Source organism: Streptomyces sp. PA03-6a, assembly GCF_033792765.1.
In the GTDB taxonomy this organism is placed as follows: Bacteria; Actinomycetota; Actinomycetes; order Streptomycetales; family Streptomycetaceae; genus Actinacidiphila.
In genome coordinates, this window is sequence record NZ_JARAVK010000054.1 from 1 (window position 1) to 44170 (window position 44170).

The following is a 44170-nucleotide window of genomic DNA, read 5'->3' on the forward strand; positions in this document are numbered from 1 at the left end:
GACCCGCCCTGTTCCCCGAGGACGGCCGCACCCGCTGCAACCGCCTGCAGCACTGGGTGGCCGCCGGGTACGCCCGCGCCCTGCAGGAACGCACGCGGACCGAGCAGGAGGCCCTCTCCAAGGCGGCGCTCGCCGCCCGGGCCGCCACCGAGCAGGCCCTGCACGAGAGCGAGGTCCGCTTCCGGGCGGTCTTCCAGGACGCCTCCATAGGCATCGGCATCGCCGACATGGACGGCCGCATCCTGGACGTCAACGCCGCCCTCACCACCATGTTCGGCGGCCTGGAACGGCACATCCGCAGCAGGAACGTCTACGACTGGGCGCACCCCGACGACGCCCCCGAGGTCTGGGAGATGCAGCGCCAGCTCAACCGGGGCGAGCGCGACCACTACCGCATCGAGAAGGCCTACTACCGGCCCGACGGCACCGCGCTGTGGACCAACCTGACGGTCTCCCTGCTGCGCGACGCCGGCGGGACCCCGCAGTACATGCTCGCGCTGATGGAGGACATCACCGAGGAGCGCCTGCTCAGCGAGCGGCTGCGGCACGAGGCGACCCACGACGCGCTCACCGGCCTGGCCAACCGCAACCTCTTCTTCGAGCGCCTGGAGCAGACGCTGAACGGCCCCGAGGGCGTGGGCGTCGGCGTCTGCTACCTCGACCTGGACGGCTTCAAGGACGTCAACGACAGCCTCGGCCACGCCATCGGCGACCGGCTCCTGGTCGCCGTCGCCGAACGCCTCCAGGCCTGCGTCACCTCGCCCGACCAGCTCGTGGCCCGCATCGGCGGGGACGAGTTCGCCGCACTGGTCGTCAACCCCGCCAGCCGCGCCGACATCACCGGCCTCGCCGACCTGATCCTGGCCGCGCTGGCCGACCCGATCCGGGTGGACGGCCGCGAGCTGTCCGTACGGTGCAGCATCGGCATCGTCGAGGGCCAGGCCGGCTCCCTGGGCCCCGCCGAGGTGCTGCGCAGCGCCGACATCACGATGTACCGGGCCAAGGCCGCGGGCGGGAACCGCTTCGAGCTGGCCGACCCCGACTCCGACGCGCGCGCCATCACCCGGCACGGGCTGACCAACCGGCTGCCGACGGCCCTGGAGCGCGGCGAGTTCTTCATCGAGTACCAGCCCCTGGTACGGCTCGGCGACGGCAGCGTCCGCGGCGCCGAGGCACTGGTGCGCTGGTGCCATCCGGTGCACGGGATCCTCGGTCCGGACCAGTTCATCCCGCTCGCCGAGAGCACCGGGCTGATCGTGCCGCTCGGCCACTGGGTGCTGCAGCAGGCCGCCTGGCAGGCCCGGGACTGGCAGTTCCCGCGCAGCGACGGCCACCCGCTGCGGATCAACGTCAACCTCTCCCCGGCCCAGCTCGGCCACCCCGGCCTCGTCCCGGAGACCCTCGCGGTGATCAAGGACGCCGGGCTGGAGCCGACCGCGCTGTGCCTGGAGGTCACCGAGAGCGCCTTCATCGGCGCCGACGAGGAACTGCTGCGCCCGTTGCGGGAGTTCGCCGAGCTCGGCATGGCCATCGCCCTCGACGACTTCGGCACCGGTTACTCCAACCTCGCCTCGCTGCGCCGGCTGCCCATCACCACGCTCAAGCTCGACCGCTCCTTCACGCGCGGGATGCAGCAGCAGCAGGCCGACCCGGTGGACGTGAAGATCGTGGAGATCGTCGTCGACCTGGCGCACACCCTCGGGCTGTCGGTGACGGTGGAGGGCGTTGAGACCGGCACCCAGGCCGAGCACCTGCGCGCGCTGGGCTGCGACACCGCGCAGGGCTGGTACTACGCGAGGCCCGGCCCGCCCGACCGCCTCCACTCGCTCTCGCTGGTCGACACCACGCCCTGAGCACGCGGGCGGGGCACGGCGCCCACCGGCTCAGGGACGCACGTCGAGGACGTCGAGGAACCGCCGCAGAGCGTCGTTGAACTCCTCGGGCCGCTCCAGGTTCGGCAGGTGCCCGGCGTCCTCGACGACCACGAGCCGCGAGCCGCGGACGGCCGCGTGCATGGCCTCGGCCTCGGCGACGGGGGTGTAGACGTCGTCCCGGCCGACCACGATCAGCGTGGGCACCCGGACCGCGGTCAGCACGGTCCCGTAGCCGGGCCGCCGGGCCCGGCCGCGCAGGGCCGCCGCGGCGCCCTCGGGGGAGGTGCCGCGCATCATCCGCAGCACGTGCGCGGCCACTTCTGGGAGCGCGGTCACGTTGCGGGGCGTGATCATCCGGTCGAGCACCTCGCCGGCGTAGCCGGCCATGCCCTCGGCCAGCAGCCGCTCCGCCATCGCGTCCCGGGCCCGCCTCCCCTCCGCCGTCTCGGCGCCGGGGAAGGTGTCGGCGAGCACGAGCCCGGCCACCCGGCCGGGGAACAGCCGCTGGAACTCCATGACGATCTGACCGCCCATCGACAGCCCGCCGACGACGGCCTCCGGCACGCCCAGGCGGTCCATCAGGGCGGCGATGTCGCGGGCGAAGGTCTCCAGCGGGGTGACCCCCGGGACGACCTCGCTCGCGCCGTAGCCGCGCAGGTCCGGCACGACCACCCGGCGGCCGGCCGCCGCCGCGGGGACCTGCGGGGCCCACATCGAGCGGTCGAAGGGATGGCCGTGCACCAGCACCAGGGGGGTGCCGGGCCCGTCCCCCTCGTCGTCGTACGCCAGTGTGACGCCGTTGACCTGTGCCGTCGCCAAGGGGATCTCCTCGTCTCGCATACTCCCCTTCCCGCAGGGGAGTTGACCGCGATGCTAGGTTCCCCTCCGCGCTCGGTGCAATAGCATCTTTGCTCTCGGTGCAATAGGGGAATCGCTCCACGGGAGGAACAGTGAGGGACGACTACCGCGCGGTCGCCGACGCCGTGGCGGCCGACATCGCCGCCGCACGGCTGCGCCCCGGCGACCGGCTCGTACCGCAGCGGACCTTCGCGCGGCAGCGCGGCATCGCCAACTCCACGGCGATCCGCGTCTACGCCGAACTCGCCCGCCGCGGCCTGGTCGTGGGCGAGGTGGGGCGCGGCACCTTCGTGCGTGCCGCATCGCCCGCCACGGGGCCCGCCCTCGCCGAGCCGGCACCCCAGCGGATCGACCTGGAGCTGAACCACCCCGTCGCCGAGGGCCAGTCGCAGCTGCTCGCCCCCGGGCTCGCAGCGCTGCAGCGCCCCGACGTCCTCGGCGCCGCGCTGCGCCCGCTGACGGCCGCGGGCAGCCCGGCCGCGCGCGACGCCTTCGCCGAACTGCTCGCCCGCACCGGCCCACGCCCCGACCCCGGGCGGCTGCTCTTCGCGGGCAACGGACGCCAGGCCATCGCCGCCGCCCTGGCCGCGCTCGTCCCGCCCGGCGGCCGGCTCGCCGTGGAGGCGCTCACCTACCCCGTGGTCAAGGCGCTCGCCACACGGCTCGGGATCGCCCTCGTCCCCGTCGCCTGCGACGAGCACGGCATGCGTCCCGACGCCCTCGCGGAACTGCACCGGGCCGCCCCGCTGCACGCGCTCTACACCCAGCCCACCCTGCACAATCCGCTCGGCGTCACCATGCCGGAGGGCCGCCGGGCCGAACTCGCCGACACCCTCGGCCGGCTGGGCCTGCACGCCGTCGAGGACGCGGTCTGGGCATTCCTCGCCGCGGACGCCCCGCCGCCGCTCGCGGCGTTCGCCCCCGACCGTGTGGTCCTGGTCGACAGCCTCTCCAAGCGGCTCGCCCCCGGGCTCACCGCCGGCGTCGCGGTCACTCCGCGGGAGCTATCCGCCCCGGTTTCCGCGGCCTTGCGCTCGGCGGGCACGGCGGCCTCCGGTTTCGCGCTGGCCGCCGCCTGCCGGTGGATCGCCGACGGCGCCGTGGACGCGGTGGTGGCGGCCAAGCGGCGCGACGCGGCCGCGCGGGCCCGCATCGCCGCCGAGCGCCTCGCCGGGTTCTCGGTCACGGCGGATCCGCGTGCCTGCTTCTGCTGGTGGCGGCTGCCCGGGCCCTGGCGCGCCGACACCTTCGTCGCGGCCGCCGCCCGGCAGGGCATCGCCGTCACCCCCGCGGCCGCCTTCGCCGCGGGCCGCGGCAGTGCGCCGCACGCCGTACGGATCGGCCTCGCCTCGCCGTCCCCGCAGGTCCTGGGCGACGCGCTGGGCGTCCTCGCACGGATCGCCAGGGGCGGTCCCGAGGACAATTGCGCCGACTGATCACAAGGGGCGGCGAATCCTAGCGAGTCGCCCGCACATGCCTCCGGAAAATGCCCCAACTCACCTTTTTCGCGTACGGGATGAGTAACGTTCCGTGCTGTTCCGTATACCAGAAGTGGCGGCGAAGGGGTGCGCGTGCCCGGCATAGACGAGTGCCTTTCCGAGGCGCTGGCGATTCCCGGTGTGCTCGGGGCGAGCGTGGTCGACTGGAGCAGCGGCCTGCTCCTCGGGGCGGTCGGGCAGGAGCCGGGACACGGTCACGAGGCGGCCGCCGCGGACACCACCGAGGCGGCGCGGGCGGTCGTGGAGGGCGGCACCTTCACCGCGAAGGAGTCCGGAAGGGTGCCGGTCGAGGACATCATCATCACCGCCCCGGGGAGTTACCACCTCATCCGCTTCCTCGACACCTCCTTCGACAGCGACGTCATCCTCTACCTGTGGCTGGACCGGTCGATGGCCAACCTTGCCGTCGCACGGCTCGGGCTGCAGTCCATCGCCGAGCGGCTGGTGCTCGTATGACGGGCACGGAGGCGGGGCGGCCGGCACTGGCCGTGCGCGGTCTACCCCGGCGCATTCCGGCGCGCGGCAGCGCGCCGGCCCAGGTCCGCGCCGGGGTGGTGGGCGCGTACGCCTTCACCGCCGCACTGGCCCGGCTCGCGGAGGCGGGGGCCAGCGGGGCCCTGTACGGATCGGCGGGGGCGGTCTACCTGCGCGACGGGGCGATCGTCCACGCCGAGAGCCCCTGCGCCCCCGACCTCGGGGTACGGCTCATGGCCTGCGGGCTGCTCTCCCCGGACCAGTGGCGCGAGGCGGTCACCACCGCGAGCGCCGAGCGCGGCGTCGGCGGACACCTCGTCGACAGCGGGCGGGTGGCCCGCGGGGAGCTCGAGCTGTGCCACCTGCTGGCGCTCTTCGACGCCGCCTACTTCACCCTGCTGCCCGACTCGGAACCGGACCGGTTCCAGCCGGGTGCCACCTCCCGGCTGGGTCCCATCTCCCGGCCGGTCCCCGCCCAGCGCGTGGCCAGGGAGGCGCAGCGCCGCCGCGCGCAACTGGAGCGGGCCTGGCCGTGGGACGACACCGACGCCGGCCCCGTCGTCCCCCGCTCCGAGGGCGAGGCGCGGGGCGGCCGGGCCAGGGCCCCCACGCCCGCCCAGCAGGCGGTGCTGGCGGCGGCGGACGGATCCCGTACGCCGGTCCAGATCGCCTGGCACCTGGGACGTTCCGCCTTCGCGACCCTGCTGGACGTCCGTCGGCTGGCCGCGACCGGCCGGATCAGCATGCCGGTCCGCGCCCAGGCACCCGCGGCTCCGGCGCGCCCAGCGCCCGCGCCGGTGCCGCCCGCGCCGGTGCCGCCCGCGCCGGTGCCGCCCGCGCCGCTGCCACCGGTGGCGCCCACGCCCTTCGCCCACGGCGGGCCGCAGCCGGCGGTCCTGTCGTCCTCCGATCCCTCAGTCGCCCTGTTGCTACGACTTCGTGCCGCCCTGGAGGCCCGCCTGTGAGCGCCCTGCCGACCCGCCCGGCGCCCGCCGAACGACCGTGGAGGAAGGCTCTGCGGCAGCTCGCCGGAAGGAGACAGCTGGTGGCACTCGAAGCCGATGTACTGGCCGAACTCCGGAGCCTGCGGGCGAGGGTGCCGCACCTTACGGGCGGGCTCGTCGCCAGCGTCGACGGCCTGGTCGTCGCGCACGACCTGAGCGGGCCGGAACCGGAGGGGGTCGCCGCGCTGACCGCCGCGGCACTGGGCGTGGCGGCCCGCATCACGGAGGCCACCGAATGCGGCGGCTTCCGGGAACTGCTCGTCAGGGGCGACCGCGGGTACATCGCCGCGTACGCCGCCGGCGGGGCCATGGCCCTCGCCCTGGTGGCGGGACCCGGCTCCAACGTGGGCCGCCTGCACCTGGAGGCACGCCGGTCCAGTCGACGGATCGAGGATCTCGTCGACCTCGCGCTCCAACGTCAGGAGCGGAAATGACCGCAGGACCCAGCTCATCAGCCGACAAGCCGTCGGGCACCGCACGCGGCCGCGCCGTTACCGGACCCAGGCATTCGTCACGTCAGAGAACTCAACGACAAGGAAGTGAGACCGCAATGGCCAACACCGAGACCGCGCTGAAGGATGTAATGACGTCGATCGAGGGCGTCCTGGGCGTCGCTCTCGTGGACTACGGCAGCGGCATGGCCCTGGGTACCCTCGGGGGCTCCAAGGACCTCGACCTGACCGTCGCGGCCGCGGGCAACACCGACGTGGTCCGCGCCAAGATGCGCACCATGGAGATGCTCAACCTCAAGGAGCACATCGAGGACATCCTGATCACGCTCAACACCCAGATCCACATGATCCGGCTGCTGACCGGCCGCTCGGGCAAGGGGCTGTTCCTCTACGTGGCGCTGGACAAGGACCGGGCGAACCTGGCGATGGCCCGCCACCAGCTCAGGCGCATCGAAGCCGACCTGGAGGTCTGACCCGCCCCCCCCACGAGCCCGCGGCCGAGGGCGGCCCGGCACATGAGGCGCAGGCCGACGTGTGCCGGGCCCCGCCCTGCCGCGGCCGGGGGTCACGCGGCCCCGGCGACCGGCAGGCGTGCGGCGAACATGCGCTCCACGGCGCTCCGTTCGGCCTCGTCCGGCTGGATGCTGCGGCACGAGGTGCCGGCGGTGCGACGGGGGATGCGGGGCATGGGGAGGCTCCCTGCGGGGGCGGGTGCGTGCAGGTCCCGCCGGTCGGCAGGTCGCGCACACGCCTCCAGTAGGCTTCGGCCGTCGGTGCACGTCACGTCGCTGATGTTCGGGACTTGACGGTGCGGTCCGACCGGCGGCCGCGCTTGCGGAGCGCCGCGGAGGGCGACGGGGCGGGGCCTTCCCGGCCCGCTAGCGGCTCGTGGCGGACGCGGGTGCCGAGGGCGACGCGGCGGAGTGGCCGCCGTGGTGCGCCCCCTCCTCGACCCTGCCGCCCAGCTTCTCGCGCACCGGCGCCAGCGCCTCGGGATCCGCCTCCACCACCCAGCGCTCCCCGATCAGGTAGGAGCCGCCGTACGGCTCCGCCTCCTCCAGCCACGACTTCTGGCCGGCCTCGCTGGTGAAGGTGAGCATCACATAGGCACCGCGTGCCGTCGTGCACGCCCCCTGGCGCAGTTCCTTCACGTCGGTCTGCAGCTGCGGGGTGCACCCGACGGCCTCGCCGATCCGCTCCAGGGCGACCGGACCGCCCGCCGCATCCGTGTCCTGGCCGCCGCAGCCCGCCACCGCCAGCGCGACGACCGCCACCGCGGCCACCTTCGGGCCCCACGCACGGAACACGGACACCGGCATCACCTTTCCTCGACTCCTGGCGCGGGCGACACACGCCCCGCACGCGCACCGCGCGCGGGACGACGCTAACCCGAACGGCCCCATGACCTGTACAGCCTTGCGAAAAGCCCGCCCACGGGCGCGCGGTATGAAAAAATCCGCCGCCGCACGCTCCGGAGGGCCTGGCACCCCGTGACTCCGACACCTCCGATCGGGCATACTCCAACGCGCCGAAGCCGCAGGTCGGACCATGCCGTGACCCGGCAGGAGACCATCGGTCTACGGTCGACAACCCGGTAGCGCCGCCACACCCTGTGCGGACGCCGCCGCAGCGCCCGACAGGGAGGAGAGTGCCGCCATGTCCCACGACGGCCTTCAGCCGGTGGACCGACAGCTTCCCACCGAGGAGGCCCGCGACCTGCTCGCGCTCGTACGCGAGCTGGCCCAGCGGGAGATCAAGCCCAAGGCGGCCGAGGAGGAGGACGCGGGCGTCTTCCCGCGCGAGGTCTTCCGCCTCATCGGCGAGGCGGGGCTGCTCGGACTGCCCTACCCGGAGGAGTACGGCGGCGGTGGCCAGCCGTACGAGGTCTACCTGCAGGTCCTGGAGGAACTGGCGGCGGCGCGGCTGACCGTCGGTCTCGGGGTGAGCGTGCACACCCTGGCCTGCCACGCGGTCGCCCAGTTCGGCAGCAAGGAGCAGCGCACCGAGCACCTGCCGGCCATGCTCGGCGGCTCCCTGCTCGGTGCCTACAGCCTTTCCGAGCCCTCCTCCGGCTCCGACGCCGCGTCCCTGCGGACCCGTGCCACCCGCGAGGGCGACGCGTGGCGGATCGAAGGCACCAAGGCGTGGATCACCCACGGCGGTGTCGCGGACTTCTACACGGTGCTGGCCCGCAGCGGCGCCGAGGGCCCGCGCGGCATCACCGCGTACCTGGTGCCCGGCGACGCGGAGGGCCTGACCGCGGCGGTCCCGGAGAAGAAGATGGGCATGAAGGGTTCGCCCACGGCCCAGGTCCACTTCGACGGCGTGACCGTCCCCGACAGCCGCCGCGTCGGCGACGAGGGCCAGGGCTTCACCATCGCGCTGGCCGCGCTCGACTCCGGCCGCCTCGGCATCGCCGCCTGCGCCATCGGCGTCGCCCAGGCCGCGCTCGACGAGGCGCTCGCGTACGGGATGACCCGGCAGCAGTTCGGCCGTCCCGTCGTGGACTTCCAGGGGCTGCGCTTCATGATCGCCGACATGGCCACCAAGATCGAGGCCGGCCGGGCGCTGTACCTCGCGGCCGCCCGGCTGCGGGACGCGGGCCGGCCGTTCTCCCGGCAGGCGGCCATGGCCAAGCTGTTCTGCACGGACGCCGCGATGCAGGTGACCACGGACGCGGTGCAGCTGCTCGGGGGCTACGGCTACACCGCCGACTTCCCCGTCGAGCGGTACATGCGCGAGGCCAAGGTGCTGCAGATCGTCGAGGGCACCAACCAGATCCAGCGCATGGTGATCGCCCGCAGCCTCGCAGGCCCGGAGAGCAAGGAGCGCTGAGACGGTCGTGCCGCGCCGCCCGGCGGGGGCGGCGCGGCACCGTGCGTACGGTGGGCGCGGGTCAGGCCGCGCGCTGGAACGGCACGCGGATCGGCTGCGAACCGGGTCCGCCCACGTGGGAGAAGGGCTGCGTGCGCCAGTCCAGCCCGGCGGGGAGCGTCAGCAGCGCGCCCCACTCCGTGTCGTCGTCCCGGGCGTCGCCGGGGGCCGGCGAGGCCTCGGCGGTGGCACGCCCCGAGCCGGGGCAGACCGTCAGCCCGAAGGGGTTCCACGGCGAGGCGCACAGTGCGTGCTGCGGCAGGACGTCCTCGTCGGTGAAGAGCGCGATCGGGCGGGCACAGTCGGGGCAGTGCACCCGGAAGATCTCAAAGCCTTCGTCGTCGAAGGCGTCTTCGGCGTCGTCCGCCGTCAGCAGCTCGAACGGCTCGCGACGTTCGTGCTCCTCCTCGAGCGCCACCAGCGTGCGTTCGCCGCGGCTGTGTCGTGCATGGGTGCGCATGGGTGCATCTCCCCCTCAGAAGAACGCCCACCAGCGGGGCAGACCGGGCTCTCGGCCTCGGCCATAGCGAGCATTTCCCGCCACCCGCCCGCGGTAATCACCGCCACTCCGAAAGGCGTTGACATCGGGTGTGGCCTTCGTCACACCGTCGTCCGCGAGGGTGCCCCGCGCCCCCGCCGGCGATGCCGTGCGCCTGCTCCGCGCCCTTCCGGGGGTCAGTCCCCGCGCGTCGCCCCGGCGTCGCGCGGCGGTGCCGTGCTCTTCCTGACGACCAGTCTGACGCCCAGCTCCATACGGGTGTTGCTCTTGTCGCCGACCTCGTCGGGCTGGGACAGCCGGAGCAGCATCCGGGCGGCCTCCTCGGCCATCTCGACCAGCGGCTGGTTGACGGTGGTGAGCGACGGGCTCGCCCACTGGGCGAGCGGGATGTCGTCGTAGCCCACCACGGACAGGTCGCGCGGCACCTGCAGACCCTTGACCCGGGCCGCCTCCAGGACGCCGAGCGCCTGCAGGTCGCTGCCGGCGAAGATGGCGGTCGGCGGGTCGGGCCGCTCCAGCAGGGCGATGGCCCCGTCGTGCCCGCCCTGGACGTGGAAGTCCCCGTAGCGGATCAGGTCGTTGTCGACGGTGAGCCCCGCCATGCCCATGGCCGAGCGGAAGCCGTCCAGGCGGGCCAGGGAGCAGAGCATGTCGTCGGGCCCGGTGATGATGCCGATGCGGCGGTGGCCGAGGTCGATGAGGTGCCGGGTGGCCGCGACGCCGCCGGCCCAGTTCGCCGAGCCCACGGACGGGACGTCGGGTTCGGGGTCGCCGGCCGGGTCGATGATCACGAAGTTGATGGCCCGTGAGCGCAGCTTGCGCTTGATGTCGTCGGGCAGCGAGGAGAAGACCAGGACGACGCCGAGCGGCCGGCGGCGCAGCACGCCCTCGATCCACTCGGGGCCGGGGGCGTGGCGGGTGCCGCTCTCGGTGAGCACCACGCTCATGTTGCGGCTCTTGGCGACGTTCTCCACGCCCCGGATGAGCTCCATCGCCCAGACGCTCTCGAGCTCGTGGAAGACGATCTCGATCAGCCGCGACTCGGGCTGGGTGGGGGAGGGGCGCTGGTAGCCGTTCGCCTCCAGGAGGCGCTCGACCTTGCTCCGGGTCGGCGCGGCCACATCGGGACGTCCGTTGAGCACCTTCGAAACTGTCGAAAGTGACACGCCCGCTTTCGAAGCCACGTCGGCCAGGGTGATACGGCCCTCGGTCTCATCATCACGCATGCGGCACAGGATAGAGCACCGCCATTCGGTAACGGTTTGGTCGCGTCAATTCCACGCTGTTGACCCCGGCGAAGAGGGAGCCTACGGTCCGTCGTCAGGCGAATTTCGGCAAAGCGGCCGAAACTTTCGAGAGGTCGATCATGAAGAAGCGTGCGTGGTTCCCCCGTGCCGTCGCCGGCGGCGCGACACTGGCACTGGGCCTGACCCTGACCGCCTGCGGCGGTGATGGCGCCTCCGCGGGGGGCGATTCCGGGACGATTCACGTCCTCGTGTACGGCGACTCCGCGAACAAGGTGGAGAAGGCGATCGTCGCCGAGTTCAACAAGACCTCGAAGGTCAAGGCCGTCCTCGACACGGTCCCCGGTGCGGACTACCAGCAGAAGCTGCAGACCGTCATCAACACCAAGCAGGCCCCCGACGTCTTCTTCAACTGGGGTGGCGGCAGCATCCAGCCGTTCGTGAAGGCCGGTCTGCTGCTCCCGCTCGACGACTTCATCAAGAAGGACCCGGGCCTGAAGGACAACTTCCTGTCCTCGGTCTTCAACACGGCGGTCGTCGACGGCAAGTCCTACGGCGTGCCGATGCGCGGCACCCAGCCGGTGCTGATGTTCAACAACAAGAAGGTCCTCGCCGACGCCGGCGTGCAGCCCCCGCAGACCTGGGACGAGCTCATCGACGCGGTCAAGAAGCTCAAGGCCAAGGGCGTCACCCCGATCGCGCTCGGCGGCGGCGACCAGTGGCCGACGCTGATGTGGTTCGAGTACCTCTACGACCGCGTCGCCGGCCCGGAGCTGTTCACCAAGGCGCTCGGTGGCGACAAGAGCGCCTGGGAGAGCGAGGACAGCAAGAAGGCGCTGGGCATGCTCAAGGAGCTCATCGACGCCGGCGCCTTCGGCACCAACTTCGACTCGGTGAAGTTCACCGACGGCGGCTCGCCCCAGCTCCTCGCCAGCGGCAAGGCCGGCTTCGAGCTCATGGGCTCGTGGGAGTACTCCACGCAGCAGGACGCCAGCCCGGACTTCGCCAAGAACGACCTCGGCTACACCAACTTCCCGACCGTCACCGGCGGCAAGGGTGACGCCGCGAACGTCGTCGGCAACACCAACAACTTCTACTCGGTGCTGAAGAAGACCGAGCACCCGGAAGCCGTCGCGGACTTCCTCAAGCTGATGTACTCCGACGACTTCGTGAAGCAGCAGCTGGCCATCGGCAACCTGCCGACCACCACGAACACCACCAAGTTCCTCGACTCGGCCGACAACCCGGACTACCTCAAGTACCAGTTCGACCTGGTCCAGAAGGCGCCCTCGTTCCAGCTGTCGTGGGACCAGGCCTACCCGCCGTCGGGCATCACGCCGATCCACCAGGCCGTGCAGCAGTTCTTCAACGGCCAGGTCGACGCGGACGGCTTCATCAAGGCCATGCAGGCCCTGCCCACCTCCTGAGAGCGACGTCCCGCATGGTCTCCCTCGCTGCCTCCGTGACGGGCAAGCGGCAGACGCAGCGCCCGGTCGGCCGTACCATCGGCCGGCCGGGCCTCGCCTGGGCGCTCCCCGCCACGATCTTCTTCGCTCTGTTCGCCGTCGTGCCGCTGGTGCTGGTGGCGGTCCTGTCCTTCACCACCTGGAGCGGACTGGGCTCGCCCGAGTTCGCGGGCTTCGACACCTGGGTCCGGGTCTTCCAGGACCCCGTCATGATCAAGAGCCTCTGGCTGAGCGTGCTGCTCACCGTGCTGGGCGTCGTCGTCCAGACCCCGCTGAGCATCCTGCTCGGCGTGTGGGCGGCCGGTCCCCAGCGCAACCGCGCCGTGCTGTCGGCGGTCTTCTTCGTGCCGCTGCTGCTGTCCGCGACCGCCGTGTCGGTGCTGTGGCGCGCGCTGCTCGACCCGAACTTCGGTGTGCCCTCGCAGGCGCGCTGGCTGTTCGGCGACGGCAACCTCTTCGGCACGCAGACCGCCGCGATCGGCGTGCTGGTGTTCGTCAGCACCTGGCAGTTCACCCCGTTCCACGCCCTGATCTACCAGGGCGCGACCCGGGCGATCCCGCAGGTGCTCTACCAGGCCGCGCAGATCGACGGCGCCGGCACCGTACGGCAGTTCTTCCACATCACGCTGCCGCAGCTGCGCAACTCGATCATCACCTCGATGATCCTGATGATCGTCGGCGGTCTCACCACCTTCGACACGGTGCTGATCCTCACCCAGGGCGGCCCCGGCACCGACACCACCATCAGCGCCTACTACATGTACGACAAGGCCTTCAAGGGGTTCGACTTCGGCGCGGGCGCCGCGGTCGCGCTGATGCTCGTCGTCGTCGCCACCGTGATCTCGCTGATCGTCGTCCGCGTCTCCGGCTACGACAAGATGGCCGGCACCAAGGAGGGGCTCTGATGAGGCGCCGCCCCAACTACCTGGCGGGCCTGGGCGCCCTGCTGTGGCTCGCGCTGGTGGGCCTGCCGCTGTACGTCATGCTCGGCGCCACCGTGCAGACGCGCGAGGCGTACAGCGCGGGCGGCCCGCTGGCCTTCCCCCGCTCCTTCACGCTGGACAACTACGTCCAGGACTTCAGCAACGGCTTCGGGCAGTACTTCCTCAACACGGTCGTCGTCACGGTCAGCGTGGTGGCCATCGTGCTGCTGCTCGTGCCGCCGCTGGCGTTCACCATCGTCCGCAACCGGGGTCGCGGCACCTCCGGGGTGTTCCGGCTCTTCCTGCTGGGCCTGGCCATCCCCGCGCAGGCCGTGATCGTCCCGATGTTCTACGTCATCAGCAAGGCCGGGCTCTACGACAACCTCATCGGCGTCATCCTGCCGACGGCGGCGTTCTGCCTGCCGGTGTGCACGCTGATCCTGACCGGCACGATGCGCGACATCACCTCCGACCTGTTCGAGGCGATGGCCATGGACGGCGCCTCCGTCCGGCGGACCTTCTTCCAGCTCGTCCTGCCGCTGTCCGGCAGCGGACTGTCGACGATCGTCGTCTTCTCCGCCCTGCAGGCGTGGAACGGCTTCCTCTTCCCCCTCGTGCTCACCCAGTCCGAGGAGACCAAGGTGATCACGCTGGGCCTCTACAACTTCCGGACCCAGTACGGCATCAACATCCCCGGCCTGCTGGCCGCGGTGGTGCTGTCCACGATCCCCGTCCTGCTCGTCTACCTGTTCGCCCGCCGTGCCCTCGTGCAGGGGCTCATGGGCGTCGGAGGAAAGTGAACGACAACGTGACCGCCGACTCCCGCGTCGAGGCGCTGATCCGCGACATGACCCTGGGCGAGAAGATCGCCCAGCTCTACGGCGTCTGGGTCGGCGCCTCCAGCGAGGGCGCCGAAGTGGCCCCCCACCAGCACGACATGGACGAGCCGCCCCGTCTGGACGACCTCCTGCCGGACGGCCTCGGACAGCTCACCCGCCCCTTCGGCACCGTCCCCGTCGACCCCGCCCTGGGCGCGCTGTCCCTGATGCGCACCCAGCAGCGGATCGCCGGGGCCAACCGGTTCGGCATCCCGGCCATGGCCCACGAGGAGTGCCTCGCGGGCTTCGCGGCCTGGGGAGCGACCACCTACCCCGTCCCGCTGTCCTGGGGCGCCTCCTTCGACCCCGAGCTGGTCCGGGTGATGGCCGCGGCCATCGGCCGCGACATGCGCTCCGTCGGCGTCCACCAGGGTCTGGCCCCGGTCCTCGACGTCGTGCGCGACGCGCGCTGGGGCCGGGTCGAGGAGACGATCGGCGAGGACCCGTACCTCGTCGGGACCATCGCCACCGCGTACATCCAGGGCCTGGAGTCCGCGGGCATCGTGGCCACCCTGAAGCACTTCGCCGGCTACTCCGCCTCCCGCGCCGGGCGCAACCTCGCGCCGGTCAGCATGGGCCCGCGCGAGCGCGCCGACGTCGTCCTGCCGCCCTTCGAGATGGCGGTCCGGGAGAGCGGCGTCCGGTCCGTGATGCACGCGTACACCGACACCGACGGCGTCCCTTCGGCCGCCGACGAGGAACTGCTCACGGGGCTGCTCCGGGACACCTGGGGCTTCGACGGGACCGTGGTCGCCGACTACTTCGGGATCGCCTTCCTCAAGACCCTGCACGGCGTCGCGGCCGACTGGGCGGACGCCGCGGGCACCGCGCTGCACGCCGGCGTGGACGTGGAGCTCCCCACCGTCAAGACCTTCGGGCAGCCGCTGCGGGACGCCGTCGCCGCGGGCCTGGTCGACGAGAAGCTCGTGGACCGCGCGCTGCGCCGCGTCCTGACCCAGAAGGCGCAGCTCGGCCTGCTCGACCCCGGGTGGAGCCCGGTGCCGTCCGCGCTCGCCGGGGCCGACCTCACCGACCCGCAGGGCCTGCGCGGCACGGTCGACCTGAACTCCGCCGCCCACCGGGACCTGTCGCGGCGCCTCGCCGAGCGGTCCGCCGTCCTGCTGAGCAACGACGGCACCCTGCCCCTGGGGCGGCCCGCCCGCATCGCGCTCGTCGGTCCCCAGGCGCAGACCCCGACCGCCGTGCTGGGCTGCTACTCCTTCCCCGTGCACGTCGGCGCCCAGCACCCGGACACCCCGCTCGGCATCGACCTGCCCACGCTGCGCCAGGCCCTGGTGGCGGAGTTCCCCGGCTCCGAGATCGTGACCGTGGCGGGCTGCGGCGTCGATGACAGCGATGTCTCCGGCATCGCGGCGGCCGTGCGCGCGGCCCTGGACGCCGACGTGGTGGTCGCCGCGCTGGGCGACCGCGCCGGGCTCTTCGGCCGCGGCACCAGCGGCGAGGGCTGCGACGCGGAGTCGCTCACCCTGCCCGGCGTGCAGCAGCGGCTGCTCGACGCGCTCCTCGACACGGGGACGCCCGTCGTGCTCACCCTGCTGGCCGGCCGCCCGTACGCCCTCGGACGGGCCGTGGAGGAGGCCGCGGCCGTCGTCCAGACCTTCTTCCCGGGACAGGAGGGCACCCCGGCTCTGGCCGGAGTGCTGAGCGGGCGGATCAACCCGTCCGGGCGGCTGCCGGTGAGCGTGCCCCGGCACCCGGGCGTCCAGCCCTCCACCTACCTCGCCGCGCCGCTCGCGCGGGCCAGCGAGGTCTCCAACATCGACCCGGCCGCGGCCTTCGGCTTCGGCCACGGGCTGACGTACACGGCCTTCGAGTGGTCGGCGCCGCAGGTGCACGGCGGCGCCGACGGCCGGGCCGTCACCGGCACCGACGGCGAGGTCGAACTGTCCTTCACCGTCCGCAACACCGGCGGTCGCGCGGGCAGCGAGGTCGTCCAGGTCTACCTGCACGACCCGATCGCCTCCGTCGTCCAGCCGGTGCAGCGGCTCGTCGGCTACCTCCGGGTGCCGCTGGAGGCGGGCGAGGCGCGGCGCATCGGCGTCACGGTCCCCGCCGACGTCGCCGCCTTCACCGGCCGGGACGGCCGCCGCGTCGTGGAACCGGGGGAGCTGGAGGTGCGGCTGGCGGCCTCCAGCACCGACGTCCGGTTCACCGTACGGGCGGAACTCACCGGCCCGGCGCGGCAGGTGGACCACACCCGGCGGCTGCACGCGCTGGTCACCGGCGTACCGGAGGAGTCCAGGTGAGCCTGCCCGAAGGGACGGGGGAGGCGGCCGTGTCGACGGCGAACGTCGCCAACCCCGTCCTGCCGGGCTGCCATCCCGACCCGAGCGTCTGCCGGGTCGGGGCCGACTTCTACCTGGTGAACTCGACGTTCGAGTACTTCCCGGGCATCCCGGTGTTCCACAGCCGCGACCTGGTCCACTGGCGGCCGATCGGGCACGTCCTGGACCGGCCCTCGCAGGTGGACCTCGGCACCGTCGCCTCCTCCGAGGGGATCTTCGCCGCGACGATCCGGCACCACCAGGGCCGCTTCTACGTCGTGACCACCCTGGTGGGCGGCACCGGCCGGAGCGGCACCTTCGTCGTCACCGCCACCGACCCCGCCGGGCCGTGGAGCGACCCGGTGTGGCTGGACGACGCGCCCGGCATCGACCCCTCCCTGTTCTTCGACGACGACGGCCGCGCCTGGTGCACCGGCACGCGGCTCGCGGAACCGGGGGAGTGGGAGGGGCAGACCGACGTCTGGCTGCGGGAGTTCGACGCCGCGGAGCTGACCCTCACCGGCCCCGAGCACCTGCTGTGGCGCGGGGCGCTGCACGGCGCCGTGTGGGCCGAGGGGCCCCACCTGTACGCGGTGGACGGCCGCTACTACCTGCTTGCGGCGGAGGGCGGCACCGAGCACGGGCACGCCGTCAGCGTCGCCCGCGCCGACCACGTCACCGGTCCGTACACCGGGAACCCGGCCAATCCGGTGTTCACCCACCGGCACCTGGGCCGTGACTTCCCCGTCGTGGGCGTCGGCCACGCCGACCTGGTGCGCACGGCGCAGGGGCAGTGGTGGGCGGTGCTGCTGGGCAGCCGCCCGTACGGCGGGTACCACCCCAACCTCGGGCGGGAGACCTTCCTCGTCCCGGTGCGCTGGGAGGACGGCTGGCCGCTCTTCGCGCCCGGCGTCGGCACCACGCTCGGCCCGTTCCGTCCGCCCGCGGTCGCCGGGTCCCCTCATGATCCCCACCCGGAGCCGGTGCGCGACGACTTCGACGGCCCACGGCTGGACCCGCGGTGGAACCAGGTGCGCACCGGGGAACCCTTCTGGTCGCTCACCGGACGTCCCGGCTCGCTGCGGCTGCCGCTCGGGCCCTCCACGCTCGCCGACGCCGGCACCCCCTGCTTCCTGGGCCGGCGCCAGCAGCACCAGGAGGTCAGCGTGTCCGCGCTCCTCGACGTGGCGCCCGGGACGCCGCAGGAGTGGGCGGGGCTCGCCGTCCGCCAGTCCGAGGCGGACCATCTGGTGCTCGCGGTGGCCGGTGACGGGCGCGGCGGCCGCCGCGTGCTCGCCGCGGTCCGGACACGGGGCGAGCAACACCTGCTCGCACAGGCACCGTTGCCCGCTGGCCCGGTGGTCCTGCGCATCCACGCCGAGGGCCAGCGCTACGGGCTGCGCTACGCCCCCGCCGGCGCCGGGCCCGAGGCGGAGGCCGAACTGACCTCCGTGGACGGCGGATTCCTCAGCTCGCCCCGCGCGGGCGGCTTCCTCGGCGTCTGGCTCGGCCCGTACGCCACCGCCCACGGCGCCTCCTCCACCGCCGTCGCCGACATCGACTGGTTCGACTACCGGCCTCTCGCCCCCTGACCACGGAGCCGACGTTGTTCACCGATCTCCCCGAGGCCGAACTGCGGGACCACCGCAGCACCCAGACCGCGCCCGCCGACTTCGACGACTTCTGGAGCACGACGCTCGCCGAGTCGCGCGCCGCCGGGACCGCGGCCGTCACCGTCACCCCCGCGCCCGGGCCGCGGCTGCACACGGTGCGCGTCTTCGACGTCACCTTCCCCGGCTACGGCGGTGAGCCGGTGCGGGCCTGGCTGCGGCTGCCGCACGGTGCCGAGGGACCGCTGCCCGCGGTCGTCCAGTACGTCGGCTACGGCGGCGGCCGGGGCCACGCCCTGGACAACCTGCTGTGGGCGTCGGCGGGTTTCGCCCACCTCCACATGGACACCCGTGGCCAGGGATCGGGCTGGAGCCGCGGCGACACCCCCGACTCCGGCACCACGGGCCCGCAGGCCCCCGGGATGATGACCCGTGGCATCGACGACCCCCGCACGTACTACTACCGCCGCCTGTTCACGGACGCCGTCCGCGCCGTGGACGCGGTCCGCACGCTGCCCTCGGTGGACCCCGGCCGGATCGCCGTCCTCGGCGCGAGCCAGGGCGGCGGCACCGCGCTCGCCGTGGCCGCCCTCGCCCCGGAGGTCCACGCCCTGGTGGCGCACGTGCCGTTCCTGTGCGACTTCCCCCGGGCCACGGTGATCACGGACGCGGACCCGTACCGTGAGATCGGCCGCTACCTCGCCGTGCACCGCGGCAACGCCGAGCGGGCCATGCGCACCCTGTCCTACTTCGACGGCGTCAACTTCGCCGCCCGCGCCCGGGTCCCGGCCCGCTTCTCCGCGGCCCTGATGGACGAGATCACGCCGCCCTCCACGGTCTTCGCCGCGTACAACGCGTACGCGGGACCCAAGGAGATCGCCGTCTGGCCCTGGAACGGGCACGAGGGCGGCGCCGTCGACGACGACGAGGAGGCACTGGCCTTCCTGCGTGCGCGCCTCTGAGGGCGACGTGAAGTGCGACCTCATCATGCGGAGTTGAGGTGGAAGACCGTACAACCTTCGCTCTTCCTTGATCGTCGTAGGGGTGCACCGGAGACCCCGGTGCACCACTGATGTGGCCACACCCTTGGGGAAGAGTCATGCGATCTGACTCCGTCGGGCGCTCGCTGCGCCGTGGAGCCTCTGCCGTCGCGGCGGCCGGCCTGTTCGTGGCCGGTCTCGCCGTGCCCGCGCACGCCGCCGCCGCCGAGACCGACCAGCTGTGGATCAACGCACCGTCCGAACTGCCGCTGCCCCTCGGCACGGGCGGCGGAGAACCGCAGACGCGCACGCTCGACATCGGCATCTACCACGACAACGACAACTTCACGGTCACCGACGGCGAGGTCACCGTGGACGTCTCCGGGGTCGCGGGCGTCGCGGAGGTGACCTGGCCGGAGAACTGCACGCCCAGCGGCACGATCGCCGTCTGCCACGTGCCCGAGGTGCCCGTGATCGGCGGCGACTACAGCAGGCAGATCCACCTCTCGGTACGCGCGGCGGACGGTGCGGCGGGCGGGGTGTCCGGCCGGATCACCTACGAGGCGACCGCCGTCGGCGGCCCCGACGGCACCCTCACCGCCCCGCGGGGCGATTCCGACACCATGCTCACCGTCTCCTCCGGCCCGGACCTGTCGCTCGCGGAGATCGCCCCGGTCCAGCACGCCGCCCCCGGCGCCACGGTGCGGCTCCCGTTCGGGCTGACCAACAACGGCAACGAGAGCGCGCAGGGCTTCACGCTGAAGTTCATGGCCTCCTACGGCATCCAGAAGCTGACCAAGTACAAGCGCTGCACCTACACGACGTCGAACGACGGCGAGTACGCGCCGATGACCTTCGCGACGTGCACCTTCGACCGGGTGCTGGCGCCGGGGGACTCATTCCGGCTGCCCAAGAAGCTCAAGGCGGTGCTCGCCCCGTACGCGATGAACGAGCGGCTCGACATCAGCGTCGAGCCCGGCGGGGGCGCCGAGGACCTCGAGAGCCGTGACAACTACACGGTGGTCGGCGTCAGCGCCGACAACACCGCGGACTTCGCGGTGACCGGCGACGCGGTCACCGGTGCGGCGGGCGAGACGGTGACGGCCCGGCTCACGTTCCGCAACAACGGCCCGGCCTGGCTCGGCAACCTCGGCTCCGGCGACCCCGTCGCGAAGGTCCGGCTGATCGTCCCCGCGGGCACCAAGGTCACCGGCGTCCCGTCCGGCTGTGACCCGCACACGCTCTCCGGCGGCTACTACCCGCAGGAGACGGGGGCGCCGCGCTACGACTGCGCCCTGCCGTACTGGGTGCTGGAGAACACCGAGCGCTCGTACGACTTCTCGCTGCGGATCGACACCGCGGTGCCCGGCACGACCGGTGCGGTGAGCATCCACCCGGAGTTCGGCGAGTTCCCGTACGACCCGGACGCCACCAACAACACGGCGGTCCTGGCGGTCAACTGACCTGACCCGCCCCGGCACGTGGTGCAGGAGGCTCCCGCACCATGTGCCGGGGCGGGGCGGGGCGGGGCGGGGCGGTCAGCGGCCTTGCGGCCCGGGCAGCGGCTCGCCCGTCTCCAGCAGCGTCTTCAGGCCCGACACGAGGGCGGGCCAGCCCTGGGAGACCATGCCCAGCACCCCGCTGTCCGGGTCGTGGGCCTCGTGGACGACGGTCAGCCTGACCGTCTCCCCGAGCGGTTCGATCTCGAACGTCACCTGGGAGCGGCGATCCCCGGCCAGCCGGGCGCGGACCTCCTCGCTCACCCCCGCGTTCCGAGCCCACTGAGGGGTGAAGGTGTGCCAGGTGTAGGAGAGCCGGCGCGGCGGATCGGACTCCAGCACGACCTGGGCGGGATCGGCGGTGCGGGCGCCGCCCTCCTCCCAGACCATGGCCGAGCCGGCCGCCCAGTCGGTCTCGAAGGCGACGCCCCAGTAGCGGCGCGTGAACGCCGGGTCGGTCAGCGCCTGCCAGAGGCGCTCGGGCGTGGTGCGGACGTAGGTCGTGTAGACGAATGCGGACTCGCTCATGGGTGGCTGCTCCAATGCCCTCTGGAGGTCGGCGAGCGCCCGCGCGCGCTCGCGGTCGTACCGGTCGATCCATCGTTCGGCGACGGCGTTGATCGGTGCGGCGTTGAGGTAGTGCAGCTTCTCCCGGCCCCGCCGGACCGTGGTGACCAGCCGGGCCTCCTCCAGTACGGCCAGGTGCTTGCTGACCGACTGGCGGGCCATGTCCAGCCCCGCGCACAGCTCGCGCAGGGTCTGCCCGTTGCGTGCGTTGAGGCTGTCCAGCAGCCGCCGGCGGCTGGCGTCGGCCAGCGCCTTGAAGACCTCGTCCATCCCGCTTCCCCGCCGCCGGAAACGCAGCCGTCCGGCTGCCTGTCGAACATAGGCAGCCGGACGGCTGCATGTCAACGCGATACAGCCGAGGGGGTGTGGGTGTGGGTGTGAGGGTGTGGGGGCGCGCCGCTACCCGGCCCGCAGGTCCCGTACGCGGCGGATCTTGCCGACGGACCGCTCGACGGTGTCGGGGTCGACGACCGTCACCTCGACGCTGACGCCCACGCCGTCCTTGACGCCCGCCGCGATGGAGCGTGCCGCCTCCTCGCGCGACACGGCCCCGGCGTCGGGGCGCGCCTCGACGACGACCTCCATGTGGTCCATGCGGCCGCGCTTGGTGAGCCGGATCTGGAAGTGCGGGGCCACACCGGGCGTGCGCAGCACGATCTCCTCGATCTGGCTGGGGAAGACGTTCACCCCGCGCAGGATGATCATGTCGTCGGAGCGGCCGGTGATCTTCTGGATGCGGCGGAAGGCGGGGCGCGCGGTGCCGGGCAGCAGCCGGGTCAGGTCACGGGTGCGGTAACGGATGATCGGCAGCGCCTCCTTGGTGAGGGAGGTGAAGACCAGCTCGCCCTCCTCGCCCTCCGGCACCGGCTCGCCCGTGATCGGGTCCACCACCTCGGGGTAGAAGTGGTCCTCCCACACGTGCAGGCCGTCCTTGGTCTCCACGCACTCCTGGGCGACGCCCGGGCCGATCACCTCGGACAGGCCGTAGATGTCGACGGCGTGGATGTCCATGCGCTCCTCGATCTCCCGGCGCATCTCCTCCGTCCACGGCTCCGCGCCGAAGATGCCGATCCGCAGCGAGGTGCCGCGCGGGTCGACGCCCTGGCGCTCGAACTCGTCCAGCAGGGTCAGCATGTACGACGGGGTGACCATGATGATCTCGGGCTGGAAGTCCTGGATGATCTGCACTTGACGGGCCGTCATGCCGCCGGAGGCGGGGATCACCGTGCACCCGGCGCGCTCCGCGCCGTAGTGCGCGCCCAGGCCGCCGGTGAACAGGCCGTAGCCGTAGGAGACGTGCACCTTGTGGCCGGGGCGCCCGCCGGCGGCACGTATGGAACGGGCCACCACGTCGGACCACATGGACAGGTCGTTCTCGGTGTAGCCCACCACGGTCGGCAGGCCGGTCGTGCCACTGGAGGCGTGGACGCGGCGCACCTGGTCCATGGGCACGGCGAACATGCCGAAGGGGTAGTTGTCGCGCAGGTCGGCCTTGGTGGTGAACGGGAAGCGCGCCAGGTCGTCCAGGCCCGCGCAGTCCTCGGGGCGCAGTCCGGCCTCGTCGAACTTCTTCCGGTAGGCCTCGACGTTGTCGTACGCGTGGCGCAGCGTCGCCCGGAGCCGGGTGAGCTGCAGCTCCCGCAGCTCTCCGGGGCCCAGCTTCTCGGCGGCGTCCAGCAAGCCGTCGGGGAGCGGCTCTCCCAGGCGCGCCCCCGCGGTCGCCCGGTCCGTCGGCTCGCTGCTCATCCGTTCTCCTTCGTGCGTCCGATGCTGCGGCTGCGCCCGCGGAACTCCGCCACCACCTGGTCGCCCCGCAGGATGCTCACGTCGTAGATGCCGCTGCGGCCGAAGCGGGTGCGTTCCTGTGCGATGGCGACCAGTTCGTCGCCCTCGTGGACGGGGGCGACGAAGGAGATGTCCGCCCCGGCGGCCACCGTCACCGGGCCGTGGCTGTTGCAGGCGCAGGCGAAGGCGGTGTCGGCGAACAGGAAGAGGTAGCCCCCGTGGGCGATCCCGTGCCCGTTGACCATCGCGGGCGTGACGGCCATGCGCAGCACGGCCGTGCCCTCGCCGGTCTCCAGCAGCTCGATGCCCAGGCTCTGCGACGCCTTGTCGGCGGCGAACATGCTCTCCGCCGGGCCCTTGGTCGCGTCCATGGCATCCCTCACGATCGTCACCACCCTTGTGAACCGACCGAACATTCGGTTAGCGTGCGGCACCCAAGGTAATCCAGCATCCGAACTGCCTGTCAAGAGGTGGAACGCATGTCCCAGCACCTCCCCGCGCTACCCGCAGACGAGGTCTTCCTGATCGACGGCGCGCGCACCCCGCAGGGCCGTTACGGCGGCGCCCTGGCCTCCGTGCGCCCCGACGACCTGGCGGCCCTGGTGGTCGGCGAGGCCGTGAGCCGCGCCGGGATCCCGGCCGGGGCCGTGGACGAGGTGATCCTCGGCGCCGCCAACCAGGCGGGCGAGGACAACCGCGACGTCGCCCGGATGGCCGTGCTGCTGGCCGGCCTGCCGCACACGGTGCCCGGCTACACCGTCAACCGGCTGTGCGCCTCCGGGCTCACCGCCGTCGCCTCGGCGGCGCAGGCGATCCGCTCCGGCGAGGCCGACCTGGTGGTCGCCGGCGGTGTGGAGTCCATGACCCGTGCCCCCTGGGTGATGGCCAAGCCCGGCACCCCGTGGGCCAAGCCCGGCGAGGTGTACGACACCTCCCTGGGCTGGCGCTTCACCAACCCGCGCTTCACCGCCGAGGACACGCTGTCCATGGGGGAGACCGCGGAGGAGGTCGCCGCCCTGGACGGGATCAGCCGCGCCGACTCCGACGCCTTCGCGCTGCGCAGCCACCGGCGGGCCGTCGCGGCCCAGGAGGCCGGCCGTTTCGACCGCGAGATCGTGCCGGTCGCCGTCAGGGACGGCGAGGTCACCCGTGACGAGGGCCCGCGTCCCTCCACCACCCTGGAGAAGCTCGGGACCCTGCGCACCATCTTCCGCAAGGACGGCATCGTGACCGCCGGCTCCTCCTCGCCGCTCTCCGACGGCGCCGCGGCTCTCGTGGTCGCCGGCCGCGCGGCCGTCGAGCGGTACGGCCTCACGCCCCGCGCCAGGATCGTCACCTCCGCCACCGCCGGGGTCGAGCCCCACCTCATGGGCCTCGGTCCCGTCCCGGCGACGGAGAAGGCGCTCGCCCGCGCCGGATGGCAGACCGGCGACCTGGACGCCGTCGAACTCAACGAGGCCTTCGCCGCCCAGGCCCTCGCGGTCGTCCGCCGTCTGAAGCTGGACGAGGAGCGGGTCAACGCCGACGGCGGCGCGATCGCGCTCGGCCACCCGCTGGGCTGCTCGGGCGCCCGCATCCTGCTCACCCTCCTCGGCCGCCTGGAGCGCGAGGGTGGCCGCCGCGGCCTCGCCACCCTCTGCGTGGGCGTCGGTCAGGGTGTGGCGATGCTGGTGGAGCGGGTGTGAGCGCAGGCTTCGGCGGACCGCGGGCGACCGTCGTCCACAGGGCTTGCCGGGTGCGGCAAAGTTCGTCAGACTGTAACCGAACGAATGGTCGGTAGGGGAAGCTGGTATCGATGACCACACCGAACGCCACCGTGCCGCCGGAGGGCGCGCAGGCGCCGCTCCAGGAGCACTTCGACGCCACGATCGCGCGGGACCAGCGCATCGAGCCGCGGGACTGGATGCCCGACGGCTACCGCAGGACGCTGATCCGGCAGATCGCGCAGCACGCGCACTCGGAGATCATCGGCATGCAGCCCGAGGGCGAGTGGATCACCCGTGCCCCGTCGTTGCGCCGCAAGGCCATCCTGTTCGCGAAGGTCCAGGACGAGGCCGGCCACGGGCTGTACCTCTACTCGGCCGCCGAGACCCTGGGCATCGACCGCGCGGAGCTCACGCAGCGTCTGATCGAGGGCCGTCAGAAGTACTCCTCGATCTTCAACTACCCGACCCTCAGCTTCGCCGACGTCGGCGTCATCGGCTGGTTCGTCGACGGCGCGGCGATCTGCAACCAGGTGCCGCTGTGCCGCTCCTCCTACGGGCCGTACGCCCGCGCCATGGTGCGCATCTGCAAGGAGGAGTCCTTCCACCAGCGGCAGGGCTACGAGCTGCTGATGACGATGATGCGCGGCACGCAGGCCCAGCGGGAGATGGTGCAGGACGCGGTGGACCGCTGGTGGTGGCCGTCGCTGATGATGTTCGGGCCGCCCGACGGCGACTCGCCCAACTCGGCCGCGTCGATGGCCTGGAAGATCAAGCGCCACAGCAACGACGAGCTGCGCCGGCGGTTCGTCGACATGACCGTCCCGCAGGCCGACAAGCTCGGCGTGACCCTGCCCGACCCGGAGCTGCGCTGGAACGAGGAGCGCGGCCGGCACGACTTCGGCACCCCCGACTGGTCGGAGCTGCAGCGCGTCATCAGCGGCGACGGGCCGTGCAACGCCGAGCGGATGGAACGCCGCCGCTCCGCACACGAGGAAGGCGCCTGGGTGCGCGAGGCCGCGACCGCCCACGCCGCCAAGCAGGCGGCCCGGGCAGAGGAAGGAGCCGTGGCATGAGCACCACCGGCGACAGCACGACCCGGGCCGAGTGGCCCCTGTACGAGGTGTTCGTCCGCGGCAAGCGCGGCCTGAACCACGTCCACGTCGGCTCCCTGCACGCGGCCGACGACCGCATGGCCCTCACCCACGCCCGCGACCTGTACACGCGGCGCAACGAGGGCGTGAGCATCTGGGTGGTGCGCTCGGAGCACATCGCCGCGTCCACGCGGGACGAGAAGGACCCCTTCTTCACGCCCAGCGCAGACAAGGTCTACCGGCACCCCACCTTCTACGACATCCCCGAAGACGTCCCCCACATCTAGGAGCAGGGCATGAGCGACGAGCACGTCTACCTGTCCCTGGCCGAGGGGCACGAGGACAGCGACGCCCGCTGGGCCTTCGGCACCGGCTTCGAGGACCCGCTGCACGGCGTCGACACCGCCGTGCCCGAGGGTGTGGACGCCGCGGAGCTGGCCGCCCACTGCCTGGCGCTGGGCGACGACGCCCTGGTGGGCGCCCAGCGCCTGGCCGAGTGGTGCACCCGCGCGCCGGAGCTGGAGGAGGAGGTGGCGCTCGCCAACATCGGGCTCGACCTGCTCGGCCAGGCCCGTCTGCTCTACTCCCGCGCCGGTCAGGTGGACGGCACCGGTCGCGACGAGGACGCCTACGCGTACCTGCGGGACGCCGCCGACTTCCGCAACGTCCGCCTGGCCGAACTTCCCTGCGGGGACTTCGCGTTCTCCATGGCCCGGCTGCTCGTCACGTCCTGCTGGCGGCTCGCCGTCTTCGAGCGGCTCGCCCGCTCCGCGCAGGACCCGGTGCTCGCCGCCGTCGCCGCCAAGGGCGTCAACGAGCTGACCTACCACCGGCAGTACGCCGCCGAGTGGGTGGTACGGCTCGGCGACGGCACCGAGGAGTCGCACCGCCGCATGCGGGCCGGCCTGGAACAGGTCGCCCCCTACCTGGAGGAACTGTTCACGGCCGGCGCCACGTGCGGGGCCGACCCGGCCGGTGTGCGGGACGAGGTGACCGCCGCGCTGCGCCAGGTCACCGGGGCCGCCGGGCTGCCTCCGGTCCAGGCCGATCCCCTGCCCGGCCACGGCCGTGAGGGCGACCGCACCGAACACCTCGCCCCGCTGCTCGCGGAGTTGCAGGGCATCGCCCGCGCACACCCCGGAGCGGTCTGGTGAGCGCCGTGACCGTGCTCACCGACGCGCACCGGGCGGCCCGCGTCGCCGCCGAGGTGCCGGACCCCGAGCTGCCCATGCTGACCCTGGCCGATCTCGGCGTCCTGCGTGACGTCGAGGTCACCGGGGACGGCACGGTCGTGGCCGCCCTCACCCCCACCTACTCGGGCTGCCCGGCCATGGCGGAGATGCGCGCCGACGTGGCCGCCCGGCTGCGCGCCGCGGGCTTCGACCGGGTCGAGATCCGCACCGTCCTGGACCCGCCGTGGACGACCGACTGGATCACCCCCGAGGGCCGCCGCAAGCTCGCCGAGCACGGCATCGCACCCCCCGGTCCCGCACCCCGGCGCGCCACCGGGCCGGTGCCGCTGGTGCTCACCGCCACCCGGCGCGACGTCGCCTGCCCCCGCTGCGGCTCGGCGGACACCGAGGAGACCTCGCGCTTCGCCGCCACCTCCTGCAAGGCCCTGTGGCGCTGCCGTGCCTGCCTGGAGCCGTTCGAGTACGTCAAGGAGATCTGATGGCCCCGACCATCCCCGCCCCGCAGGCGCCGGCCCCGCGCGTCCGCCGCCGCCCGGCCTTCCACGCCCTGCGGGTCGCCGCGGTCGAGCCGCTCTGCGAGGACGCCGCCGCCGTCAGCTTCGACATACCGCAGGAGCTGGCCGGGGAGTTCGCCTTCGCCCCCGGTCAGTCCCTCACGCTGCGCCGCGAGGTCGACGGCCGGGACGAGCGACGCTCGTACTCCATCTGCTCGCCCGCCGGCGCCACCCCCCGCATCGGGGTGCGCGTGGTGCCCGGCGGCCTGTTCTCGTCGTGGCTGGTGCACGAGGTACGTCCGGGCGACACCGTCGAGGTCATGGGCCCCACCGGCGCCTTCACCCCCGACCTCAGCGCGTCCGGGCACCATGTACTCATCGCCGCGGGCTCCGGCATCACCCCGATGCTCTCCATCGCCGAGTCCGTCCTCGCCGCCGATCTCGGGTCCCGGGTCACGCTCTTCTACGGCAACCGGCGCACCGACACCGTGATGTTCGCCGACGAGCTCGCCGAGCTGAAGGACCTGCACCCCGCCCGGTTCCAGCTCGCCCACGTGCTCTCGCGGGAGCCGCGCGAGGCCGAGGTGCTCTCCGGCCGCCTCGACGCCGGACGGCTCGCCACCCTCGTCGAGGGCCTCGTCGACGTCCCGAACGCCGACCACTGGTGGCTGTGCGGCCCGCACGGCATGGTCGTCGACGCCCAGCAGGTCCTCGCCGGCCTCGGCGTGCCCGGGGACCGGGTGCACCAGGAGCTGTTCTACGCGGACGACGAGCCCGTGACCCCGGTGCACCACGAGGACGCCGTGGCCGAGGGCCCGGTCAGCCAGGTCACCATCGTCCTCGACGGCCGTACGACCACGGCCGCGCTGCCGCGTGACCGCAGCGTCCTCGACGGCGCCCAGCGCACCCGGCCCGATCTGCCCTTCGCCTGCAAGGGCGGCGTCTGCGGTACCTGCCGCGCGCTCGTCACCGACGGCAAGGCCGAGATGCGCCGCAACTTCGCCCTCGAGGCGTCCGAGGTCGACGCGGGCTACGTGCTGACCTGCCAGAGCTACCCGGAGTCCGACAACCTGACGGTCGACTACGACAGCTGACGCCTCGTCGGCGCCCCCCACCCCCCGGAACCGGTTGGTAAGGTCGGCCCGGGGGTGGGAGGTGGACGACGTGCTGAGCGAGGTCGGCGAGGTCTCCGACGCCGGGCCGTTCGTGCACCCCGCGCTGTTCTACCGGAACGCACGGGAGTACACGGCCGCCACGGTGCCTTTCCTGCTGGACGGGATGGCCGCCGGGGAGCCGGTCGCCGTGGCCGTTCCCCCACCCCGTCTCGCCCAGTTGCGCGCCGCGTTGGGCCCGCGCGGCGCCGAGGTGCACTGGGTCGACATGGAGCGGGCCGGGCGCAATCCCGGTCGCATCATCCCCGGCGTGCTGCGGGCCTTCGCCGACACCCGGCCCACCGGACGGGTACGGATCATCGGGGAGCCCGTCTGGCCCGGGCGGAGCGCCCTGGAGTACCCGGCGTGCGCCCAGCACGAGGCACTGATCAACATGGCGTTCGCCGGACGCCCCGTGACGATCCTGTGCCCCTACGACGCCGCCCGGCTGGACGCCGCGGTGCTGGCGGAGGCCCGCGCCACGCATCCCGTGGTGGTCGACGGCGACCGCGAGGAACGCAGCGCGCACTACGCACCGCGCCGGGTGATCGCCGCGCACAACCGGCTGCCGCAACCCCCGCCCGGCGCCCTCGCCTTCGGCTTCGCGGAGCCGCAACTCGCCGACGCCCGGCACGCCGCGACGGCCGAGGCACGCCGACTGGGCCTGGGCGGCGAGCGGCTCGCCGAGTTCTCCCTCGCCGCCGGCGAACTGATCACGAACAGCGTGCTGCACGGCGGCGGGTCGGGCGTCGTCCGCGTCTGGGCGGGGGACGGCCACGTGGTGTGCGAGGTGCACGACCGCGGACGGCTGACCGACCCGCTCGCCGGCCGCCACCCCGCGTCACGGGACCGGCCCCACGGCAGGGGCCTGTTGGTGGTCCACCGCATCGCCGACCTGGTGCGCCAGCGCACCGCAGGCGACGGCACCACCATCCGCTTCTACCTGCGAGGCTGACCGCCCGCGCGGGACCGGCGGGCGCGCATGCCCGCCGGTCCCGCGGTCCGTGGTCACCAGAGCGGTCAGCGGCCGAAGACGTCCTTGCCCACGTCCTTGCCCTTCTCCACGGCCTGCTTGGCGTCGCTGCCGACTTGATCCTTCTTCCCCTTCATGCGCAGGCTCTCATTGCCGGTCACCTTGCCCGTGGCCTCCTCCGCTTTGCCCTTCATCTTCTGGCCGGTGTGCTTGACCTTCTTCTCGGCACCCATGGGGTTCTCCTTCCAGGGCTCGATCAGCGCTCCCCTCCGCCTGCCCGGAAGGTCCTGAATAAAACCATTTGCTCGGATTCTGCAGATGGCGGCCCAGCAAGGCGCCCCCGAACACCACGAAACCCACCCCGATCAGCCAGCACTGCACGATCAGCACCGTGCCGACGGCCCCGTACGAGACGGCGTTGGTCACGATCAGCGGGGCGAACACGAAGGAGGAGAAGACCCGCAGCCCGATGAGGCCGACCATCGTCGCGACGGCCCCGGGCGCCAGCGCTGCCCACGGCACCTGCCCGGCCAGCAGGAAGTACTGCCCCCACCAGAAGAAGGCGAAGCCCAGCACGACGGCCGTGCCGCCGCGGAACACCGTGTCCGGCCACCCGCCGCCCAGCACCACCCCGCTCTGCGCCTCCGCGAACAGGTACGCGGTCAGCGCCGCCAGCCACACCGCCCGCCGCCACACGTGGTGCCACGGAGTGGGCGGCACCTGCCAGATCCGGGTGTAGCCGACCTCGACGCACGCTGCGAAGGAGAGCCCGAAGAGCGCCAGCGCCAGCAGGCTCAGACCGCTCGTGGAGCTGATCACCTTGCGTGGCGCGGCGAACAGCTCCCGCACGGCCTCCGCGGGCCGAGCCGACAGGCCCATGCCGTCCACGACCCACTGGGCGAAGCCGTTGCCGTGGAAGGGCAGAGCCGCGGCGACCACGATCAGCAGCGGGACCAGCGTCACCAGACCGAGTGCCGCGAACCCCATGGAGCGCTGCAGCAGCTCCAGTTCGCCCCCCTGGTGCCACATGCGGCCCGCCCGTGAGTCCCGCCACGACCGGTATGGATGCCGGAGCCACCGGGCCGCCCCACCTGCCATCGTGGGGGCCTCAGCGCACGGGGGCGCGGCCCGCCGCGAGGCGTGCCGTCTCCACCCGGGTCCCCAGGGGTTCTGAGCCCATGGCTCGTCCTCCTTGCTCAGGCCTGCTCGGCGGGCGGGACGCCGCTGCGGCTCGCTGCCCCGGCCTCATGAGGTGCACCTTCCCCGTACGACCCGGACGAACCGGACGGCACGGCGGGCCCCGGCGCGGCGCGCAGCGAGGTGCGCCCGGCGCGCCACGCGCCCAGCAGGTGCTCCTCCAGGCGCCGCTCCACCAGCGCCATGGCGCGGATCCCCAGGACGACGTCGGCGGTGAGGAGCGGTTCGCGGGCCAGCAGGTCGCCGATGACGTCGCGACGCAGCACCTGCTCGTGCACTGCGTCGGCCTCGACGTGCTCCTCGTAGAAGTGCCGGCAGGCGGCACCGCCGCCGAGCCGGTCGATCGCCTCCACCGTCCGGCGGGCGGACGGCGGGGTGGAGATCTCGGCGGCCGCGAAGTGCCCCACGAGCGCCCCGCGCAGTTCCCGGCGCAGGCCCAGCCAGGAGATCAGGTTCACCGTGGCGAGGGTGACGGCCGGTACGGCGTCCACGTAGTGGCCGTAGGAGGCGTCCAACCCGGCGTCCCGGAGCAGGTCGGCGTAGAGCCTCGCGTGCACGCGCTCTGCGCGCCCGCTCCCGAACTCGTCGTACTCGACGGCCACCAGAGCGGCCTTCGCCCGGCCGGTGAGCCTCGGGATGACCCATGCGTGCGGATCGGCCTCCTTCAGCTGGTAGACCGACCGGTGCACGAAGTACTCCCGCAACTGCTCCCAGGTGCTCTCGTCGCGGAGGAAGTGCGACACACCGCGCCCGTCGCGCGGCTCGCGCAGCAGGCCCTCCAGTTCCCGGTCGAGGGCCGCGCGGGCCGCGGCGCCGCCCGGGGTGGCCGGCAGCTCGGCGCGGAGGGCCGCCCCGAAGGAGCCCTCCATGGCGCCGCGCAGCGCGAGCAGCCCCGGATCCCACTCCCAGCCGGGGTGCACCCCGGCGAAACCCCGGTAGTGGAGTTCGTAGCAGACGTGCAGCGCGAGCTGTACGTCCTCGCCGTACGGATCGGCGGCCTCGACCGCCCCGGTGGGCACCGGAAGGGCGGTACCCGGCGGCCCCTGGGTGAGGGCGCCGAGCACGGCCCGGGAGAGGGGGCCGCGCGGTGCGGGTGGCGTGGGCTCAGCGGTCCGGGGACCGGTCGAGAGGTCGGAGACCGCGTCCATCGGGTCCTCCGTGGGTCGGTGCGTGGACGTCGTCGGCGTACGGGCGTCCGCTGGTGCCCCTGCCCGCTGACGCCGGGGGCATGCGGCCGTCCGTCGCCGTCTGCTCGACCAGCATGTCCACGGCGGCGCGGGGGCCGCCCGCCGCCGCGGCCCGCCGCTGCCGGTCGGCGCCGCTCCCGGTCCGGGCGAGGGCGGCCGTGGCCTCGCGGACGAAGGCCAGGTCGCCGGTGTCCTCCAGCGCGGGCGCGACGCGCCGGAGCAGCTCGTCACGCAGCGCCGTGGCGGGCACGCGGGTCTCCCGGACGGGATGGATCCCCGGGCCCGACATGCCGTAGCGGGCCGCCGACCAGAGCGCGGCCGCGGCGAGCTGAGCCGTCATGCGCGGGGCCGGGACGCCCCTGGAGAGGTCGTCGAGCGCCGTGCGCACGAGCGCCCGCGTGAGCGCGGCCTGCAACGCCGTCTCCCATGTCGCGCCCAGTGCGTCCGCGGCCCGGACCTCCACCGTGGGCAGCCGCGGCGAGGGCCTGGCCAGCCAGAACGTCATGGCGTGGTCCACCAGCACCCCGCAGGCCACCAGCCGGTCGACCTCGGCGTCGTGCTCCGCCGCCGACGCGAACCACGGCGGGATCCCGGAACCGGGGAACCGCGCCTGGTCCAGCACACGCCAGCTGGCGTAACCGGAGTCGCGGCCCCGGTCGTAGGGCGAGTTGGCCGACAGCGCCAGCAGCGTCGGCAGCCACGGCCGCAGGTGGTTGAGGACCGCGACGGCGGTCTCCCGGTCCGGTACGCCCACGTGGACGTGGCATCCGCAGGCCCGGTAGCCGGTCGCCTGGCTCTCGTAGATGCCGGCGATCGCGGCGTAACGCTCGCCCGCACTGATCCCGGAGGGGCCGTCCAGTACGGGCGTTCCCGAAGAGACCAGCCGCGTGCCCTCGGCGGCGGCGGCATCGGCCAGCAGGCGGCGCGTGGCCGCCAGCTGGCCGGTCAGCTCGGGCAGGCGCGTGGCCACCCCGGTGGCCGACTCGATCTGCGCGGCCGACAGCTCGTGCTGCAGCGCGACGTCCGGGGCGGGCGGCGGCACGCACGAGGCCCGGGCGATGACGGCGGCGGCGCCGTCGACCAGCCGTCCGGTCCGCGGGTCGACCAGCAGGAACTCCTCCTCGACCCCGAAGGTCAGGCCACCCGTCGGCGCCCGGTCGTCCACATCGCCCATGCACCCCCCTTACCCCGCCCGCACCGCGCCGGACCCGGCCGGCCGCACGCGGAGGCCTCAGGGGCGGGCACAGGGGTCATCCGCCCGGGGCGACACGACCGCGCCACGCGCCCGTCTCGCTGCCCCGTTCCTCGATGAAGTGCTTGAAGCGCCGCAGGTCGCCCCGGGCCCGCCGGTCCACGACGCCGAGCGCGTCGGCGGCCTTCTCCGCGAGGCCGGAGGTCTGGAGCTCCATGGCCAGGTTGACCCGGGTGTGCGAGGCGTCCAGCTCCTGGAACGTCACGACGCCGCGCTGCCTGACGTCCCCGGTGACGGTGCGCCACGCGACCCGCTCGTCCGGCAGCTGGTCGATGATCTCCGTGTCGAATTCCCGGCGGGCACCGGCGACGTTCGTCACCCAGTGGTTGTGCCGGTCGTCGACCTGCGTCACCTGTTCCACGCCCTCCATGAAGTTCGGGAACTCCTCGAACTGCGTCCACTGGTTGTACGCGGTGTGCAGCGGGACGTCGACGTCGACGGATTCGCTGATCGTGCCCATGGGTCCTCTCCTTCCGAGGAATCCTCTTCCGAGGAATCGTCGGAAGGTCGGCTTCCCGGTGCGGATGTGCCTAATCGTCCCGATCCGGCGGTAGGCCGGGTCCGATGTTTGGTGCGGTGCCCTCGGGTAGCGGAGTGAGATGTGGCTTTTGTGTCCACCCGGCGTGTACCGGCCCCAGGACGACACCTCCCTGCTCGGCGAGGCCCTCCGCCGCGAGAGGCTGGCCGACGGCGCCGAGGTGCTGGACCTCGGCACCGGATCCGGCGTCCTCGCACTCGCCGCGGCATCCCGGGGCGCGGCCCGCGTCACCGCGGTGGACGCCTCCGCACGGGCGGTGTGCGCCGCCCGGCTCAACGCGCGTCTGAACGGCCTGCGGGTACGGGTGCTGCGCGGCGACCTCACGGCACCGGTCGCGGGGAGCCGCTTCGACCTGATCGTCACCAATCCCCCGTACGTGCCGTCGCCGCACGCCCACCACGCCCGCCGGGGGCTGTCCCTGGCCCGCAACGCGGGACCCGACGGGCGGGCGCTGCTCGACCGCGTCTGCGTGGAGGCCCCGCCCCTGCTGCTCCCCGGCGGCGCCCTGCTGCTCGTCCAGTCCGGGCTCAGCGGCGTGGAGCGCACGCTGCAGCGGCTCGGCGGCGCCGGGCTGCGGCCCGCCGTCACCGAGCACCGGCGCATCCCCTTCGGGCCGCTGCTGCGGCGCCGCGCGGCATGGCTGGCGGCACAGGGGCTCATCGAGCCCGGCGAGGAGAAGGAAGAGCTGGTGGTGATCCGTGCCGAACGCGCGCCATGACCCCTTCGACGACGCCGCCGACGGCCCCGCACCCACCCGCGTGACCCTGACCGCGGACGGCCCGATCCTCATCGAGGGCCCCGTGGAGGTCGTCCTCGACGACGGCCGCACCGTCCGCTCCGACCGTTTCGTCGTGGCCGTGTGCGCCTGCCGTCGCAGCGAGCGCTACCCCTGGTGCGACACCAGCCACCGCCGCGGCCCCCCACGGCCGGCCCGGCGCGGGAGTTCCCCCTGGGGTGATCGTGCGATGCCCACAGGGTGAGCCCGACGGGGTCGGGGTCGCTTCCGCGTCCGGTGGCCGGCCGGACGAGCGGTCCGTGGCCGACCAGCTGGCTCCCACCGTCGCGCGGCTGCGCGCCGCACCCGGCCGGGCCGCAGCTGGCCGAGCGGGCCAAGGGTGTGCTGATGGGACGCCTCGGGCCGGGCCCCGGTGCCGCCCAGGAGGAACCGGAGCGGCCCGCGGGCCGGGCCGGTCACACCGTGCTGGAGGAGGCGTGGGCGCTGCTCGGCCACATCCACACCTCCCGCGTGCCGCGACCCCCGCCGTCGCGGCCGCCGGCACCGGCCCCCGAGGCCGACGTCCCCCCGCCGGCGCCCGACGGCGATCTCCGCTCCGTCTTCACCTCGTCCCCGTACACCCCGGCACCACCGCCCCCCTGCCGCGCCCGCAGGGGATCGGCGGCGTCCTCACCGCCGCCGGCACCGCCGAGGAACTCACCTGGCTGCTCGTCGCGGACTCGACCTGGTCGCCCACACCGGCATCGACGCGGGCACCGCGTCCGCCTGGGGACACCTGCCGCCGTTGCCGCAACCGGCACCGGTGGAGGCGGTCCGCCTGGGCCGGCCGGTGTGGCTCAGCGGCCTCGCCGAGCACGGCGCCGACCGCGCCCTCCTCTGCGACCGCCCCGGCACGTGGGTCTCCCGTGCGTGGCTGCCGCTGCGGCGTGGCGAGGACGTCGTGGGCTTGGCCGGGTTCCTCCGCCGACGCCCCGACGACTTCGGCACCGCCGACCGCGCCCGTCGCCGAGCGCGTCGCCACGGAGGACTGCACCACGGTCGCCGCCGTCCTCACGCACGCCCTGGGCCCCGCGAACCTGCGCGACGACGCGTGCCCGCTCTGCGTCCGCATCTGCGCCTGACCGGGACTCGCCACGCGGATGGCCAGCAGGGCGGAGAGCCGTCCGGCCCTGGCAAGGGCGCGGCCGCTCGACGGCGGTGACGCCTGGCGGTCGCGCCGGTCGCCGGCTCGTGTCGAGGAGCGCAGCCTCGTGGCGCCGCAGGCCACGGCGCGGGCACGGGAGACCGCGAGGACGGGGTCCCGCCGGGCGGCCGGGCACGGGCGGCCCGAAGCGGTCCGCAGGCCGGGACCCCGGCGCCGCCGCCGTGCTCACCCCGGCACCGGCACGTCGGCCCCGCGTTGCCGCTCGGGCCCGGTCGTCGGGACGGGGCGGCCGGATACCGTCGGCGTCCGGGGACCCTGTAGGTTCTTGCGCTGTGGAGGAGCTGGACCGGCAGATCGTGGAACTTCTCGTGGCCGACGGGCGCATGAGCTACACCGACCTGGGCAAGGCCACCGGCCTGTCCACGTCCGCGGTGCACCAGCGCGTACGGCGCCTGGAGCAGCGCGGGGTGATCCGCGGCTACGCGGCGATCGTGGACCCGGAGTCGGTGGGGCTGTCGCTGACGGCGTTCATCTCGGTGAAGCCCTTCGACCCGAGCGCACCCGACGACATCGCCGACCGGCTCGCGGAGGTCCCCGAGATCGAGGCGTGCCACAGCGTCGCTGGGGAGGAGAACTACATCCTCAAGGTCCGGGTGGCGACCCCGATCGAGCTGGAGCACCTGCTCGCGAAGATCCGCACCCTGGCCGGGGTCTCCACCCGCACCACCGTGGTCCTCTCCACGCCGTACGAGGCGCGCCCACCGCGCGTCTGAGGGCCCCACGGCCCCCTGACCCACCGCACCATCCCGTCCCCTCGCCCCCACCGGGGCCCGGGCGGGCCCCAACATCACATCGCGAGGCGAAACCCAGTGCCGCACACCACGAACGAGCCGACCACCAGCGGATCCGGCGCGAGCCGCACCGTGCTGCTGCGCGGCGGCAACGTCTACAGCCCTGCCGACCCCTTCGCGACGGCCATGGTCGTCGACGGCGGCACGGTCGCCTGGCTCGGCTCGGAGGGCGCCGCGGAGTCCTTCGCCGCGGGCGTCGACGAGGTGATCGACCTCGCCGGTGCGCTGGTCACCCCCGCGTTCACCGACGCCCATGTGCACACCACCGCCACCGGCCTGGCGCTGACCGGCCTCGACCTGGCCCCCGCCCGCGACCTGGCCGACGCCCTCGCCAGGGTCGCCGCGTACGCGCAGGCCAACCCCGGCCACCGGGTGCTGCTCGGCCACGGCTGGGACGAGAGCCGCTGGCCGGGGCAGCGCCCGCCGACCCGCGCGGAACTCGACGCGGCGACCGGCGGCCGTCCCCTGTACCTGACCCGCGCCGACGTCCACTCGGCGGTCGTCACCACCGCCCTGCTGGCGCTGGTCCCCGATGTCGGGACGATGGCCGGCCACCACCCCGACGGGCCGCTCACCCGCGACGCCCACCACGCGGTCCGGCGCGCGGCCTACGCCGCCGTGACGCCCGCGCAGCGTGCCGCCGCGCAGCGCGCCGCACTCGCCCACGCCGCCTCGCTCGGCATCAGCGCCGTCCACGAGTGCGCGGGCCCGGAGATCTCCTCCGAGGACGACCTCACCGCGCTGCTGCGGCTGGCCGCGGCCGAGCCCGGGCCGCGCGTGTACGGCTACTGGGCCGAGGCCGTGACCGGCGCCGAGGGCCTGGAGCGGATCCGGGACCTGGGCGCCGTCGGCGCGGGCGGTGACCTCTTCGTGGACGGCTCCATCGGCTCCCGCACCGCCTGCCTGCACGCCCCGTACACGGACGCCCCCGCCGTCGGCGGCACCGCCTACCTGGACGCGGCGGCGATCGCCGACCACGTGGCCCTGTGCACCGAGGCGGGGGTGCAGGCGGGTTTCCACGCGATCGGTGACGCCGCCGTGGCCGCCGTCGCGGAGGGGATCCGCGAGGCCGCCCGCCGGGTGGGCCTGGACCGGGTGCGCGCGCTGCGGCACCGCGTCGAGCACGCCGAGATGATGACCGAGGACACCGTCGCCGCCTTCGCGGAGCTGGGCCTGGTCGCCTCCGTGCAGCCCGCCTTCGACGCCGCCTGGGGTGGTGAGGAGGGCATGTACGCCCAACGGCTCGGCGCCGAGCGGGCCCGCACCCTCAACCCGTACGCCGCCATGACCCGGGCCGGGGTGCCCCTGGCCCTCGGTTCCGACAGCCCGGTCACGCCGCTCGACCCCTGGGGCACGGTGCGCGCCGCCGCCTTCCACCGGACCCTCGAGCACCGCATCTCCGTCCGCGGCGCGTTCAACGCGCACACCCGCGGCGGCTGGCGCGCCGTGGGCCGCGACGACGCGGGCGTCCTCGTGCCCGGCGCACCCGCGGACTACGTGGTGTGGCAGGCCGGTGACCTCGTGGTCCAGGCCCCCGACGAGCGGGTCGCCAACTGGTCCACCGACCCGCGCTCCGGCACCCCCGGTCTGCCCGAACTCACCCCCGGGCTGCCGTTGCCGACGGCACTGCGCACGGTGGTCGGCGGCCGTACGGTCTTCGCACGGCCGAACGAGTGACGGGTCAACGGCCGATGCCCCCGAACGGTTCTCCGTCGGGATGGCGTGGAACTTTCCCCGGCCTCGCGTTGACCTGCTGATTTGGTCAATCCGCGCAGGTCAAACGGCTGTTGACAGGCGACGGTCGGGGGCGAGTAGGTTCGGCCGGGTCCACCACCGGACGTCCGACCGGATCTCCGTGCGCCGACGGCCGCAGCTGGGCCACGGGGCGTCGCGCCGTACGGCGTGCGCCACTGGCAGCCAGGTCCAGCGCTCGCGGCACGGAACGCGGTCCGCCTCATCGAGAGGCTCCGCCCGGTCGGCAGGTGTGACCCGGGAGGGGCCCGGACGCCCAGTAGACAACGGCCTTGTCGCCGATCCGCAGCCAGCGGGTCCCAGGTCGGCCCGAAGGGCGTTCCGGGCCCCGAGCAGTTCACGCCCCTCCCGCGCCGCGCACCTGCCGCGGGAGGCTTTGCCCGCCCGGGGTCCGCGGACAGGGCCGTTGGAGGTACGGTCACTCTCACACAGTGACCACCTGCAGGAAGGCCGCGTACCTTGCGACCGCGCTCCGACGCCGCACCGGCCCCCGCCGCGCCGCCGGCGACGTCCGTAGAACCGCCGCCGCCCCCCGCTCCGGCACCCGGCCGCATCGCCCGCACGGCGCGCGCCGTGCGGGCGAACGCGCGGCGGTCGGCGCTCGCCGCGCTGTGCGGCCTGGCCCTGGCGGCCGCGTTCCCCCCGTACGGGGTGTGGCCGCTGTCGGTCGCGGCCGTGGCCGGCCTGGCGCTGCTGACCCGGGGCCGTACCGCCCGCCAGGGCGCGTGGCTGGGCTTCGCCTTCGGACTGCCGTTCTTCGTATGGCTCCTGGTGTGGCTGCGGGTGATCGGCTGGGACGCGGTCGTGGGCCTGTCCGTCATCGAGGCCGCCTTCGTCGCCGTGCTCGGCGCGGGTCTGGCGGTCACCTCGCGGCTGCGCGCCTGGCCGTTGTGGGGCGCCTGCCTGTGGGTGGCGGAGGAACTCGCCAGGGACCGGCTGCCGTTCGACGGCTTCCCGTGGGGCAGGCTGGCCTTCGCGAACACCGCCACCCCCTTCACCCCGCTCGCCGCGCTCGGCGGCGCGCCGCTGGTGACCTTCGCCGTCGCGCTGTGCGGTTCGCTGCTGGCCGGGGCCGCGGTCGCCGTGTGGCGGCTGCGCAGGGGCCCGGTCGTCTTCGGTCCGCGGCGCTTCGTGCCCGCCGCGACGGCGGCGGTGCTGGCGGTGGCCACCTTCGCCGCCGGGTACGCGGTGCCGGTGCCCACCGCGGCCGACGACACCGTCCGGGTGGCCATCGTGCAGGGCAACGTCCAGCAGCCGGGCATGCACTTCCTGGGCCGGCCCCTGAAGATCCTCAACAACCACGTCGAGGCGACCCTGAAGCTCGCCGAGGACGTCAAGGCGGGCCGTGCGCCCAAGCCCGATCTGGTGATCTGGCCGGAGAACTCCTCCGACATGGACCCGTTCTCCGAGCCCCAGGCCTACGCCCTGATCACCAAGGCGGTCCGCGCCGTCGGCGTGCCCGTCCTCGTCGGCGCCCTGGTCGACGGCCCGGACGCGGACCACGTCCAGAACGAGGGCATCGTCTGGGACCCGGAGAGCGGTCCCGGCGACCACTACACCAAGCAGCACCCGGTGCCCTTCGGCGAGTACGTGCCCTTCCGCGAGCAGCTCACCAAGGTCATCAAGCGGCTCGACCAGGTCCCGCGCGACTTCTACCCGGGCAAGGGCAGCGGCGTCCTGCAGATCGGCCCGGCGAAGCTCGGCGACGTCATCTGCTTCGAGGTGGCGTACGACGGGATCGTCCACGACACCGTCACCGCGGGCGCCCGCGCCCTGGTCATCCAGACCAACAACGCCACCTACGGCCGCACCGGCCAGCCCGAGCAGCAACTGGCGATGTCCCGGCTGCGCGCCGTCGAGCACGGCCGCGCCGTGGTCACGGCGGCGACGAGCGGCATCACCGCCGTCGTCGCCCCCGACGGGCGGATCGAGCAGCAGACCGAGGAGTTCACGCAGACCGTGCTCAGCGCCCGGCTGCCGCTCCGCGACGATCTGACCGTCGCCGACCGCGTCGGCTCCGCTCCCGAATGGACCCTCGCTATGGTGGGCCTGCTGTCCTGGGCCGCGGCGATCATGCTGGGCAGGCGAGGACGTACCGAGACGGAGGAACAGCAGTGAGCGATGGCGGTGGGGTCACCCGTGGCGCAGCCCAGGGGAGGGCCTTCGGGCCGCTCGGCTCGGTTCTCGTGATCATCCCGACGTACAACGAGGCCGACAACCTCAAGCCGGTCGTCGCCCGGGTCCGCTCGGCCGTGCCCGAGGCGCACGTCCTCGTCGCCGACGACAACAGCCCCGACGGCACCGGCAAGCTCGCCGACGAGCTGGCCGCCTCCGACGACCACGTCCACGTGCTGCACCGCAAGGGCAAGGAGGGGCTGGGCGCCGCCTACCTGGCCGGCTTCCGCTGGGGCATCGAGCACGAGTACGGCGTGCTCGTGGAGATGGACGCCGACGGCTCGCACCAGCCCGAGGAACTGCCGCGTCTGCTGACCGCGCTCAAGGGCGCCGACGTGGTGCTCGGCTCCCGCTGGATCCCCGGCGGCCGGGTGGTCAACTGGCCGAAGTCCCGCGAGTTCCTGTCGCGCGGCGGCAGCACCTACTCGCGGCTGCTCCTCGACGTGCCGCTGCGCGACGTGACGGGGGGCTACCGGGCGTTCCGCAAGGAGACGCTGCTGGGCCTGGGCATGGAGGAGGTGGCCTCCCAGGGCTACTGCTTCCAGGTCGACCTCGCCTGGCGCGCGGTGAAGTCCGGCTTCCATGTCGTCGAGGTCCCCATCACGTTCGTGGAGCGGGAACGCGGCGACAGCAAGATGAGCCGGGAGATCGTCGCCGAGGCGCTGTGGCGGGTCACCGCCTGGGGCGTCGGCTCCCGTGTGAAGCGGCTGACGTCCGGGCGGCGCCGCGGCTGACCGGCCCTCCGGACTCCGGCGGGGAGCAGGCACAATGGTGCGTATGACGATCAGCTCCCCGCCGCCGGCCGGTCCGCGGCAACCGGGCGGTGACGGGCGTCCGCGGCGGCGTTCGCGCGCCGGGACGTGGATACCGCTCGGTGTGGCCGCCTACGCGCTGCTGGAGATCTGGCTGCTCATCCTCGTGGCCGGGGCCGCCGGCGGGCTCACGGTCCTCGTGCTGCTCGTGGCGGGCTTCGTGTGCGGGGCGCTGGCCGTACGGCACGCCGGGCGCAGCGCCTGGCGGGCGCTGAACGAGGCGATGCGCTCCGGAGGGCCGGAGCGGGACCGGGAGGAGCCGAAGGGCTCCGGCGCCGGGAACGGCGGCAGCGGCGCGGCGCCGATCATGATCGGCGGCCTGCTGCTGATGGTGCCCGGGCTGATCTCGGACGTGGCGGGGTTGTTCTTCCTCTTCCCGCCGACCCGCTCCCTGCTGACGAGGGCGGGCGCGCGCGCTCTGGACCGCCGGGCGTCCGCCGCCCGGGAGCGGGGCGCGGGCCCGGGCTCGCTGGGTGATCTCTTCGCCCAGGCGCGCGCCGCCGAGGAGCAGATGCGCATCCACCGCCCCGACGGCAAGGTGATCCAGGGAGAGGTCGTCGACCACGGCCCCGAGCAGGACGACGAAAACCCCGGGCCGCGGCACTGAGGCCGCGCTCGCCCGGGGCGCACGTCTGATGGGGCCCGCCCCTCACGGGCCCAGTTCCTTCGGTCAGGCGGTCTTGCGGTGGTCACGCGGATGTACCGCGATGTTCATGGCGCCGGAGCGCAGGACGGCCAGCCGTTCGGCCAGGACTTCCTCCAGCTCCTCGACCGTGCGCCGCTCCATGAGCATGTCCCAGTGCGTACGCGCGGGCTTGCTCGTCTTCTCCTCCGGGCCCTCTCCGTCGACCAGGAGTGCGATCTGGCCGCAGGCGCGGCACTCCCACTCCGGCGGGATCTCGGCCTCCACCGAGAACGGCATCTCGAATCGATGTCCGTTCCGGCATGCGTACTCAACGGTCTGGCGCGGTGCCAGATCGATGCCGCGGTCGGTCTCGTAGCTTGTCGCCCCGAGTCGCGTGCCGCGGAGAGCTCGCTCACTCATGAATCGTGCCTCCCGGGCTGTGTCGCCCACAGGACAGGTGTCGCTGTCGTCGTCATCCGGTCAACGTCCGGTCGGCGGTGAAGATTCCCGTTCTCGGGAGGTGCGTCGCCCGTCGTGCCGCCCCTTTTTGTACCCATCGACGCCCGTTTTGTCACATCTCGCGAGAGATGTCACCCTGCGTTCTGGTATCTTTAGCGCGCAGTAACGGTCCGTCCGACGGCCAACGGCGTACACTACCGCGCCGCACCCATCCGCACTAAATCGTCTCGGGGACCGGATTGCCCGCGGCCGCCACCGCCCGCCGCATCGGCACCCTGGCCAGCAGCACGAACCCGATGACGATGAACGCCACCAGGGACACGATCGCGTCCCGGTAGCTCCCGGTCAGCTGGTACGTCAGACCGAACAGCAGCGGCCCCAGCCAACTCGTGCCCCGGTCGCTGACCTCGTACACCGAGTAGTACTCGGCTTCCTTCCCGCGCGGGATCAGGTGGGAGAAGAGCGAGCGCGACAGCGCCTGGCTGCCGCCCAGGACCATCCCGATGGCCGCGGCCAGACAGTAGAACGCCACCGGCTCGCCGGCCGGCAGGAAGAAGCCGGCCCCGATCGTCACCGTCCACGCCACCAGCGAGCCCAGCACCGTACGGCGCGCCCCGTACCGCGCCGCGAGCCGGCCCAGCAGCAGGGCGCCGAAGACGGCCAGCACCTGCACCAGGAGGATCGCGCCGATCAGGGCCGTCTCGTCCAGCTCGAGCTCCTCCGAGCCGTAGAGCGAGGCCTGTGAGATCACGGTCTGGATGCCGTCGTTGTAGATGAGGTACGCCAGCAGGAAGGCGAGGGTGAGCGGGTGGCGGCGCATGTCCCGCAACGTGTCGGCGAGTTGACGCCAGCCCTGGCGGAGCGAACCCCCGCCCTTGACCGCCGGCCCGGCCGACCGCCGACCCGGCGCGGTGTCGCGCAGCCGTATCAGCGGGACGAGCGTGAAGGCCGCCCACCACAGGCCGGCCGACGCCAGGCAGATCCGCACCGCCATGCCCTTGGAGACGCCGACCGCGTCGTGCCCGAGGAACAGCGCCAGGTTGGCGACGAGCATCAACGCCCCGGCCGCGTATCCGAACGCCCAGCCTCGCGAGGAGACCGCGTCCCGCTCGTGGGGTTCGGCGATCTCCGGCAGGAAGGCGTTGTAGAGGACCATGGCCGACGCGAACGCCACGTTGGCGACGATCAGGAGTCCGCCGCCGAGGAGGTAGCGGTCCCCGGTCACGAAGAACATCGCCGTCGTCGCCGCGGCGCCGACGTACGCGAAGGTCCCGAGCAGCGCCTTCTTGCGCCCGGTCCGGTCCGCGACGGCCCCGGCGAGCGGCATCACCAGCACGGACAGCAGGACCGAGGCGGAGACCACGTACGCGAAGTACGCCCCGGCGCGGACCGGTATCCCGAGCGGGTGGACGTAGCCGTCCGGGCCCGCGGCGGCCTCCGCGACGTCGGTGAGGTACGGCCCCAGGAAGACCGTGATCACACTGGTGGAGAAGACCGAGTTGGCCCAGTCGTAGAAGTACCAGCCGCGCTGTGCGCGCCGCCGCTCGTGCGCCGGGGCGGCGGTTCCGTCCTGCACCGCCATGTCCTGCGCCTCGCCCGTGGTCACCCGTGGTTCCTGCCGATCCGTGTCGTGCGCCCTGCCGATGTGATCGGTCATGATGCCATCCACGGCCGGGGTGGGGGAGGGGGATCATCCGCCGGATTCCTCCGTTCATCCGGCGGACGCCTCCGGTCCGCCCGACCCGTGCACGGGACTGCCCCCGGGCCGCCGCGTGGGCGGCCCGGGGGCAGAACGGTCAGCCTGTGTCGCGGAGGTCCGTGACGGTCAGGCGCGACCGCCGTTCATGCGCCGGCGACGCAGCATGTAGACGCCGCCACCGGCACCGGCGAGCAGGAGCGAGGCGCCGAGCAGGGTCTCCGGGGTGTTCATGCCCATCGAACCGCCGAAGCCGGTGTCGGGGCCACCGCCGTTGCCGCCGCCGTAACCGCCGCCGCCGCCACGACCGTTGTCGTCGTCGCCGCCCCACCACGACTCGCACCGGTCGTCACCGCCGTAGCCGTGA

At 73.4% G+C, this 44170-nt stretch carries 45 protein-coding genes; 29 read left to right on the forward strand and 16 right to left on the reverse strand.

What is annotated here, in order from left to right:
• Positions 1-1853, forward strand: a 1853-nt coding sequence (locus PV350_RS15490) for a putative bifunctional diguanylate cyclase/phosphodiesterase (RefSeq protein ID WP_500334353.1), incomplete at its 5' end; no start/stop codon positions are given.
• A 30-nt stretch (positions 1854-1883) separates the two neighbouring features.
• Here PV350_RS15490 and PV350_RS15495 read toward each other — a convergent pair.
• On the reverse strand, positions 1884-2693 hold the full coding sequence (locus tag PV350_RS15495; protein ID WP_499515539.1) for an alpha/beta fold hydrolase: 810 nt from the start codon (positions 2691-2693) through the stop codon (positions 1884-1886).
• A gap of 131 nt (positions 2694-2824) precedes the next feature.
• Here PV350_RS15495 and PV350_RS15500 point away from each other — a divergent pair, with 131 nt between their 5' ends.
• The 5 genes from PV350_RS15500 to PV350_RS15520 all read left to right on the forward strand — a co-directional run bounded on the left by PV350_RS15500 (position 2825) and on the right by PV350_RS15520 (position 6634).
• On the forward strand, positions 2825-4168 hold the full coding sequence (locus PV350_RS15500; RefSeq protein WP_500334355.1) for an aminotransferase-like domain-containing protein: 1344 nt from the start codon (positions 2825-2827) through the stop codon (positions 4166-4168).
• Positions 4169-4303: 135 nt separating this feature from the next.
• The gene (locus PV350_RS15505) at positions 4304-4687 is read left to right on the forward strand and encodes a hypothetical protein (protein WP_499515541.1); all 384 of its coding nucleotides are present in this window, start codon (positions 4304-4306) and stop codon (positions 4685-4687) included.
• A complete protein-coding gene (locus tag PV350_RS15510) occupies positions 4684-5670 on the forward strand; it encodes a transcriptional regulator (protein ID WP_500334357.1) in 987 nt (328 codons plus the stop codon). Before PV350_RS15505 ends, PV350_RS15510 begins: the two co-directional genes overlap by 4 nt.
• A gap of 80 nt (positions 5671-5750) precedes the next feature.
• Entirely contained in the window at positions 5751-6143 is a 393-nt protein-coding gene (locus tag PV350_RS15515; RefSeq protein ID WP_089223339.1) for a roadblock/LC7 domain-containing protein, read from the forward strand.
• 116 nt (positions 6144-6259) lie between these two features.
• Positions 6260-6634, forward strand: coding sequence for a hypothetical protein (locus PV350_RS15520; RefSeq protein ID WP_089223338.1), 375 nt, complete (start codon positions 6260-6262; stop codon positions 6632-6634).
• Between the two features lie 92 nt (positions 6635-6726).
• On the opposite strand, the gene PV350_RS15525 is transcribed toward PV350_RS15520, so the two are convergent.
• Both PV350_RS15525 and PV350_RS15530 read right to left on the reverse strand, forming a co-directional pair.
• Entirely contained in the window at positions 6727-6849 is a 123-nt protein-coding gene (locus tag PV350_RS15525; RefSeq protein WP_499515543.1) for a hypothetical protein, read from the reverse strand.
• Between the two features lie 190 nt (positions 6850-7039).
• On the reverse strand, positions 7040-7474 hold the full coding sequence (locus PV350_RS15530; RefSeq protein ID WP_499515544.1) for a hypothetical protein: 435 nt from the start codon (positions 7472-7474) through the stop codon (positions 7040-7042).
• Between the two features lie 343 nt (positions 7475-7817).
• On the opposite strand from PV350_RS15530, the gene PV350_RS15535 reads away from it, so the two are divergent.
• A complete protein-coding gene (locus PV350_RS15535; protein WP_499515545.1) occupies positions 7818-8996 on the forward strand; it encodes an acyl-CoA dehydrogenase family protein in 1179 nt (392 codons plus the stop codon).
• Between the two features lie 61 nt (positions 8997-9057).
• Here the strand turns inward: PV350_RS15535 and PV350_RS15540 are convergent, their stop codons facing one another.
• Both PV350_RS15540 and PV350_RS15545 read right to left on the reverse strand, forming a co-directional pair.
• Positions 9058-9495 (reverse strand): hypothetical protein, encoded by a 438-nt coding sequence (locus PV350_RS15540; RefSeq protein WP_499515546.1) that lies wholly within the window; start codon positions 9493-9495, stop codon positions 9058-9060.
• A gap of 215 nt (positions 9496-9710) precedes the next feature.
• Positions 9711-10760 (reverse strand): LacI family DNA-binding transcriptional regulator, encoded by a 1050-nt coding sequence (locus PV350_RS15545; protein ID WP_499515547.1) that lies wholly within the window; start codon positions 10758-10760, stop codon positions 9711-9713.
• Positions 10761-10900: 140 nt separating this feature from the next.
• Between PV350_RS15545 and PV350_RS15550 the strand changes: the two genes are divergently transcribed.
• The 7 genes from PV350_RS15550 to PV350_RS15580 all read left to right on the forward strand — a co-directional run bounded on the left by PV350_RS15550 (position 10901) and on the right by PV350_RS15580 (position 20383).
• Positions 10901-12205 carry an ABC transporter substrate-binding protein gene (locus PV350_RS15550; RefSeq protein ID WP_499515548.1) on the forward strand — a complete coding sequence of 435 codons (1305 nt, stop codon included), beginning with the start codon at positions 10901-10903 and terminating at the stop codon, positions 12203-12205.
• A 14-nt stretch (positions 12206-12219) separates the two neighbouring features.
• Positions 12220-13149: a carbohydrate ABC transporter permease gene (locus PV350_RS15555; protein WP_500334361.1), complete on the forward strand. Its 930-nt coding sequence runs from the start codon at positions 12220-12222 to the stop codon at positions 13147-13149.
• A complete protein-coding gene (locus PV350_RS15560) occupies positions 13149-13967 on the forward strand; it encodes a carbohydrate ABC transporter permease (RefSeq protein ID WP_499515550.1) in 819 nt (272 codons plus the stop codon). The genes PV350_RS15555 and PV350_RS15560 overlap by 1 nt, the downstream gene beginning before the upstream one ends.
• Before the next feature lie 47 nt (positions 13968-14014).
• A complete protein-coding gene (locus PV350_RS15565; protein ID WP_500334386.1) occupies positions 14015-16312 on the forward strand; it encodes a beta-xylosidase/alpha-l-arabinosidase in 2298 nt (765 codons plus the stop codon).
• Positions 16309-17922, forward strand: a complete 1614-nt coding sequence (locus tag PV350_RS15570) for a glycoside hydrolase family 43 protein (RefSeq protein ID WP_499515552.1) — start codon at positions 16309-16311, stop codon at positions 17920-17922. The genes PV350_RS15565 and PV350_RS15570 overlap by 4 nt, the downstream gene beginning before the upstream one ends.
• A gap of 14 nt (positions 17923-17936) precedes the next feature.
• Positions 17937-18902, forward strand: coding sequence for an acetylxylan esterase (locus PV350_RS15575; protein ID WP_499515553.1), 966 nt, complete (start codon positions 17937-17939; stop codon positions 18900-18902).
• 137 nt (positions 18903-19039) lie between these two features.
• Positions 19040-20383, forward strand: coding sequence for a COG1361 family protein (locus tag PV350_RS15580; protein ID WP_500334364.1), 1344 nt, complete (start codon positions 19040-19042; stop codon positions 20381-20383).
• Positions 20384-20458: 75 nt separating this feature from the next.
• Here the strand turns inward: PV350_RS15580 and PV350_RS15585 are convergent, their stop codons facing one another.
• The 3 genes from PV350_RS15585 to paaI form a co-directional block, all read right to left on the reverse strand.
• Positions 20459-21256 (reverse strand): ArsR/SmtB family transcription factor, encoded by a 798-nt coding sequence (locus tag PV350_RS15585; RefSeq protein ID WP_500334366.1) that lies wholly within the window; start codon positions 21254-21256, stop codon positions 20459-20461.
• Between the two features lie 129 nt (positions 21257-21385).
• Positions 21386-22732 (reverse strand): phenylacetate--CoA ligase PaaK, encoded by a 1347-nt coding sequence (paaK, locus tag PV350_RS15590; protein ID WP_500334368.1) that lies wholly within the window; start codon positions 22730-22732, stop codon positions 21386-21388.
• Positions 22729-23142, reverse strand: a complete 414-nt coding sequence (paaI, locus tag PV350_RS15595) for a hydroxyphenylacetyl-CoA thioesterase PaaI (RefSeq protein WP_499515557.1) — start codon at positions 23140-23142, stop codon at positions 22729-22731. Before paaI ends, paaK begins: the two co-directional genes overlap by 4 nt.
• A gap of 108 nt (positions 23143-23250) precedes the next feature.
• Between paaI and PV350_RS15600 the strand changes: the two genes are divergently transcribed.
• From PV350_RS15600 to PV350_RS15630, 7 genes are all read left to right on the forward strand, one after another.
• Positions 23251-24456 carry a thiolase family protein gene (locus PV350_RS15600; protein ID WP_500334370.1) on the forward strand — a complete coding sequence of 402 codons (1206 nt, stop codon included), beginning with the start codon at positions 23251-23253 and terminating at the stop codon, positions 24454-24456.
• A gap of 110 nt (positions 24457-24566) precedes the next feature.
• Complete coding sequence (paaA, locus tag PV350_RS15605) at positions 24567-25550, forward strand: 1,2-phenylacetyl-CoA epoxidase subunit PaaA (RefSeq protein WP_499515559.1); 984 nt, start codon at positions 24567-24569, stop codon at positions 25548-25550.
• Complete coding sequence (gene paaB / locus PV350_RS15610; protein ID WP_319136252.1) at positions 25547-25855, forward strand: 1,2-phenylacetyl-CoA epoxidase subunit PaaB; 309 nt, start codon at positions 25547-25549, stop codon at positions 25853-25855. The genes paaA and paaB overlap by 4 nt, the downstream gene beginning before the upstream one ends.
• A gap of 9 nt (positions 25856-25864) precedes the next feature.
• Positions 25865-26722: a 1,2-phenylacetyl-CoA epoxidase subunit PaaC gene (gene paaC / locus PV350_RS15615; RefSeq protein WP_500334372.1), complete on the forward strand. Its 858-nt coding sequence runs from the start codon at positions 25865-25867 to the stop codon at positions 26720-26722.
• Complete coding sequence (paaD, locus tag PV350_RS15620) at positions 26719-27240, forward strand: 1,2-phenylacetyl-CoA epoxidase subunit PaaD (RefSeq protein ID WP_499515562.1); 522 nt, start codon at positions 26719-26721, stop codon at positions 27238-27240. The genes paaC and paaD overlap by 4 nt, the downstream gene beginning before the upstream one ends.
• A complete protein-coding gene (gene paaE, locus PV350_RS15625; RefSeq protein ID WP_500334374.1) occupies positions 27240-28349 on the forward strand; it encodes a 1,2-phenylacetyl-CoA epoxidase subunit PaaE in 1110 nt (369 codons plus the stop codon). Before paaD ends, paaE begins: the two co-directional genes overlap by 1 nt.
• Positions 28350-28419: 70 nt before the next feature.
• Entirely contained in the window at positions 28420-29361 is a 942-nt protein-coding gene (locus PV350_RS15630) for an anti-sigma factor RsbA family regulatory protein (protein WP_500334388.1), read from the forward strand.
• Between the two features lie 65 nt (positions 29362-29426).
• Here PV350_RS15630 and PV350_RS15635 read toward each other — a convergent pair whose 3' ends face one another.
• From PV350_RS15635 to PV350_RS15655, 5 genes are all read right to left on the reverse strand, one after another.
• On the reverse strand, positions 29427-29612 hold the full coding sequence (locus tag PV350_RS15635) for a CsbD family protein (RefSeq protein WP_499515564.1): 186 nt from the start codon (positions 29610-29612) through the stop codon (positions 29427-29429).
• A complete protein-coding gene (locus PV350_RS15640) occupies positions 29527-30408 on the reverse strand; it encodes a YhjD/YihY/BrkB family envelope integrity protein (RefSeq protein WP_499515565.1) in 882 nt (293 codons plus the stop codon). Before PV350_RS15640 ends, PV350_RS15635 begins: the two co-directional genes overlap by 86 nt.
• 167 nt (positions 30409-30575) lie before the next feature.
• The gene (locus PV350_RS15645; protein WP_499515566.1) at positions 30576-31724 is read right to left on the reverse strand and encodes an iron-containing redox enzyme family protein; all 1149 of its coding nucleotides are present in this window, start codon (positions 31722-31724) and stop codon (positions 30576-30578) included.
• The gene (locus PV350_RS15650) at positions 31681-32937 is read right to left on the reverse strand and encodes a carboxylate-amine ligase (RefSeq protein ID WP_499515567.1); all 1257 of its coding nucleotides are present in this window, start codon (positions 32935-32937) and stop codon (positions 31681-31683) included. The genes PV350_RS15645 and PV350_RS15650 overlap by 44 nt, the downstream gene beginning before the upstream one ends.
• A 76-nt stretch (positions 32938-33013) precedes the next feature.
• Complete coding sequence (locus tag PV350_RS15655; protein WP_499515568.1) at positions 33014-33475, reverse strand: SRPBCC family protein; 462 nt, start codon at positions 33473-33475, stop codon at positions 33014-33016.
• 139 nt (positions 33476-33614) lie between these two features.
• Between PV350_RS15655 and PV350_RS15660 the strand changes: the two genes are divergently transcribed.
• The 8 genes from PV350_RS15660 (at position 33615) to fxsA (ending at position 41630) form a co-directional block, all read left to right on the forward strand.
• On the forward strand, positions 33615-34271 hold the full coding sequence (locus PV350_RS15660; protein ID WP_499515569.1) for a HemK2/MTQ2 family protein methyltransferase: 657 nt from the start codon (positions 33615-33617) through the stop codon (positions 34269-34271).
• A complete protein-coding gene (locus tag PV350_RS15665) occupies positions 34252-34533 on the forward strand; it encodes a CDGSH iron-sulfur domain-containing protein (RefSeq protein WP_500334377.1) in 282 nt (93 codons plus the stop codon). Before PV350_RS15660 ends, PV350_RS15665 begins: the two co-directional genes overlap by 20 nt.
• A 682-nt stretch (positions 34534-35215) precedes the next feature.
• Positions 35216-35410: a hypothetical protein gene (locus PV350_RS15670; RefSeq protein WP_500334379.1), complete on the forward strand. Its 195-nt coding sequence runs from the start codon at positions 35216-35218 to the stop codon at positions 35408-35410.
• Positions 35411-35765: 355 nt separating this feature from the next.
• Positions 35766-36206 (forward strand): Lrp/AsnC family transcriptional regulator, encoded by a 441-nt coding sequence (locus PV350_RS15675; protein WP_361803599.1) that lies wholly within the window; start codon positions 35766-35768, stop codon positions 36204-36206.
• Between the two features lie 96 nt (positions 36207-36302).
• Entirely contained in the window at positions 36303-37961 is a 1659-nt protein-coding gene (locus PV350_RS15680) for an amidohydrolase (RefSeq protein ID WP_500334381.1), read from the forward strand.
• Positions 37962-38495: 534 nt separating this feature from the next.
• Entirely contained in the window at positions 38496-40154 is a 1659-nt protein-coding gene (gene lnt / locus PV350_RS15685; protein WP_500334383.1) for an apolipoprotein N-acyltransferase, read from the forward strand.
• Entirely contained in the window at positions 40151-40945 is a 795-nt protein-coding gene (locus PV350_RS15690) for a polyprenol monophosphomannose synthase (protein ID WP_499515574.1), read from the forward strand. The genes lnt and PV350_RS15690 overlap by 4 nt, the downstream gene beginning before the upstream one ends.
• 43 nt (positions 40946-40988) lie before the next feature.
• A complete protein-coding gene (gene fxsA / locus PV350_RS15695) occupies positions 40989-41630 on the forward strand; it encodes an FxsA family membrane protein (RefSeq protein WP_499515575.1) in 642 nt (213 codons plus the stop codon).
• A gap of 63 nt (positions 41631-41693) precedes the next feature.
• Here the strand turns inward: fxsA and PV350_RS15700 are convergent, their stop codons facing one another.
• The 3 genes from PV350_RS15700 to PV350_RS15710 all read right to left on the reverse strand — a co-directional run.
• On the reverse strand, positions 41694-42068 hold the full coding sequence (locus tag PV350_RS15700) for an RNA polymerase-binding protein RbpA (RefSeq protein ID WP_499515576.1): 375 nt from the start codon (positions 42066-42068) through the stop codon (positions 41694-41696).
• 256 nt (positions 42069-42324) lie between these two features.
• Positions 42325-43689: an MFS transporter gene (locus PV350_RS15705; protein WP_500334390.1), complete on the reverse strand. Its 1365-nt coding sequence runs from the start codon at positions 43687-43689 to the stop codon at positions 42325-42327.
• Between the two features lie 243 nt (positions 43690-43932).
• The coding region (locus PV350_RS15710; RefSeq protein ID WP_500334385.1) for a GVDTG sorting domain-containing protein at positions 43933-44170 on the reverse strand (238 nt) is incomplete at its 5' end.

Bases quoted from the DNA above. Each gene is read 5' to 3' on its own strand.
- PV350_RS15580 (WP_500334364.1), top strand. From the start codon at position 19,040: ATGCGATCTGACTCCGTCGGGCGCTCGCTGCGCCGTGGAGCCTCTGCC.
- PV350_RS15660 (WP_499515569.1), top strand. From the start codon at position 33,615: ATGTGGCTTTTGTGTCCACCCGGCGTGTACCGGCCCCAGGACGACACC.
- PV350_RS15650 (WP_499515567.1), bottom strand. From the start codon at position 32,937: ATGGGCGATGTGGACGACCGGGCGCCGACGGGTGGCCTGACCTTCGGG.
- paaK (WP_500334368.1), bottom strand. From the start codon at position 22,732: ATGAGCAGCGAGCCGACGGACCGGGCGACCGCGGGGGCGCGCCTGGGA.
- PV350_RS15585 (WP_500334366.1), bottom strand. From the start codon at position 21,256: ATGGACGAGGTCTTCAAGGCGCTGGCCGACGCCAGCCGCCGGCGGCTG.
- PV350_RS15600 (WP_500334370.1), top strand. From the start codon at position 23,251: ATGTCCCAGCACCTCCCCGCGCTACCCGCAGACGAGGTCTTCCTGATC.
- paaE (WP_500334374.1), top strand. From the start codon at position 27,240: ATGGCCCCGACCATCCCCGCCCCGCAGGCGCCGGCCCCGCGCGTCCGC.
- PV350_RS15655 (WP_499515568.1), bottom strand. From the start codon at position 33,475: ATGGGCACGATCAGCGAATCCGTCGACGTCGACGTCCCGCTGCACACC.
- PV350_RS15550 (WP_499515548.1), top strand. From the start codon at position 10,901: ATGAAGAAGCGTGCGTGGTTCCCCCGTGCCGTCGCCGGCGGCGCGACA.
- PV350_RS15535 (WP_499515545.1), top strand. From the start codon at position 7,818: ATGTCCCACGACGGCCTTCAGCCGGTGGACCGACAGCTTCCCACCGAG.
- PV350_RS15520 (WP_089223338.1), top strand. From the start codon at position 6,260: ATGGCCAACACCGAGACCGCGCTGAAGGATGTAATGACGTCGATCGAG.
- PV350_RS15545 (WP_499515547.1), bottom strand. From the start codon at position 10,760: ATGCGTGATGATGAGACCGAGGGCCGTATCACCCTGGCCGACGTGGCT.
- paaA (WP_499515559.1), top strand. From the start codon at position 24,567: ATGACCACACCGAACGCCACCGTGCCGCCGGAGGGCGCGCAGGCGCCG.
- PV350_RS15645 (WP_499515566.1), bottom strand. From the start codon at position 31,724: ATGGACGCGGTCTCCGACCTCTCGACCGGTCCCCGGACCGCTGAGCCC.
- paaC (WP_500334372.1), top strand. From the start codon at position 25,865: ATGAGCGACGAGCACGTCTACCTGTCCCTGGCCGAGGGGCACGAGGAC.
- paaI (WP_499515557.1), bottom strand. From the start codon at position 23,142: ATGGACGCGACCAAGGGCCCGGCGGAGAGCATGTTCGCCGCCGACAAG.
- PV350_RS15705 (WP_500334390.1), bottom strand. From the start codon at position 43,689: ATGGCGGTGCAGGACGGAACCGCCGCCCCGGCGCACGAGCGGCGGCGC.
- PV350_RS15640 (WP_499515565.1), bottom strand. From the start codon at position 30,408: ATGTGGCACCAGGGGGGCGAACTGGAGCTGCTGCAGCGCTCCATGGGG.
- PV350_RS15560 (WP_499515550.1), top strand. From the start codon at position 13,149: ATGAGGCGCCGCCCCAACTACCTGGCGGGCCTGGGCGCCCTGCTGTGG.
- PV350_RS15555 (WP_500334361.1), top strand. From the start codon at position 12,220: ATGGTCTCCCTCGCTGCCTCCGTGACGGGCAAGCGGCAGACGCAGCGC.
- PV350_RS15635 (WP_499515564.1), bottom strand. From the start codon at position 29,612: ATGGGTGCCGAGAAGAAGGTCAAGCACACCGGCCAGAAGATGAAGGGC.
- PV350_RS15525 (WP_499515543.1), bottom strand. From the start codon at position 6,849: ATGCCCCGCATCCCCCGTCGCACCGCCGGCACCTCGTGCCGCAGCATC.
- PV350_RS15540 (WP_499515546.1), bottom strand. From the start codon at position 9,495: ATGCGCACCCATGCACGACACAGCCGCGGCGAACGCACGCTGGTGGCG.
- PV350_RS15510 (WP_500334357.1), top strand. From the start codon at position 4,684: ATGACGGGCACGGAGGCGGGGCGGCCGGCACTGGCCGTGCGCGGTCTA.
- PV350_RS15565 (WP_500334386.1), top strand. From the start codon at position 14,015: ATGACCCTGGGCGAGAAGATCGCCCAGCTCTACGGCGTCTGGGTCGGC.
- PV350_RS15700 (WP_499515576.1), bottom strand. From the start codon at position 42,068: ATGAGTGAGCGAGCTCTCCGCGGCACGCGACTCGGGGCGACAAGCTAC.
- paaB (WP_319136252.1), top strand. From the start codon at position 25,547: ATGAGCACCACCGGCGACAGCACGACCCGGGCCGAGTGGCCCCTGTAC.
- fxsA (WP_499515575.1), top strand. From the start codon at position 40,989: ATGACGATCAGCTCCCCGCCGCCGGCCGGTCCGCGGCAACCGGGCGGT.